Origin of the sequence: Streptomyces sp. NPDC001634 (assembly GCF_040298185.1) — a bacterium.
Classification (GTDB): Bacteria; Actinomycetota; Actinomycetes; order Streptomycetales; family Streptomycetaceae; genus Streptomyces.
This window is the reverse complement of the sequence record NZ_JBEOZU010000037.1, coordinates 1-56376: the sequence shown is the minus strand read 5'-3', so window position 1 is coordinate 56376 and position 56376 is coordinate 1. Positions and strand designations below refer to the sequence as shown.

The 56376-nt window shown below is 70.2% G+C and carries 53 protein-coding genes, 2 tRNA genes, 1 other RNA gene and 3 pseudogenes (1 of these 59 only partly in view); 27 read left to right on the top strand and 32 right to left on the bottom strand.

The genetic code is table 11. The features are described from left to right. Together ABT186_RS24615 and ABT186_RS24610 are read left to right on the top strand one after the other, a co-directional pair. Nucleotides 1-524: the 3' portion of a cell wall-binding repeat-containing protein gene (locus ABT186_RS24615; protein ID WP_351926849.1), read on the top strand. Its footprint begins 1537 nt before the window's first position; 524 of the gene's 2061 nt are visible here — the last part of the coding sequence; its start codon lies off the left edge, out of view; its stop codon occupies nucleotides 522-524. 146 nt (nucleotides 525-670) lie between these two features. Next, the gene (locus ABT186_RS24610; RefSeq protein WP_351222153.1) at nucleotides 671-1117 is read left to right on the top strand and encodes a cytidine deaminase family protein; all 447 of its coding nucleotides are present in this window, start codon (nucleotides 671-673) and stop codon (nucleotides 1115-1117) included. A 156-nt stretch (nucleotides 1118-1273) separates the two neighbouring features. Here ABT186_RS24610 and ABT186_RS24605 read toward each other — a convergent pair whose 3' ends face one another. Continuing rightward, nucleotides 1274-1900 (bottom strand): TetR/AcrR family transcriptional regulator, encoded by a 627-nt coding sequence (locus tag ABT186_RS24605; RefSeq protein WP_351926847.1) that lies wholly within the window; start codon nucleotides 1898-1900, stop codon nucleotides 1274-1276. A 260-nt stretch (nucleotides 1901-2160) separates the two neighbouring features. Here ABT186_RS24605 and ABT186_RS24600 point away from each other — a divergent pair, with 260 nt between their 5' ends. The 6 genes and pseudogenes from ABT186_RS24600 (at nucleotide 2161) to ABT186_RS24575 (ending at nucleotide 9897) form a co-directional block, all read left to right on the top strand. Further along, nucleotides 2161-3075 (top strand): ABC transporter permease, encoded by a 915-nt coding sequence (locus ABT186_RS24600; protein WP_351222157.1) that lies wholly within the window; start codon nucleotides 2161-2163, stop codon nucleotides 3073-3075. Nucleotides 3076-3091: 16 nt separating this feature from the next. Then, nucleotides 3092-3940: an ABC transporter ATP-binding protein gene (locus ABT186_RS24595; RefSeq protein WP_351222169.1), complete on the top strand. Its 849-nt coding sequence runs from the start codon at nucleotides 3092-3094 to the stop codon at nucleotides 3938-3940. Between the two features lie 164 nt (nucleotides 3941-4104). Then, complete coding sequence (locus ABT186_RS24590; RefSeq protein ID WP_351926845.1) at nucleotides 4105-6330, top strand: CDP-glycerol glycerophosphotransferase family protein; 2226 nt, start codon at nucleotides 4105-4107, stop codon at nucleotides 6328-6330. Then, the gene (locus tag ABT186_RS24585) at nucleotides 6327-7985 is read left to right on the top strand and encodes a glycosyltransferase family 2 protein (RefSeq protein WP_351222161.1); all 1659 of its coding nucleotides are present in this window, start codon (nucleotides 6327-6329) and stop codon (nucleotides 7983-7985) included. Before ABT186_RS24590 ends, ABT186_RS24585 begins: the two co-directional genes overlap by 4 nt. Before the next feature lie 17 nt (nucleotides 7986-8002). Continuing rightward, nucleotides 8003-8955: pseudogene (locus ABT186_RS24580) on the top strand (MFS transporter); the annotation flags it as partial. Nucleotides 8956-9123: 168 nt separating this feature from the next. Next, nucleotides 9124-9897, top strand: coding sequence for a TetR/AcrR family transcriptional regulator (locus ABT186_RS24575; RefSeq protein ID WP_351227261.1), 774 nt, complete (start codon nucleotides 9124-9126; stop codon nucleotides 9895-9897). A 135-nt stretch (nucleotides 9898-10032) separates the two neighbouring features. Here the strand turns inward: ABT186_RS24575 and ABT186_RS24570 are convergent, their stop codons facing one another. From ABT186_RS24570 to ABT186_RS24555, 4 genes are all read right to left on the bottom strand, one after another. After that, the gene (locus ABT186_RS24570; protein ID WP_351227259.1) at nucleotides 10033-10506 is read right to left on the bottom strand and encodes a PPOX class F420-dependent oxidoreductase; all 474 of its coding nucleotides are present in this window, start codon (nucleotides 10504-10506) and stop codon (nucleotides 10033-10035) included. Nucleotides 10507-10555: 49 nt separating this feature from the next. Next, nucleotides 10556-11377, bottom strand: a complete 822-nt coding sequence (locus tag ABT186_RS24565) for a YceI family protein (protein WP_351926843.1) — start codon at nucleotides 11375-11377, stop codon at nucleotides 10556-10558. A gap of 109 nt (nucleotides 11378-11486) precedes the next feature. Next, a complete protein-coding gene (locus tag ABT186_RS24560) occupies nucleotides 11487-13946 on the bottom strand; it encodes an MFS transporter (protein ID WP_502973314.1) in 2460 nt (819 codons plus the stop codon). A gap of 94 nt (nucleotides 13947-14040) precedes the next feature. After that, the gene (locus tag ABT186_RS24555; protein ID WP_351227253.1) at nucleotides 14041-14529 is read right to left on the bottom strand and encodes a MarR family winged helix-turn-helix transcriptional regulator; all 489 of its coding nucleotides are present in this window, start codon (nucleotides 14527-14529) and stop codon (nucleotides 14041-14043) included. A gap of 195 nt (nucleotides 14530-14724) precedes the next feature. On the opposite strand from ABT186_RS24555, the gene ABT186_RS24550 reads away from it, so the two are divergent. Further along, nucleotides 14725-14919 carry a hypothetical protein gene (locus ABT186_RS24550; RefSeq protein ID WP_351227251.1) on the top strand — a complete coding sequence of 65 codons (195 nt, stop codon included), beginning with the start codon at nucleotides 14725-14727 and terminating at the stop codon, nucleotides 14917-14919. Between the two features lie 33 nt (nucleotides 14920-14952). Here ABT186_RS24550 and ABT186_RS24545 read toward each other — a convergent pair whose 3' ends face one another. The 6 genes from ABT186_RS24545 to ABT186_RS24520 all read right to left on the bottom strand — a co-directional run bounded on the left by ABT186_RS24545 (nucleotide 14953) and on the right by ABT186_RS24520 (nucleotide 19466). Then, entirely contained in the window at nucleotides 14953-15687 is a 735-nt protein-coding gene (locus ABT186_RS24545) for a hypothetical protein (protein WP_351926841.1), read from the bottom strand. A 115-nt stretch (nucleotides 15688-15802) separates the two neighbouring features. Further along, nucleotides 15803-16750, bottom strand: coding sequence for an RNA polymerase sigma factor SigF (locus ABT186_RS24540; protein ID WP_351227247.1), 948 nt, complete (start codon nucleotides 16748-16750; stop codon nucleotides 15803-15805). 245 nt (nucleotides 16751-16995) lie between these two features. Continuing rightward, complete coding sequence (locus tag ABT186_RS24535; protein ID WP_351227245.1) at nucleotides 16996-17898, bottom strand: RNA polymerase sigma factor SigF; 903 nt, start codon at nucleotides 17896-17898, stop codon at nucleotides 16996-16998. Nucleotides 17899-18044: 146 nt separating this feature from the next. Next, nucleotides 18045-18338, bottom strand: a complete 294-nt coding sequence (locus ABT186_RS24530) for a Dabb family protein (RefSeq protein ID WP_351926839.1) — start codon at nucleotides 18336-18338, stop codon at nucleotides 18045-18047. Between the two features lie 49 nt (nucleotides 18339-18387). Continuing rightward, on the bottom strand, nucleotides 18388-18564 hold the full coding sequence (locus tag ABT186_RS24525) for a hypothetical protein (RefSeq protein WP_351227241.1): 177 nt from the start codon (nucleotides 18562-18564) through the stop codon (nucleotides 18388-18390). A gap of 170 nt (nucleotides 18565-18734) precedes the next feature. After that, on the bottom strand, nucleotides 18735-19466 hold the full coding sequence (locus ABT186_RS24520; RefSeq protein ID WP_351926837.1) for an SDR family oxidoreductase: 732 nt from the start codon (nucleotides 19464-19466) through the stop codon (nucleotides 18735-18737). Nucleotides 19467-19879: 413 nt separating this feature from the next. Between ABT186_RS24520 and ABT186_RS24510 the strand changes: the two genes are divergently transcribed. Beyond that, a complete protein-coding gene (locus ABT186_RS24510; RefSeq protein ID WP_502973311.1) occupies nucleotides 19880-20245 on the top strand; it encodes a cupin domain-containing protein in 366 nt (121 codons plus the stop codon). Nucleotides 20246-20312: 67 nt separating this feature from the next. Here ABT186_RS24510 and ABT186_RS24505 read toward each other — a convergent pair. The 4 genes from ABT186_RS24505 to ABT186_RS24490 form a co-directional block, all read right to left on the bottom strand. Beyond that, a tRNA-Ser gene (locus ABT186_RS24505) sits at nucleotides 20313-20397 on the bottom strand. Between the two features lie 68 nt (nucleotides 20398-20465). Continuing rightward, nucleotides 20466-20936 (bottom strand): tRNA adenosine(34) deaminase TadA, encoded by a 471-nt coding sequence (gene tadA, locus ABT186_RS24500; protein ID WP_351227297.1) that lies wholly within the window; start codon nucleotides 20934-20936, stop codon nucleotides 20466-20468. Nucleotides 20937-20960: 24 nt separating this feature from the next. Next, complete coding sequence (locus ABT186_RS24495; protein ID WP_351227295.1) at nucleotides 20961-21491, bottom strand: tRNA adenosine deaminase-associated protein; 531 nt, start codon at nucleotides 21489-21491, stop codon at nucleotides 20961-20963. 263 nt (nucleotides 21492-21754) lie between these two features. After that, nucleotides 21755-21940, bottom strand: a complete 186-nt coding sequence (locus ABT186_RS24490; protein ID WP_351227237.1) for a hypothetical protein — start codon at nucleotides 21938-21940, stop codon at nucleotides 21755-21757. A 159-nt stretch (nucleotides 21941-22099) separates the two neighbouring features. Between ABT186_RS24490 and upp the strand changes: the two genes are divergently transcribed. Next, complete coding sequence (gene upp, locus ABT186_RS24485) at nucleotides 22100-22735, top strand: uracil phosphoribosyltransferase (RefSeq protein WP_351227235.1); 636 nt, start codon at nucleotides 22100-22102, stop codon at nucleotides 22733-22735. A gap of 110 nt (nucleotides 22736-22845) precedes the next feature. Here the strand turns inward: upp and ABT186_RS24480 are convergent, their stop codons facing one another. From ABT186_RS24480 to ABT186_RS24450, 7 genes are all read right to left on the bottom strand, one after another. After that, nucleotides 22846-23496 (bottom strand): LytR C-terminal domain-containing protein, encoded by a 651-nt coding sequence (locus tag ABT186_RS24480; RefSeq protein WP_351926835.1) that lies wholly within the window; start codon nucleotides 23494-23496, stop codon nucleotides 22846-22848. 164 nt (nucleotides 23497-23660) lie between these two features. Beyond that, nucleotides 23661-23957 carry a type II toxin-antitoxin system VapB family antitoxin gene (locus ABT186_RS24475; RefSeq protein ID WP_004943146.1) on the bottom strand — a complete coding sequence of 99 codons (297 nt, stop codon included), beginning with the start codon at nucleotides 23955-23957 and terminating at the stop codon, nucleotides 23661-23663. Between the two features lie 200 nt (nucleotides 23958-24157). Further along, a complete protein-coding gene (locus tag ABT186_RS24470; protein WP_351926833.1) occupies nucleotides 24158-24310 on the bottom strand; it encodes a hypothetical protein in 153 nt (50 codons plus the stop codon). Between the two features lie 51 nt (nucleotides 24311-24361). Beyond that, complete coding sequence (locus ABT186_RS24465) at nucleotides 24362-24700, bottom strand: hypothetical protein (protein ID WP_351227228.1); 339 nt, start codon at nucleotides 24698-24700, stop codon at nucleotides 24362-24364. 111 nt (nucleotides 24701-24811) lie between these two features. Beyond that, on the bottom strand, nucleotides 24812-25489 hold the full coding sequence (locus tag ABT186_RS24460; protein ID WP_351227226.1) for an HdeD family acid-resistance protein: 678 nt from the start codon (nucleotides 25487-25489) through the stop codon (nucleotides 24812-24814). A 61-nt stretch (nucleotides 25490-25550) separates the two neighbouring features. Continuing rightward, on the bottom strand, nucleotides 25551-26144 hold the full coding sequence (locus ABT186_RS24455; protein WP_351227224.1) for an HhH-GPD-type base excision DNA repair protein: 594 nt from the start codon (nucleotides 26142-26144) through the stop codon (nucleotides 25551-25553). Nucleotides 26145-26168: 24 nt separating this feature from the next. Further along, a complete protein-coding gene (locus tag ABT186_RS24450; protein WP_351227222.1) occupies nucleotides 26169-26903 on the bottom strand; it encodes a siderophore-interacting protein in 735 nt (244 codons plus the stop codon). Between the two features lie 78 nt (nucleotides 26904-26981). On the opposite strand from ABT186_RS24450, the pseudogene ABT186_RS24445 reads away from it, so the two are divergent. From ABT186_RS24445 to ABT186_RS24400, 10 genes and pseudogenes are all read left to right on the top strand, one after another. Continuing rightward, nucleotides 26982-27113, top strand: a pseudogene (locus ABT186_RS24445) (penicillin acylase family protein); the annotation flags it as partial. Nucleotides 27114-27153: 40 nt separating this feature from the next. Continuing rightward, nucleotides 27154-28209: pseudogene (locus tag ABT186_RS24440) on the top strand (GNAT family N-acetyltransferase); the annotation flags it as partial. A 10-nt stretch (nucleotides 28210-28219) separates the two neighbouring features. Beyond that, entirely contained in the window at nucleotides 28220-28699 is a 480-nt protein-coding gene (locus ABT186_RS24435; protein WP_351926831.1) for a cupin domain-containing protein, read from the top strand. Then, nucleotides 28687-29460 carry an SDR family NAD(P)-dependent oxidoreductase gene (locus tag ABT186_RS24430; RefSeq protein ID WP_351926829.1) on the top strand — a complete coding sequence of 258 codons (774 nt, stop codon included), beginning with the start codon at nucleotides 28687-28689 and terminating at the stop codon, nucleotides 29458-29460. Before ABT186_RS24435 ends, ABT186_RS24430 begins: the two co-directional genes overlap by 13 nt. 126 nt (nucleotides 29461-29586) lie before the next feature. Next, a complete protein-coding gene (locus ABT186_RS24425) occupies nucleotides 29587-31599 on the top strand; it encodes a copper resistance CopC/CopD family protein (RefSeq protein WP_502973309.1) in 2013 nt (670 codons plus the stop codon). 433 nt (nucleotides 31600-32032) lie between these two features. Next, nucleotides 32033-33343 (top strand): ABC transporter substrate-binding protein, encoded by a 1311-nt coding sequence (locus tag ABT186_RS24420; RefSeq protein ID WP_351227214.1) that lies wholly within the window; start codon nucleotides 32033-32035, stop codon nucleotides 33341-33343. After that, nucleotides 33343-34323 (top strand): carbohydrate ABC transporter permease, encoded by a 981-nt coding sequence (locus tag ABT186_RS24415; RefSeq protein WP_351227212.1) that lies wholly within the window; start codon nucleotides 33343-33345, stop codon nucleotides 34321-34323. The genes ABT186_RS24420 and ABT186_RS24415 overlap by 1 nt, the downstream gene beginning before the upstream one ends. After that, complete coding sequence (locus ABT186_RS24410) at nucleotides 34320-35210, top strand: carbohydrate ABC transporter permease (protein WP_351227210.1); 891 nt, start codon at nucleotides 34320-34322, stop codon at nucleotides 35208-35210. The genes ABT186_RS24415 and ABT186_RS24410 overlap by 4 nt, the downstream gene beginning before the upstream one ends. Before the next feature lie 26 nt (nucleotides 35211-35236). Next, nucleotides 35237-36553: a glycoside hydrolase family 36 protein gene (locus tag ABT186_RS24405; RefSeq protein WP_351926872.1), complete on the top strand. Its 1317-nt coding sequence runs from the start codon at nucleotides 35237-35239 to the stop codon at nucleotides 36551-36553. Continuing rightward, entirely contained in the window at nucleotides 36502-38562 is a 2061-nt protein-coding gene (locus ABT186_RS24400; RefSeq protein ID WP_351926827.1) for a beta-galactosidase, read from the top strand. Before ABT186_RS24405 ends, ABT186_RS24400 begins: the two co-directional genes overlap by 52 nt. 198 nt (nucleotides 38563-38760) lie before the next feature. On the opposite strand, the gene ABT186_RS24395 is transcribed toward ABT186_RS24400, so the two are convergent. Beyond that, nucleotides 38761-39927 (bottom strand): PP2C family protein-serine/threonine phosphatase, encoded by a 1167-nt coding sequence (locus ABT186_RS24395; protein WP_351232849.1) that lies wholly within the window; start codon nucleotides 39925-39927, stop codon nucleotides 38761-38763. 36 nt (nucleotides 39928-39963) lie between these two features. Further along, a complete protein-coding gene (locus tag ABT186_RS24390) occupies nucleotides 39964-42762 on the bottom strand; it encodes a SpoIIE family protein phosphatase (protein ID WP_351926825.1) in 2799 nt (932 codons plus the stop codon). A gap of 172 nt (nucleotides 42763-42934) precedes the next feature. Between ABT186_RS24390 and ABT186_RS24385 the strand changes: the two genes are divergently transcribed. The 3 genes from ABT186_RS24385 to ABT186_RS24375 all read left to right on the top strand — a co-directional run bounded on the left by ABT186_RS24385 (nucleotide 42935) and on the right by ABT186_RS24375 (nucleotide 45160). After that, nucleotides 42935-43804: a polysaccharide deacetylase family protein gene (locus ABT186_RS24385; RefSeq protein ID WP_502973308.1), complete on the top strand. Its 870-nt coding sequence runs from the start codon at nucleotides 42935-42937 to the stop codon at nucleotides 43802-43804. 28 nt (nucleotides 43805-43832) lie between these two features. Then, nucleotides 43833-44624 (top strand): Fpg/Nei family DNA glycosylase, encoded by a 792-nt coding sequence (locus ABT186_RS24380; protein WP_351926823.1) that lies wholly within the window; start codon nucleotides 43833-43835, stop codon nucleotides 44622-44624. A 338-nt stretch (nucleotides 44625-44962) separates the two neighbouring features. Next, the gene (locus ABT186_RS24375) at nucleotides 44963-45160 is read left to right on the top strand and encodes a hypothetical protein (protein WP_351232841.1); all 198 of its coding nucleotides are present in this window, start codon (nucleotides 44963-44965) and stop codon (nucleotides 45158-45160) included. Between the two features lie 454 nt (nucleotides 45161-45614). Here the strand turns inward: ABT186_RS24375 and ABT186_RS24370 are convergent, their stop codons facing one another. After that, nucleotides 45615-46892 carry an MFS transporter gene (locus ABT186_RS24370; protein WP_351926821.1) on the bottom strand — a complete coding sequence of 426 codons (1278 nt, stop codon included), beginning with the start codon at nucleotides 46890-46892 and terminating at the stop codon, nucleotides 45615-45617. Next, a complete protein-coding gene (locus ABT186_RS24365) occupies nucleotides 46889-48259 on the bottom strand; it encodes an MBL fold metallo-hydrolase (protein ID WP_351232837.1) in 1371 nt (456 codons plus the stop codon). The genes ABT186_RS24370 and ABT186_RS24365 overlap by 4 nt, the downstream gene beginning before the upstream one ends. 95 nt (nucleotides 48260-48354) lie before the next feature. Between ABT186_RS24365 and ABT186_RS24360 the strand changes: the two genes are divergently transcribed. Next, on the top strand, nucleotides 48355-49044 hold the full coding sequence (locus tag ABT186_RS24360; RefSeq protein WP_351926819.1) for an ArsR/SmtB family transcription factor: 690 nt from the start codon (nucleotides 48355-48357) through the stop codon (nucleotides 49042-49044). Between the two features lie 193 nt (nucleotides 49045-49237). Here the strand turns inward: ABT186_RS24360 and ABT186_RS24355 are convergent, their stop codons facing one another. From ABT186_RS24355 to ABT186_RS24335, 6 genes are all read right to left on the bottom strand, one after another. Continuing rightward, entirely contained in the window at nucleotides 49238-50659 is a 1422-nt protein-coding gene (locus ABT186_RS24355) for an ATP-binding protein (RefSeq protein ID WP_351232833.1), read from the bottom strand. Between the two features lie 49 nt (nucleotides 50660-50708). After that, nucleotides 50709-50951: a WYL domain-containing protein gene (locus tag ABT186_RS48030; RefSeq protein ID WP_502973313.1), complete on the bottom strand. Its 243-nt coding sequence runs from the start codon at nucleotides 50949-50951 to the stop codon at nucleotides 50709-50711. A 35-nt stretch (nucleotides 50952-50986) separates the two neighbouring features. Further along, entirely contained in the window at nucleotides 50987-53431 is a 2445-nt protein-coding gene (locus tag ABT186_RS24350; RefSeq protein ID WP_502973312.1) for a helicase C-terminal domain-containing protein, read from the bottom strand. 152 nt (nucleotides 53432-53583) lie between these two features. Continuing rightward, nucleotides 53584-54009, bottom strand: a complete 426-nt coding sequence (locus ABT186_RS24345) for a hypothetical protein (RefSeq protein ID WP_351232829.1) — start codon at nucleotides 54007-54009, stop codon at nucleotides 53584-53586. Then, the gene (locus ABT186_RS24340) at nucleotides 54006-54284 is read right to left on the bottom strand and encodes a ribbon-helix-helix domain-containing protein (RefSeq protein ID WP_351232827.1); all 279 of its coding nucleotides are present in this window, start codon (nucleotides 54282-54284) and stop codon (nucleotides 54006-54008) included. The genes ABT186_RS24345 and ABT186_RS24340 overlap by 4 nt, the downstream gene beginning before the upstream one ends. A 486-nt stretch (nucleotides 54285-54770) precedes the next feature. Continuing rightward, a tRNA-Ser gene (locus ABT186_RS24335) sits at nucleotides 54771-54855 on the bottom strand. Nucleotides 54856-54928: 73 nt separating this feature from the next. Between ABT186_RS24335 and ffs the strand changes: the two genes are divergently transcribed. Beyond that, nucleotides 54929-55025: signal recognition particle sRNA small type (gene ffs / locus ABT186_RS24330), an RNA gene on the top strand. A gap of 53 nt (nucleotides 55026-55078) precedes the next feature. After that, on the top strand, nucleotides 55079-56376 hold a 1298-nt coding region (locus tag ABT186_RS24325; protein WP_351926817.1), incomplete at its 3' end, for a DNA polymerase III subunit gamma and tau.

Here is a 56376-nt window from a genome sequence, read left to right as displayed (position 1 = left end):
AGTACGCGCTGACCCACACGTCCTTCTCCAGGTGGCCGTCGACGTACTCGTACTACCCGATCACGTCGAGCACCAACGAGGGCACCTCGGTGGCCCTCGCGAAGTTCTGGTGGAGCGCGCCCAGCCAGGTCGCCCTTGCCGCCAGTGGCAGCTGGCGTGACGGACTGTCCACAGGAGCGGCGATGAACGTCTTCGCCCCGGTGCTGTGGACTTCGGGCTCCAGCCTCTCCGTTCCGGTCAAGAACTATCTGATGCAGGAGTCGGCGAGCGTGCAGTTCGCGGCCGGCTTCGGCGGCGCCGGCTCCCTCGCGGCGGGCACGCTGGACACGGCGGGCGCCTCGATCAGCGCGGGCGCGGGCCAGTACGTGTACCGCCCGTACTACAACGGCGTGGCACCCACGAGTGCGCGGCAGAGCACCTTCGCCCTGCGCACGAACGGCGGCAACGCCGCGACGGTGACCCGGTCGGGCCCGCTGGGATCCGACCCGCACCTGGACTCGCTCAGGACGGTCCACCGGCAGTAGACGACCGAGCGGGGGCGCCGACGAACATCGTGGGCGCCCCCGCTGCACGGGGGGCGGAACACCGTGGCACCCGACCGCGCGGCGGCACATCGTAGTCACTCGGGCCGTCGTCGCCTGACAACGGCCCGAAGGCAGAGAAGACGACCATGCAGAAGACGACCATGCAGACGCACCCCGTAGACGATGAACTCATTCGAGCCGCGGCCCATGTCGCGCGCGGTCGCTGCCGGGGCGACAACCACACCATGGCGGCCGCGGCCCGTGCCCGGGACGGCCGGATCGTCACTGCTGTGAACGTCTACCACTTCACGGGCGGCCCCTGCGCCGAGCTGGTCCTCATCGGCGCGGCAGCCACCCAGGGCGCCTACGAACTGGACACGATCGTCGCTGTCGGCGACCGCGATCGGGGGGTCGTACCCCCGTGCGGCCGGTGCCGCCAAGTCCTTCTCGACTACTTCCCGGATCTGAAGGTCATCGTCGGCGCGGGCGACCGCCTCCGAACCGTGTCCATCACGGACCTGCTCCCCGAAAGCTACGTCTGGGCCGACCACCAGCTGGACGCCGAGAGTTTCGATTCCCTGGACTCGCCGTGACCGACCCTGCACATCGCCCGGCATGACCGGCCGTCATCTGCCATGAGCAGCACCGGATGACGCAACCTTCACGAAGACGGACGATCTTGGGTTGCGCCCGTCCCAGCCGCACGGTGTGGTGCAGATATCCGCGCCACGAGTCGTATCGGGCGGCCCTCACAACGCCTTGAGCGCCCCCGCCGTGGCCCGGGCCAGCCCCGCCAGATACCCCTTCGGCAGCTGCGGGGCCCGTACCACCACCGCCCGCCAGTACAGCGGGCCGGAGATCAGGTCGAGGGCCAGGTCCGTGTCGATGCCCTCGCTGATCTCGCCGCGCGCGGCGGCCGCGGCCACGATGCCGCTCGCCACGCTCTGCTGGCCCTCCCGCAGCGCCTTCTGCATGGCCTCCGCAATATCCGGGTTGCGGGCCGCCTCCGCCTGGAGGTCCGGGATGATCTGGCCGGCCACCGGGTGGCGCAGAGCGCGGGACGTCACCTCGTAGAGCAGCCTCAGGTCCCCCTCCAGGGAGCCCGTGTCGGGGGCCGGCAGGCCCTGCACGGCGACCGCCGAGACCAGGTCCAGGACCAGGTGCAGCTTGGAGCGCCACCGTCGGTACACCGCCGTCTTGCCGACGCCCGCCCGGCGCGCGATGCCCTCGATGGACATCCGGGCGTAGCCGACGGCCGCGAGTTCCTCGAAGACGGCCGCGCGAATGGCTTCCGTCACGTCCTCGCGGAGCACGGCCGCACCCGCGGGCGCCCTGCGGTGCCGCTTCACCTGGGGAGTGTCGGCGTTCGTGGTCATGCGGACCAGCATAGGGCGTGACGACGATACGGTTGCGTTCCGACGTCGCATCGGCTTACGCTCGCGGTGCGACGATACGGTCCCGTCCCGACGTATAGAGCAGTAGTTCAAACTCCCAAGAGCAGCACAAGGCCCCAAGAACAGAGCAAGATCCCGGCAAGAAACGTGAGAAAAACCGGGCAGTGGTACCCCAGGGGTCTTGACGGCGCAAGACTGCGGACCGGTTCTCGCAACCGACCCCCCGAGCGAAAGCAGCGGATGTGAGCCAGGTTCTCCACACACCGCCCCCCACGGCCAGCGATCCGGCCGAGACCCCGGCGCAGCTCGCCGCCCGGTATGGTCTCTCGGTCAGCGGGGCCCGCCCCTCCCTGCCCGAGTACGTCCGCCAGCTGTGGGCGCGCCGCCACTTCATCACGGCCTTCGCCACCGCCAAGCTCACCGCCCAGTACAGCGAGGCGAAGCTCGGCCAGATCTGGCAGGTCGCGAACCCCCTGCTGAACGCGGCGGTCTACTACTTCATCTTCGGTGTGCTGCTCGGCACCAAGCACGGAGTGCCGGACTACGTTCCGTTCCTGGTCACGGGCGTGTTCGTGTGGACGTTCACCCAGAGCTCGATCATGGCCGGCACCCGCGCGATCTCGGGCAACCTGGGCCTGGTGCGCGCCCTGCACTTCCCGCGTGCCGCCCTGCCCATCTCCTTCGCGCTCCAGCAGCTCCAGCAGCTGCTGTTCTCGATGGCGGCCCTGATCGTGATCCTGCTCTGCTTCGGGATTCCGCTCAGCATCTCCTGGCTGCTGGTGGTTCCGATCCTGGTCCTGCAGTTCATGTTCAACGCGGGCGTCTCGATGATCATGGCCCGGATGGGCGCAAAAACGCCGGACATCGCCCAGCTGATGCCGTTCATCCTGCGCACGTGGATGTATGTGTCGGGCGTCATGTGGAGCATCGACAAGACGCTCAAGCACAGCGGAATGCCCTACTACGGGAAGGTGCTGCTGGAGTCGAACCCGGCCGCCGTCTACATCGACCTGATGCGCTTCGCCCTGATCGACAGCTTCAAGGCCCACCAGCTCCCGCACCACGTGTGGGCGTACGCGACGGGCTGGGCCCTGCTCGCCGGCGTCGGCGGCTTCATCTACTTCTGGAAGGCTGAGGAGACGTACGGCCGTGGCTGACCTTCGCAACGACGAGCTGACCGACCGGCCGACCGGCCGTCTGGCGGACCAGTTGATCCCCACCGTCATCTGCGACGGCGTCGACATCGTCTACCGCGTCAACGGCGCCGGCGCCGGCCGGGGATCCGCCACCGCCGCGCTCAACCGCATCATGCGCCGCAAGCAGGCGGAGAAGGCGGCCGGCGTGCGCCGGGTGCACGCGGTCAAGAACGTCTCGTTCAGGGCGTACAAGGGCGAGGCCATCGGGCTGATCGGCACGAACGGGTCCGGCAAGTCGACGCTGCTCAAGGCCGTGGCCGGCCTGCTGCCCGTGGAGAACGGCAAGATCTACACCAACGGCCAGCCCTCCCTCCTCGGCGTGAACGCGGCCCTGATGAACGACCTCACGGGCGAGCGCAACGTCTACCTCGGCGGCCTCGCCATGGGCATGTCCCGCGAGCAGATCAAGGAGCGCTACCAGGGGATCGTCGACTTCTCCGGCATCAACGAGAAGGGCGACTTCATCACGCTCCCCATGCGCACGTACTCCTCGGGCATGGCCGCCCGACTGCGCTTCTCGATCGCCGCCGCCAAGGACCATGACGTGCTGCTGATCGACGAGGCCCTGGCCACCGGTGACCGCGCCTTCCAGAAGCGGTCCGAGGAACGCATCCGCGAGCTGCGCGAGCACGCGGGAACCGTCTTCCTGGTCAGCCACAACAACAAGTCGATCCGCGACACCTGCGAACGGGTGCTGTGGCTGGAGCGTGGTGTGCTGCGCATGGACGGTCCGACCGAGGAAGTCCTCGAAGCGTACGAGGCGTTCACGGGCGGCGCCGACAAGGGCAAGGGCGCGAACGCAGCCAAGGGCCCTAAGAAGCAGTAACAACTTGGTGAAGCCAAGGTGAAACGCAACCTTCGGCCGCATGAATGTATCTTCCATCCTGAGGCTCAAATACACCTGAGCCTTTTTATCTAGGTTTGTCCTATTTTGTTCAAGATCAATTACCAGTATTGCCGCCGTGGGCGTCTGAAGAACAGGGAGGCCACGTGCAACCAGGGCTGAGTGTCATCGTCCACGGCCCCGATCCCCAAGGTCATCTGGGCGAACTTCTGGACGCCCTCGCCGCCCAACCCTTCGCCGAGGCGGAGGTGATCGTAGCTGCCGTCGGCGACTGGGCCCGGCAGCAGGCGGAACAGCATGCAGCAGGAGACCCCCGGATGGTGGTGCTGCCCCTGCCGGAGGGCACGGGCGACAGCGCGGCGCGGGCCGCGGGCGCCGCCCGGGCCACCGGCCGCTGGCTGCACTTCGTGCACGCCAAGGACGGACTGCCCGTCGGTGCCCTGCGCACGGTCGCCGACCGCACCGCGGAACTCTCGGACTCGGTGGACGTCCTCGTCGTCGACCATGTGCTCTCCACCTGGCAGACCTCCAGCGCACCGAGCGGGGACGGCCGGTACCTGGCCGGCGCCGGCCGCCGCGCCGTGCCGCTCGCCGACTCCCCGCAGCTGTTGCAGCTCACCCCGGTGCTGGGCAACCGCGTGATACGCGCGGACTTCTGGCGGTCCCTGGACGTCGCGGGCAGCGACTTCAGCGACGACGAGGCGTACGCCGCCCTCGCCGTACTCCTCCACGCCGACAAGGTCGCCTCGCTCGACCAGGTCGCGTACGAGATACGGGAGCTGCGCGAGCAGAGCCTGCCGCCGGTGACCACCGCACAGCGGTACGCGGTCATCGAGCGGTACGAGCAGCTGCACCGGATCCTGGCCGAGCAGGGCGCGCCGGAGGGACCGCGGGCGGTCCTGTACGACGTCATGGTCCACGAACTCGTACGCATCTTCGCCCGCAGCGGGATGCCGGACCCGGAGGCGCGGGAGTTCTTCACCCGCGCGTCCCGGGCCGCGGTCAGCTGGCGGCCAAAGCACCACCAGCGCCCGGCAGGCCTCGAGGGCATCCGGTACTCGCTCCTGGAGGAGAACGCGTACACCAAGTACCGCGCCTTCCAGGCCGCCAACCAGAAGCGGCGCGAGGTGAGGTCGTTGGTCGCGAGCGGCAAGCGCCAGGTGAGCGCGAAGCTGCGCGACCAGCGCTACCGGCGCGCCCTGAGCGAGCCCGTCGACCCCAACCTCGCCGTGTTCTCGGCGTACTGGGACCGGGGCGTGGCCTGCAACCCGGCGGCGATCGCCGCGAAGCTCGCCGAACTCGCCCCGCACATCCACCCGGTGTGGGTGGTCTCCCGGCACAAGGCCGCGCTGCTGCCGCCGGGCACCGACCACATCGTCCCGGGCACCCGCCGCTACTGGGACGTGATGGCGAGGGCCAAGTACCTCGTCAACAACGTCAACTTCCCCAACTCCGTGGTGAAGCGCCAGGACGCGATCCACATCCAGACCCACCACGGCACCCCGCTCAAGCGCATGGGCCTGGACCAGCTGGACTTCCCGGCCGCCTCCAAGGGACTCGACTTCGACGCCCTGCTGGCCCGAATCGACAAGTGGGACTACAGCGTCTCCGCGAACAGCCACTCCACCCGGATGTGGGAGCGGGCGTACCCCTCGAACTACACACCGCTGGACCACGGCTATCCGCGCAACGACGTCTTCTACTCCGCGACGGCGGAGGACGTCCGCGCGATCCGCGACCGCCTGGGTATCGCCCCGGGCCGCCGGGCCATCCTCTACGCGCCCACGCACCGCGACTACGAGGCGGGCTGGACCCCGCGCCTCGACCTCGCCTCCCTGGCCGACCGGCTCGGCGAGGACACGGTCCTGCTGGTCCGCGGCCACTACTTCTACGGCGGCGCCGCCTCCCCGCTGACCGACCTGCGCCGCTCGGGCCGGGTGATCGACGTGTCGTCGTACGACCCGGTCGAGGAACTCGCCCTGGCGGCGGACGCGCTGGTCACGGACTACTCGTCCATCATGTTCGACTACGCCAACCTGAACCGCCCGATCGTGATCTACGCCGACGACTGGGAGACGTACGCGAAGACGCGCGGCGTCTACTTCGACCTGATGGCGGAGGCTCCGGGCCAGGTGGCGCGCACCCAGGACGAGCTTGCGGCCGTCTTCGAGACGGACGCGTGGCGGGACGAGGCCGCGATGAAATCGCTGACCGCCTTCCGGCGCCGCTTCTGCGAGTTCGACGACGGGCGGGCGGCCGAACGGGTGGTGCGCCGGGTGTTCCTGGGCGAGAGCGAGGAGTCGCTGCCGCCCGTGATCCCCGTGGACGAACGCACTCCTGCCCCGACCCCCGAGGAGGCGACGGCGCGATGACGACGCGAACCCCCGATGTGACGATCACGGTCATCGTCTTCAACGATGCCGAGCGCCTGCCGCGCGCCGTGGCCTCGCTGCTCCGGCAGACGCACGCGAACATCGAAGTGATCATCAGCGACGACCACTCGACGGACGACACCCCGTCGGTGGCACGCCGGCTCGCGGCCCAGGACGAGCGCGTGCGCTATCTGCGGCTGCCGGAGAACAGCGGCGGCTGCAGCGCCCCGCGCAACCGGGCGCTGGAGATCGCCCAGGGTCCGTATCTGATGTTCCTGGACAGCGACGACGAGCTGCCGGAGAACGCGGTCGAGCTGCTGCTGGCCGCCCACCGCGAACGTGACATCGACTTCGCCATGGGAGCGGTCGAGCGGATCCGCGTCGACACGGGCCGCCGCTCGACCTGGATGCCGCATCTGGTCGCGGAGCGGCGCACGGTCGAGGGCATCGAGTCCGAGCCCGGGCTGCTCTTCGAGCATCTGTCGACGAGCAAGATGTACCGGCGGGAGTTCCTGGACCGGCACGAACTGCGCTTCCCCGAGGGGATCCACTACGAGGACCAGCTGTTCTCGGCGCAGGCGTACTGCCTGGCGCGTTCGTTCACGGTCGTCCCGGAGCCGGTGTACCGCTGGTACATAGCGCCTTTCGTGGCGGCGGAGGCGGCGTCGATCTCCAACCAGCGGCACAAGCTCACGAACGTGCGCGACCGCATCCACGTGCAGACGCTGATCGACGACTTCCTGGTCGAGAGCGGCCACGCGGGGCTGCGGGAGCACAAGGACTACAAGTTCCTCAAGCACGACTTCCGGATGTACGCGGGTGACCTGCCGTACCGCGACGAGGAGTGGGTGGCCGGTTTCGCGGACCTGGTGACGCCGTATCTGGAGACGCTGGCTCCCAGTGCGTACGCCCGGCTGCCGCGTACGGAGCGGGTGGTGCTCCAGCTGGTACGCGACCGGCGTCTGCCGGAGGCGCAGCTGGCGGCCCGGGGGCTGGGGCAGGATGTAGCCCCCCGAGAGACGGTGACGGACGGTTCAGGTGCGACCTACTGGGGTGCGCAACTCCCCTCCTCCACCTGGGCCCGTCGCGAACTGGACATCTCCGAGCTGGAGTTGGAGTACCGGCCCTTCCCGAGCGCGCTGTTCCGCCATGAGATCACGGCGGTGGCACCGGGCCCGGGAGCCACTGTCGACCTCTCGATCCGGACGTACGACCCCGGTCTGCGCCTCCCCGTGGGCCCGCATCGGGCGAGCATCGTGATCTCCCCCGGCCGGCGGCGCCTCGTGACGGCCTTCCGTCTGGACCCGGTGCGTCCCGGGGTCTTCGAGGGCCGGGTGCGGGTGGATCTGGCGGCGGCGCAGCTGCCCGTGCAGGGCTTCGACGGCATCCGTCACCCGGTGCTGCGCCTGAGCCACCAGGGCATGGGCAACTCGGGCGTCCTGCTGGCCCCGCTGACCTTCCCGGCACTCACGGCAACCCAGGTGGGCACGCTGCCGCACGAGGTGACCGTGGAACCGGAGGGCCGGGGCGCGGGCCGCCTCCAGCTCCGCTGGCGCCCCGTGGGGGTCACGGCCCGGGTGGGACCGCTGGTACGCAAGGTGGCGGGACCGAGGGTACGAGAGGCTGCACGCCTGGTCCGAAGCGTGTTGCGGTAACGGCAGGCAAACGGGGGCTGCCCGCCCCCGCCCGCCCCTTTCCGAGGGGCTCGGCCCCCGACCCCCCCGGGGGGGGGGGCGGGCCCCCCGCGCCCCCCCCCCACCGCTTGACCGTGCTGCTGGACAACACCGTGCTGAACGTCACGATCCCCTCGCTCACCCGGGAGCTGGGCGCATCGACCTGGGACATCCAGTGGATGATCAACGCGTACTCCCTGGTGCAGTCCGGACTGCCGCTCACCGCAGTTGATCGCCGCTCGGGCGGGCATAGGCGTCGGCGGGGCGCTGCCGCTCACCACGACCCTCGCGGTGGCGATGCAGATCTTCACGTCCGAGGGGCAGCCCAGGGCCATCGGCATCCGGAGCGCGGTCAGCGCATTCGGCTTGGCGGCCGGCCCTGGCCATGGCGGCGGTCGCCGTGCTGGTGCCGGCCGTCTTCGCCTGGTGGGAGAGCCGGATCACGTACCCGATGCTCCACCTCCACTTCTTGAGGGACCGCCGGTTCACCGGCGCGGTCGCCGGCGCGGTGCTCATCACGTTCGGCATGGGCGGGGCGCTTTTCCTCCTCACCCGGCACCTCCAGTTCGTCCTCGGATACGGGGCGTTGGAGGCGGGCTGCGCACGGCGCCGCTCGCGCTCACCGTCGTGGTGCTCAACTTCAGCGGCCTGTCGGCCAAGTGGACGGCGGGCTCGCCACGCCGGTTTCCCTCGCGCTCGGCTGATGCTGATGTCCGGCGGCCTGGTGTCGATCGCGACGCTCGCGCCCCACGCCCACAGCGGGACGCTGCTCGGTCTGCTGCTCATCGGCGCGGGCTGTGCGGTCGCCAACCCGGCCATGGCGCACGCCACCATGAGCGCGATACCCCCCCGCGAAGGCGAGAGTGTGCGCCAACGGCACGGTCGCGGAGTTCGGCAATGGGCTGGGGGTGGGGTGGCGGTGCTCGGGGCCGAGCTCAACTCCCGCTGCGCAGGGCGGAGAAGGCGGACTCGGGGGTAGTGGTCGCCCGGTAACTCGGTCGGCGGGGGCGTCGGGCGGGTACGGGTTGTTTGTGGTTGCTCGCGCAGTTCCCGCGCCCCGTTCAGGGGCGCCTGGACCTAGCATCGTGACCAGCGGTCGGAGTGTCGAGGAAGGTGCGCCATGGTGAAGGCAGCCCAGCGGGCAGGGCGTGCGGCGCGAACCAGTGTCTGGCTGGAGGGCAAGGCGCCCCGGGGCGGTGGCTCGCGCGGCGGCGGTCAGCCGTCAGGCCTGGACCGCGACCGGATCACCGGGGCGACCGTACGGCTGCTGGACGCGGAGGGCCTCGCCAAGTTCTCCATGCGCCGCCTGGCCGCCGAGCTGAATGTCACGGCGATGTCGGTCTACTGGTACGTGGACACCAAGGACGACCTGCTGGAGCTGGCGCTGGACGCGGCCTTCGGCGAGATGCGGCTGCCGGCCGCCGACTCGGACAAGGACTGGCGCGACCAGTTGCGGGCCCTTGCCGCGGAGTACCGGGCGCTGCTGGTGCGCCACCCATGGCTGTCGCCGCTGGCCGGAACCTTCCTCAACATCGGCCCGCACTCCATCGCCTTCTCGCTGGCCGTACAGCGGGTGATCCGGCTGACCGGGCTGCCCCCGCACGGCCAGATGGGCGCGACCTCGGCGGTCTTCCAGTTCGTGTACGGGTTCGGCACGATCGAGGGCCACTTCATCGAGCGCTGCGCGGCGGCCGGGATGAGCCAGGACGAATTCTTCCGCCAGGCCATGAGCGCGGTGACGGCGAGCCCCGACCTGAGCGAGGTCGTGCACCGCTCCGCGGACCTGATGGAGGCCCGCGGCGGCGACACGGTTCAGGAAATGCGCGAGAGGGACTTCACCTTCGCGCTGGAGACGCTGATCGCCGGGATCGAGGCGATGGTCGCGCGCGGTTAGGTGCCCTGGTCCTCCGAACCAGTCCTCCGAACCAGTCCTCCGAACCAGTCCTCCGAACCAGTCCTCCGAACCAGTCCTCCGAACCAGTCCTCCGAACCAGTCCTCCGAATCAGTCCTCCGAATCAGTCCTCCGAATCAGTCCTCCGAGGGAACCAGGCGGGCCGGGAAGCCGCCCGTCGCCACCGGGCCCCACCGCACCGGGGTGACCCGGATGATCGACTTGCCCTGCTTGACCATGGCCTCCCGGTACTCGTCCCAGTCCGGGTGCTCACCCGCGATGTTGCGGTAGTACTCGACGAGCGGCTCGACGGAGTCGGGCGAGTCGATGACCTCGGCCGTGCCGTCGATCTGGACCCAGGGCCCGTTCCATTCGTCGCTCAGCACGATCAGGCTGACCCGCTCGTCCCGCTTGGCGTTGCGGGTCTTGGCGCGTTCCGGGTACGTGGAGACCACGATCCGTCCCGAGTCGTCGACCCCGCAGGTCAGCGGCGATCCCTGGGGGCTCCCGTCGGCGCGCCGCGTCAGCAGGATCGCGCGGTGACGGGGTCGTACGAAGTCCAGCAGCTCGTCGAGCGATACGGCGGTGTTCGTCGCGATGTTCGGTGCCATGGGGGCAGCCTAGGGGCAGACATGCCGGAACTGCGTGACCCTGCTGTGCCTACGCCTGCGGCAGCCGCTCCCCCTGCACCGCCTGGACGTCCAGCTCCACCTTCAGCGTCGTACCGATCGCCGCGATGCCCGCCCGGACCACCTGGTTGTAGTTCATCGCGAAGTCCTCGCGGCGCAGCTCCGTCGTGGCGCGGAAGGCCGCGCGGGTGCCGCCCCACGGGTCGGAGCCGGTGCCGAGACAGGCGAGGTCGAGGTCGACCGGGCGGACGATGCCGTGCATGGTCAGCTCGCCGTGGACGGTCCAGCGGTCGGAGCCCGCGGCCGTCAGACCGGTCGAGCGGTAGGTGATCTCCGGGTACTTCTCGATGTCCAGGAAGTCGGCCGACCGCAGGTGGTCGTCACGCATCCGGTTGCCCGTTTCGATGGACGCGGCGTGGATGACGGCCTCGACGCGGGACTTCGCCACCTCGTCGGGGGCGATCTCGATGCGCCCGGCGAACTCCGTGAACCGGCCGTGCACGCTGGAGATCCCCAGGTGCTGGGCGACCGCGCCCACCGAGGAGTGCGCGGGGTCGATGGTCCACGGCCCGGGCGGCGGCAGCTCGGTGCCGCCCTGGCGGGCCAGCGTCACGGTCCCGATCTCGGCCCGCCTGCTCGCCGTGACGATCGCGCTGGAAGCGGTGGGCGCGTACCCCACCGCGGTGACGATCACGGTGTACGCGCCGGGCGCCAGTGCGGTCGCATCCCGTACGACGCCGTCCCCGTCGGTCTCGGCGCGCAGGACCTGCGTACCGGTCATGTCGGTCACGGTGACGACCGCGTGCGAGACGGCCCATCCGTCCCGCGTACGGATCCGTGCGGTCAGTCCCATCGTGTGGTCTCCCTCCAAATCCTTGAATATCCCCGTAGAAGGTTCAAAAAAATCCGGCTCGTGGAGGCGCACCTCCGATCGGAGCGCGCCCCCACGAGCCGGGGTCCGACTACTCGCCCGGGTGGGCCAGTTCGATGTCGTGGTCGTCGGTGCCACGGCCGCTCACCGTCAGCGCCGTCGCCACCGGCGGGTAGCCCGTCGCGATGACGGTGTACTCGCCGCTGTTCAGGTCGGTGAAGGCGTACGCCCCGTCCGCGCCGGTCGTGGCCGTGCCGACCACGTTGCCCGCCGCGTCCACCAGCGTCACGCGGGCGTCCGCGAGGGGGCCGTGCGGGGCCCGTACGACACCCTGGACCTGGGCGCCGGAGTCGAGGTCGACCTCGATCCGGGTGACCCCGGTGCCGCCCACCTCGACGGGCAGGGCGCGGGGCCGGAATCCGGCGGCGTTCACCGCGACGGTCACGGAGCCCGGCACCAGTTCGGCGAAGGCGAAGTCACCCTGCTCGCCGGTGGTACCGGTGGCCAGCAGATCACCACGGACGTCCGTGACGATCACCATCGCGTCCTTGACCGGCAGCGCGGTCTCCGCGGCCCGGACGACACCGGTCAGGCCGCTGGTGCCGCTGAGCAGGATGTCGTACGACATCGGGTCCTCGCCCACGACGACCGTCGAGGCCTGTGGCTGGAAACCGTCGGCGGAGGCGATCAGGACGTACGAACCCGTGCCCGGCGCATCCACCGCGTAGGAACCGTCGGCCTGGGCGACCGAGCGGCCCAGCTGCCGTCCCCCGAGGGAGATCAGTGTGACGGCGGCCCCCGGTACGGGCGCGCTCTCGGCGCCGCGGACGAAGCCGCGGACCGGGATGCCGCCGCCCTCACCGGCGGAGGCCGGCGGGGCCACCGTGGCGACCGCGGACAGCTTCTGCGTGCCCTCGGGACCGCCCTCGGGGGCGGAGGCCGCGACAGCCCAGCTCGGGACGTTTCCCTCGACGGGGGCGGACGCCTCGGCGGCGGTTTCCGCGGGCGCCTGCTCCGGCTCGGACTCGGAGGCCGCGGCCTGCGCCAGGGCGCCCTTGGTCCTCAGCGGGACCTCCTTGATGAACAGGGTGATCACGAAGGCGAGGAACGCCAGGCAGGCGGCGATCAGGAAGACGTCGGCGATGGCGTGGCCGTACGAGCTCTCCATGAGCGTGCGCAGCGGCGCGGGCATCCTGCTCAGGTCCGGGATGGATCCGCTGGAGCCGGAATGGGACGCGAGGGCCGCGTACTTGGGGCCGAGGCCGGCGAGGCCGTCCGTGAAGTAGTGGGTGATCCGGTGGGCCATGACCGCGCCGAGCGCGGAGACACCCATCGCACCGCCGAGGGACCGGAAGAAGGTGACCGTGGAGCTGGCCGAACCGAGGTCGGTCGGGTCCACCTGGTTCTGCGTGGACAGCACCAGGTTCTGCATCATCATGCCGATGCCGAGGCCCAGCAGCGCCATGAAGATCGCCATCTTCCAGTACGCCGTGTCGTAGCGGATGGTGCCGAGCAGGCCCAGACCGGCCGTGACGAGCACGCCACCGGCGACCAGCCAGGCCTTCCACTTGCCGGTCTTGGTGATGACCTGGCCGGAGACGGTGGAGGAGACGAACAGACCGCCGATCATCGGGATCGTCAGCACACCCGACATCGTGGGGGACTTGTCACGGGCCAGCTGGAAGTACTGGGCGAAGAAGACCGTGCCGGTGAACATCGCGACACCCACGAAGAGCGAGGCGAGCGACGACAGGGTGATGGTGCGGTTGCGGAACAGGCGCAGCGGGATGATCGGCTCGCTGGCCCTGGTCTCCACGAAGACGAAGATCGCACCGAGGACGATCGCGCCCGCGATCATCGTGTAGGTCTGCCACGACAGCCAGTCGTACTTGTCACCTGCGAAGGTGACCCAGATCAGCAGCAGGCTGACGGCGGCGGAGATGAAGAACGCGCCGGCCCAGTCGACCTTCACGTCCCGCTTCACCACGGGCAGGTGCAGGGTCTTCTGCAGCACGATCAGGGCGATGACCGCGAAGGGCACGCCGACGTAGAAGCACCAGCGCCAGCCGAGCCACGAGGTGTCGGTGATGACACCGCCGAGCAGCGGGCCGCCGACGGTGGCGACGGCGAACGTGGCGCCGAGGTAGCCGGAGTAACGGCCGCGCTCCCGCGGGGAGATCATCGCGGCCATGACGATCTGCGCCAGCGCGGACAGACCGCCGACGCCGACGCCCTGGACGACACGGCAGGCAATGAGCATGCCGGGGTTCTGCGACAGCCCCGCGGCCATCGAGCCGAGGACGTAGATGACAAGGGCTATCTGGACGAGCGCCTTCTTGCTGTACAGGTCCGCGAGCTTGCCCCACAGCGGGGTGGTCGCGGTCATGGCCAGCAGCGACGCGGTGACGACCCAGGTGTAGGCCGACTGGCCGCCGCCGAGGTCGCCGATGATGTGCGGCAGTGCGTTGGAGACGATCGTGGACGACAGGATCGCCACGAACATGCCGAGCAGCAGCCCGGAGAGGGCCTCCATGATCTGCCGGTGCGTCATCGGAGCGCCGTCCGGGGAGCCTCCCCCGTGCTTGGCGTGAGCCCGCACACCGGCTGGTGTGGTCGTTGCCATGGGCTTCCTTTTCTTACGTTGCTTATGCGGGTGTACGGGTTGTTGTCTGTTCGAGTACGGGTGTGGGGAGCCGGGGCCCGGAACGGCAGTCGCCGAAGCTGGCCCGCAGCCGCGTCATGAGCCGGATGAGCTGACCGACCTCGTCGTCGCTCCAGTCGCTCAGGCGGTCGGCCAGCAGCTCGGTGGTGCGCCGGGACAGCTCGTCGAGCTGGGCCCGGCCCGCGGGCGTGAGGCGCAGGATGCGGGAGCGCTTGTCCGCCGGATCGGGGGACCGTTCGATCCAGCCCCGTTCCGCGACGTGTGCGACATGGCGGCTGGTGACCGACATGTCCACGGCGAGCAGCTCGGCGAGCTTGCTCATGCGCATGTCTCCGTTGCGGCCGAGGAGCGACAGTACGGCCGCGGAACCGCCGGGGCAGTCGTGCGGCAGGATCCGGCCCATGTCCCTTTTCACGGCGCCGAAGGCACTGAGCTCGCGCGCCAGCTCCTCGTACTGCGCCTGCTCGGCCATGACACCTCCCACGTTCGTTGCTTAGGGCAACCATAGGGAAGATTGGTTGCTGCAGGCAAATGAAATCGGGAGTACGGCCATAAAAACTTGGCAAAGGCAAGTATTGGCGGACGTAAACCCGCAGGTGATGGGGGATTCGCCGTTGGGGGAGCCCCCGCTTGGGCTGTTCACGCGTATTCGCTAGGGTCCTGGGCCATGGCTAACACCCAGGGCCCCCAGGGCAACTACGACCCCGCCGGCAACACGCAGATGTTCCGTGCGTTCGTCGACGAGGCGCCGCAGGGCAGGCAGTCGGCCGCCGCCCCGGCCGGGCCTCGCATCGGTCTGATCATCGGCGTCGTCGTCGCGGTGGCGATCGTCGCGGCGGTCGCCTGGCTCGCGCTGAAGTAGTACGAGCCGAAGCAGTACGAGCAGGGCCAAGCCCTACTTCCACTGGACGGACACGTCCCGCGTCTCGATGTGCATGCCCAGCGGCACACGCCATTCGTCGACGCACACCGTCCAGGTCCTCTCCACCGACGCCCCGGCGGCGATCGGTGCCGGAAGCGTGCCCGTGGACTCGATGGTCGCCCAGTCGATCCCGAGGGCCCCGATGATGTGCGTTCCGAAGGTCACCGTGCCCGAACGCACCGGAGCGCCTCCGGTGTTGTGGAAGGGGACGGTCACCTTCTCGCACCACCGCTTGTCCGTCGCCTCCCGCACGGACTCGCCCACGCTCAGCGCGGCGGGCCCGCCGGGTGTCGTGCGAGGGGCGCTCGCCGTCCGAGAAGGCGTACCCGGGTTCGTACGACCTGACGGTGTGCTCTGCGGCGAGGGGCTGGTGCCGGCGGCCGGAGTGCCGCTCGTGTCCTGGACGCCGTCCGGGGTGACGCCGGGCGAAGGCGTGTTGCCCGCGGTGGAGTCTGAGGCTCCGCTTCTGTGCGCCCGTGCAGCCCCGGGGCCGGCCGGGCCGTCGAGCGGCACCAGCGTCACGTCCCCCGTCGGCGCCACCGCCGTGCCGGATGCGAGGGCCGTGCCGCCCGCCGGTCCGACCGCGACATAACCGTCACCGCCCGTGCCGCCCGCGCACGAGGCCAGAAGACCGCCCAGACACACGACCGCCGTCGAGGCACCGATCAGGGCCCCTCGACGGCCTCGCAACCACGTCGCCCGAAGCATCGCGCCAGTGTGGCTGACACTCCGTCAATTAGGAAGCCTCGGACGGCCTCAGGGGAACGGTGAGCCCTCGGGCGAACCGGGAACCTCTGACGGTCCCTTCGGGCTCCCGCGCACCTCAGTCCGAGATCAGCCCCTCGCGCAGCTGCGCCAGCGTGCGGGTCAGCAGCCGGGAGACGTGCATCTGCGAGATACCGACCTCCTCGCCGATCTGGGACTGCGTCATGTTCGCGAAGAACCGCAGCATGATGATCCGCCGCTCGCGGGGCGGTAGTTTGGCCAGCAGCGGCTTGAGGGACTCGCGGTACTCCACGCCTTCCAGCGCCGTGTCCTCGTAGCCGAGCCGGTCCGCGAGCGAGCCTTCGCCGCCGTCGTCCTCGGGGGCCGGGGAGTCCAGCGAGGAGGCCGTGTAGGCGTTGCCGACGGCGAGGCCGTCGACCACGTCCTCCTCCGACACGCCCAGCACGGAGGCGAGTTCGGTGACGGTCGGCGAGCGGTCCAGCTTCTGCGACAGCTCGTCGCTCGCCTTGGTGAGGGCCAGGCGCAGCTCCTGGAGGCGGCGCGGTACGCGCACCGACCACGACGTGTCCCGGAAGAACCGCTTGATCTCGCCCACGACCGTCGGCATCGCGAACGTCGGGAACTCCACGCCCCGTTCGCAGTCGAAGCGGTCGATCGCCTTGATCAGGCCGATCGTGCCGACCTGGACGATGTCCTCCATCGGCTCGTTGCGGCTGCGGAAGCGGGCCGCCGCGTACCGCACGAGCGGGAGGTTGAGCTCGATGAGGGTGTCCCGGACGTATGCACGCTCGGGGCTGTTCTCGTCGAGTGCGGCGAGCCGCAGGAAAAGGGAGCGGGACAGGGTGCGGGTGTCGATGGCTTCCGAGGCCGGGAGGTCCGGGGCCTCTGCGGTGGCCGGCAGGCCCTCGGTGCCCGGGAGGTCCTGGGCCGGAAGGGTCTCGGCGCTCGGGAGGTCCTGAGGGGCCTGAAGGTCCTGAAGCACGTCGGGCGCGGAGTCGCTCTGCGTGAGCGTGAGCACCTTCGAGCTGCCCTGGTCTGCGGACATGCCACCCCCTTTGGGTCGCGGGACGGTCGCGGCGGACGCTCCCGTCGGAGGAACGCAGCCTCCACCTGAATACCGGCCGCGAGGCTGCGGCAAACGCGCTTCCGGCAGAATGTCACATGTCGGCAACACGCTGTAGAGACATGTCGACATGTGAAACGCGAATGCGCCCTGGTTGGAAGTGTTCTGAGGGTTTTTCAGCGCAGAACTGTCGGGAAGAGAGCTTGCGAACGATTCGCTCTCGTGAGTTATGCGTCGATCCTGTTTGCGGATCTCAGCCGCGCGAAACTCCTGGCGAGGAGCCTTGACACATGCATCTGCGAGACACCCAGTTCGGCGCTGATCTGTGACTGGGTCAGGTTGCTGTAGTAGCGCAGCAGCAGGATCCGCTGTTCGCGCTCCGGCAACTGGACGAGCAGATGCCGTACGAGGTCGCGGTGCTCGACCCCGTCGAGCGCGGGGTCCTCGTAGCCGAGCCGGTCGAGCAGACCCGGCAGTCCGTCGCCCTCCTGGGCGGCCTCCAGGGAAGTGGCGTGGTACGAGCGGCCCGCCTCGATGCAGGACAGCACCTCGTCCTCGGTGATGCGCAGCCGCTCGGCGATCTCGGCGGTCGTCGGGGAGCGCCCGAACGCGGTCGTCAGGTCCTCGGTCGCGCTGTTGACCTGCACCCACAGCTCATGCAGCCGGCGCGGAACGTGGACCGTGCGGACGTTGTCGCGGAAGTACCGTTTGATCTCCCCGACGACGGTCGGCATCGCGAAGGTCGGGAACTGCACACCGCGGTCGGGGTCGAAGCGGTCGATGGCGTTGATCAGGCCGATCGTGCCGACCTGGACGACGTCCTCCATGGGCTCGTTACGGGAGCGGAAGCGGGCGGCCGCGTAGCGCACGAGCGGGAGATTCGCCTCGATGAGCGCCCCGCGTACGCGGTGGTGCTCGGGCGTGCCCGGCTCCAGATCCTTGAGCTGGGCGAAGAGCACCTGTGTGAGGGCGCGGGTGTCGGCGCCACGGCGTTTGTGAGGGGCGGCCGGAACGGAATCCTGAGGCTCGGCGGGAGCCTCGTCCTGAGGCGGCGCAGTACTGGCCGACACGGTCAACGCCACCTCTTCATCCGTCAACACATCTGTCAACTCCCCGTCAAAAGCGGTCATAGCATCACAAGAAATGGACACACTGTGCAAGCACCGCATAACTCCGTGTTGAGGGCGAGTTGGGGCATACGACGCAGCAAAGCCCCCCACCGTTCCGGTGGAGGGCTTTACGGGCAGTGTCGCCCGGAATCCGTGTGCGGAGTCGCTCAGATTTCGTAGTCGGCGATCACCCAAGTGGCGAACTCGCGCCACATCGCGACGCCCGCCTGGTGCGCCGGGTGCTCCAGGTACCGCTTGAGGGCGTCCGTGTCGTCCACCGCCGAGTTGATGGCGAAGTCGTATGCGATGGGGCGGTCGCTGATGTTCCAGCCGCACTCCCAGAAGCGCAGCTCGTCGATCAGGTCGCCGAGGGCCTCGAAGGCGCGCACGCCCTCCACGACGCGCGGGTCGTCGCGCCGGACGCCCTCGCTGAGCTTGAAGAGGACCAGGTGGCGGATCACGGGCGCTCCCAGGGATACGACGACGACGGCGGCCGCCCGGCCGGTGACGTCACTTCGCCCCGTCGGCGAGCCAGGTCATGAAGTGGCCGATGGCCTTGGCGGCACTCGAAATGCCCTCGAACCCTATCTGGACATAGTCGGCGGCCTTGGCCGGGTCGGTGATGATCACGTAGAGCACGAACACCACGACTGCGTACAGCGCGACTTTCTTTCCCTGTACTGCCACCGTGGCCTCCCCCGTCTCTTCCGCCCCGCGGGGCCCGTTCGCCGCCGGTGAGTGTAACCCGCCCAGGTGTTCGGGGCTCGCAAATGGTCACGTATGCACCAGGTCCTCACCTGCTCCTTCCCCGACGGCGAACGGACGGGGAACAGACGGCGAACGGACGGAGAACGGACTCAGGCGAGCCAGTCGGCGTAGTGGGTCGGGGCGATACGGGTGTCACCGTGGGCGATCAGGAAGTCACCCTGGACGGCCGCGAACATGCCGGCGGTGTCATCGGTGACGACCGAGCGCCCGTCGCCCTTGGCTGTGAGGGTGATCCGGCCGAGTTCGTCGAGGGCGTAGACGTCGGGGCCGGCGATGTTGAGGATGCCGTTCAGTGGCGTGCCTGCGGCGACTTCGGCGACGGTGGCGGCGACGTCCGCGGCGGCGATCGGCTGGATCGGTGTGTGCGGCAGGCGGACCGTCTCGCTGTCGGCCGTCTCCGACAGGACCGCGTCCATGAACTCCATGAATTGCGTGGCGCGGACGATGGAGTACGGGATCGGACCCCCGGCGAGGATGTTCTCCTGGAGCGTCTTGGCCTGGTAGTAGTCCAGTTGGGGCACCTGGTCCACACCGACGATGGAGAGCACGACGAAGTGGCCGACGCCGGCCTTCTCGCTCGCGGCCAGAAGGTTGGTCATGGACGTGCGGAAGAAATCGAGCGAGGCGTCGTCGAACGTTGGGGAGTTGGTCAGGTTGACGACGGCGTCAGCACCTGCGACGGCATCGTCCAGACCCTGGCCTGTGATGATGTCGACGCCTGTGGACAGCGAGTGCGGTACGGCCTGGTGTCCGGCTGCCTTCAGGTTCTTCACGACCTGAGACCCGATCAGTCCGGTTCCCCCGATGACGGCGATCTTCATGGCTTGCTCTCACTTTCGACGTTATATGTGCGATATGTACCTTATAAATCCAGGTGGCGCCCGGACTGGAACTCGGACATCTCGGGCGGTGTCGACTGGGCACTGCACTACTGCTGTGCAGTGCTGATATCGGTGCAGGAGCCTGTGTCCGCCGCGAGGCCGGCGGAACCGCGCGACGTTTCACCCGCATACCTCGCCAAGCAGCTTGGTAAAGGCCGGCCCCGACGTCCGAGGCCCGCCGTCCAGGTCCCGAATAGTGGAGGCCGCCGGCAGGAGGCAGGGTGGAGCCAGGAATTGACGAACACGGTCACCGCGGTTCCCGGGCAGGCCCACGGAGGTGCAGCACGGCGTCGGAGAAGGACTCGGCGGACAGGGCCGGTGAGCAGGAGAGCCCGGCGGAGTTCGGACCCAGGATGCCGGCGGACGTCAAGCCGCCCTTCATTCCCGAGGGTGCTTCGGGGATGACCGTCCTCGTCGAGTGGCCTCCCGGTCACCCCGGGACGCCTCCACACCGCCATTCGGGGCCGTGTTTCGGCTACGTGATCGAGGGCGCGGTCCGGTTCGAGCTCGAAGGTGAGCCGGAGCGCGTGATCGAGGCCGGTGAGACGTTCTGGGAGCCGGGCGGTGACGTGATCCATTACCAGGACGGCAACGCCCTGTCGGACGCGCCGACCAAGTTCGTCGTGATCATGCTGTGCACGCCTGGCCAGGAGATGCTCACGCTGGTCGACGAGGAAGAGCTGGAGAAGCGGGCCCACCTGCGCGCCCCGCGCCCCTGATCCGCATGGACCGAGACGGAAGCCGATGAGGGGCCCGGTCCATAGGACCGGGCCCCTCATCCATCTGCGGTAGCGGAGGGATTTGAACCCTCGGTGACTTGCGCCACACTCGCTTTCGAGGCGAGCTCCTTCGGCCGCTCGGACACGCTACCGAGGGAGACCCTACCCCAAGGTGGGCCGTGGTCAGAAATCCGTTTCCGGGGATCGCCCGGTCCGGGCCTCAGCGCGAGCGGAAGAAGTCCGTGAGGAGCCGGGCGCATTCGTCCGCGAGCACGCCGTCGATCACCTCGGGGCGATGGTTGAGGCGCCGGTCGCGCACCAGGTCCCACAGCGACCCGACCGCACCGGCCTTCTCGTCGCGGGCGCCGTAGACCACCCGGTCCACCCGGGACTGCTGCAGCGCGCCCGCGCACATCGTGCAGGGCTCCAGGGTGACGACGAGCGTGCACCCGGGCAGCCGCCACTCGCCGAGCGCTGTCGCGGCCCGGCGGAGCGCGAGGATCTCCGCGTGGGCGGTCGGATCGCCCGTCGCCTCGCGCTCGTTGTGAGCGGCGGCGAGCACCGAGCCGTCCAGGGACAGCACGACGGCGCCGACCGGGACGTCACCGCCCTCGACGGCCCGTCCGGCCTCGTCCAGGGCGAGCCGCATCGCGGCCCGCCAGCGGTCGCGCACCGGATCGGGGGTCGGCATCTCCTCGTTGTGTGTCCTGTGCACCTAGCGGACGGTCTCCAGGACCTCCGAGGCGCCCAGGGCTTCGGCGATCGAGCTGAGGGCGTCCTCGGCGTCCAGGGCGCGCAGCTCCTTCTCGCCGACGCCGAGGTCGTCGAGGATCTCGCTGTCGCCCACGGGGCCGTGCGGCACGGCGGCGTCCGCGCTCGCGCCGTCCTCGTCGTCGTCCTCGGGCTCACCGTCCTCGGTGCCGTCGAGGTCGAGGGAGTCCAGGTCGGCGACGTCGTCGCCGGGCTCCCTTCCGAGCAGTTCGTCCGTGAGCAGGATCTCGCCGTACGAGCTGCGGGCTGCGGCTGCGGCGTCCGAGACGTAGATACGAGGGTCGTCCTCGCCGTCCACGCGGACGACGCCGAACCACGCGTCCTCCTGCTCGATGAGTACGAGCACCGTGTCCTCGTCGACCGAGGCGTCGCGGGCCAGGTCGGTCAGATCCGACAGGGTCTCCACATCGTCGAGCTCTGTGTCGCTCGCTTCCCACCCGTCTTCGGTGCGCGCGAGCAGTGCGGCGAAGTACACCGTGACTCTCCCACTGGTCATAGGCGTGCCGGTTGGGGGTCCCCCCGGCGGAGGTTGCGGGCGGGGAGTGCTTCTCCGAGCCCCACCCACTCGGAATCGTGGCAGAAACAAGGCGTTCAGGGGACGTCTTCGGCTCCCTGTGTCTGGCCGTTTTGATCGCGGGTACGCGTATCGCTCACCAGCGCACTCATTGCCGCCACCTGCGGATCGTACGCGGCCCGGGGCGATGAGGTCGCACGGCCACCCCCATGGCGGCCGAGTCGCTACCAGCGGAAGGTACGCATGCGCATGGCGTGACGCAGGCGCGCGGCCTTGGCGCGGCGGGGCTGGACGCGGTCGCGCAACTCCCGCGCCTCCGCCAGTTCACGCAGGAACCGGGCCCGGCGCCGCCTGCGCTCGGCGTCCGTCTCCTGCGCTTCGGGTTCCTCGTGGGACTCCGTGTCGGCCACTGGCACACCACCCCGGTTGTGTCCCTCTCACTTTCCCTCTGATGGGGGGCTTGATGCCAACGTCCGGGTGGTGGGGAAGGGGCGGCTTGTCCGCAGCGGCGGCTCGGGTTGTCGTACAACGGAACGATGGGCGCGCAAAGCCCGGTTACTGTTGGGGACATGCGTCTCCACGTCGTCGACCATCCCCTGGTCGCCCACAAGCTCACCACGCTGCGCGACCGGCGCACCGACTCCGCGACCTTCCGTCGGCTCGCCGACGAGCTCGTCACCCTGCTCGCCTACGAGGCGACGCGGGACGTGCGCACCGAGCAGGTCGACATCGAGACCCCGGTCTCCCCGACCACCGGCGTCAAGCTCGCCCGTCCGCGCCCGCTGGTCGTGCCGATCCTGCGCGCCGGCCTCGGCATGCTCGACGGCATGGTGCGGCTGCTGCCGACCGCCGAGGTGGGCTTCCTCGGCATGATCCGCGACGAGGAGACGCTGCAGGCCTCCACGTACGCCTCACGCATGCCGGAGGACCTCTCCGGGCGCCAGGTGTACGTCCTGGACCCGATGCTGGCGACCGGCGGCACGCTCGTCGCGGCGATCCAGGAGCTGATCAAGCGGGGCGCGGACGACGTGACGGCCGTGGTGCTGCTCGCGGCCCCGGAGGGCGTCGAGGTCATGGAGCGCGAACTGGCGGGCACGCCGGTGACCGTGGTGACGGCGGCGGTCGACGAGCGCCTCAACGAGCACGGCTACATCGTGCCGGGGCTCGGGGACGCCGGCGACCGGCTGTACGGCGCGGCGGAGTAGGCAGCGTTCGGAAGGGGGTGTGGTTCTCGTACGGGAACCACACCCCGTACCGGGCCGGAAATCCGTGGCCCGGGGCCCGGAAACCCGTGGCCCGAAAGCCGTGGGGGACCTCAGCAGCCCTTCTTGGCGCTGCCGGCCGACGGCGACGGCGCGGGCCCTGTCAGCGTCGCCAGAGCCTTGTCGGCGTCGGTCTTGCTCGTCAGCGACTTGAAGCCGTCGCCCAGGATGAGATCGACGTCCGTGCCCGTGCGGGCGTCGGTGCGGCGCTCCGCGTCCGCGAGCTGTGTGCCGAGGACCGGCAACGAGGTGTCGAGGGAGGCCTTGGGGCCGAGAAGTATCCCGACACCCTTGACCTTCTTGTCGTACTCCTGCGTCGCGTTGCCCACGTTGCCGATGTGGAAGCCGCGCTTCTTCAGCTCGTCCGCGGTCTCCTTGGCGAGGCCGCCGCGGGTCGTGGCATTGAAGACGTTGACGGTGATCCGGCCGGGCTGGGGCAGCGCCTTGGCGGCGGTCGCGGGCGACGGGCTCGCCTTGGCCTTGGTCGGGCAGTCCGCCTTCGAACCGGCCGCCGAAGCCCTGCCGCCTCCCGTGAAGACATCGATGAGCTGCAGGGTTCCCCAGCCGATCAGCCCGATGGCGGCCACGGACGCAACGACGGCGAACAGGAGCCTGCCGCGGCGCCGGGGCCGGCGCATCCGCGGATACTTGTCCCCCGTGATCCGGTACTGGCCGCCCATGCCGGGGGGAGTCAGCATGCTCATGAGCGCAGCGTAGTGCGCCCGGGCGGCAATGCCTACTAGATGATCATTGGATGCCGCCCAGTCCAACCCGAAAGGGTCAAAGGGCGCTCGGACGGGCCGGGAGCGCAGGTGAAACGGGCGTGAAAGGCCGCGAACCGCACGGCGGAAAGCCGGCGGTGACGGAATCAGTCGAGTTCGAGAACTCTCGCGTGCAGCACCTGGCGCTGCTGCAGCGCCGCGCGGACCGCACGGTGCAGACCGTCCTCCAGGTACAGGTCGCCCTGCCACTTCACGACATGCGCGAAGAGGTCGCCGTAGAACGTCGAGTCCTCGGCGAGCAGGGTCTCCAGGTCGAGCTGCTGCTTGGTCGTCACGAGCTGATCGAGGCGGACCGGGCGCGGCGCGACGTCCGCCCACTGCCGGGTGCTTTCCCGGCCGTGGTCGGGGTACGGCCGGCCGTTTCCGATGCGCTTGAAGATCACACGGAAAGCCTACCGGTCCAGACGTTCCGGGCGCAGCCATGGCGACGGAGTGCGACGCGGGAAAAAGACATGGTAACGAGGGCAAACCGGGAAGAGGGACCTGAGATGAACGCCGGTCGACCCGCGCCCGGGCCGCCGCGCACGAGGGCCGGAGCGCATCGGCGCGGGGCGGCCGCCCGGTTCGGGGCGGCCGCCGGGCGTTACTCGTGTTCCTGCTCCGGTGGGACCGGCGGCCGGGGTTCCTCCCCGGCCTCGGACTCCGGATCCGGTTTCGGTTTCGGTTTCGGTTTCGTACTGCGTACGGCCTCCGCAAGCACCAGGGCGTGCAGGACCGCGTAGGGGTCGCTGGGCATGACGGTGTCCTCGCCTTGCTGATGGGGTGACGGTTCCGGAAGCCGGACCTGTCAGCAGCGCAGGACCACGGTGCGGAGGGCATGCAGGGCGGCGGAGCCCGGCACCTGCACGGCGGCGGCGGACGAGCGGCCCGGTTCGGACGGACGGCCGCCGGCCGACGGGTCCGGCCGCAGCGGTTGGACCGTCCGGGGTCCCTGCACGGCGGTGGGCGACAGCGCCGCGTCGAGTACGTCGCACTCGGCGCCGCAGGTCTCCGCGGACACCGCCGCGGGCGGGGCCACCACCGCCCCGGTGTGCGCGCCCGTCGCGAGCAGCGCGACGAGTACCACGAGCACCCGCAGCCAGGCATACCGACGAGCGGCGCGGGGGGCATGCGGGGCAGGGCTCACATCAGGTCACCTCCCCACCATGCGTACGTGGTTCATCGCGTCGGCCGTGAGAACCGCTCGCACGGCGTACCTGGTGGGCGCGGAGTTGACCTTTGTCACACCATGCGTTTTTCACACGGTGCGCGGGACCTGTCGCGCGAGGCCGCGGATCCGGAACGCCGTGACGATCTCGACCAGGCCGACCACGAGCAGCCACCAGCCGACGACCAGGGTGAGCACGGCGATCGTCTTGAACGGCGAGACGATCAGCACGATCCCGGCGATGAAGGTGACGATGCCGAGGAAGACCTGCCAGCCGCGCGCGGGCACGCCCGGGTCGTGCGCGGCGGCCACGGTCTGGGTGATCCCCCGGATCAGCCAGCCGATGCCGATCCACAGCGCGAGCAGCAGGATCGACTCCATGGGGCCCCGGAAGCAGAACAGGCCCAGCAGGATCGACAGCGCGCCGCTGATGAAGGCCAGGACACGCAGCGAGGTGGCCTTGTGCGTGCCGAAGGCGGACGCCAGCTGGAGCACACCGCTGACGATGAGGTAGAGGCCGAAGAGGACCCCTGCGACGAGCAGCGACGGGCCCGGCCAGGCCAGGACCAGGACGCCCAGGATCACGGACGCGACACCGGTGGCCAGGACGACCTGCCACGCGGTGCGGGAGAGGGTGTGCAGGAGCCCCTCGAAGGGCGGCTCCACTTCTTCCGACAGTGGTCTCGGCGCATGCGCGTCACGCGCGGCGTGGACGCGGCGGTCGTTGTACTCCGGTCCCATGTGGGAGCCGCTCGGTATGTCGGTCATGATCCATGCTTGGACCGGTCGTGGACCGCCCGCCACCCCGGGTGGTCCACCCGGATGACGACTACCGGCCCGTGGCCCTGGCGGCCTTCGCCGCGGCCTTCATCTCCTGCTTGTGCGAGCGGACCTTCGCCAGCGAGTCGGGCCCGGTGATGTCGGCGACGGACCGGAACGACTTCGCCTCGCCGTACGGTCCCGCCGCCTCCCGCCAGCCCTCGGGCCGCACGCCCAGCTGCTTGCCGAGCAGGGCGAGGAAGATCTGAGCCTTCTGCTTGCCGAACCCGGGCAGTTCCTGAAGCCGCTTCAGCAGCTCCTGTCCGCTGCCGGCGTCCTTCCAGATGGCCTCGGGGTCCCCGTCGTAGTGCTCGACGAGGTACTGGCACAGCTGCTGGATCCTCTTGGCCATCGAACCCGGGTACCGGTGCACCGCAGGCTTCTGCAACAGCAGTTCGGCGAAGGCCTCGGGGTTCTGCGCCGCGATCTCGTGCGCGTCGAGGTCGTCCGTGCCGAGCCGCTGTGCGATGGTCCACGGTCCCTTGAACGCCCACTCCATCGGGACCTGCTGGTCCAGCAGCATCCCGATGAGCGCGGCGAGCGGACTGCGCCCGAGGAGCGCGTCGGCCTCGCGATCCTGGGCGAGGTGAAGGGTGACATCCATGCGTCGATGATCCCCCGTGCGGACTCAGGACGCGCGCCAGTACCCCAGGGCGTTCACCCGCTGCCTCGGGACGCCCAGTTCCCTGCGCACGTAGGTGCTCAGCGTCCGCGTCGTCGTGGTGTCGCAGGCGATCCACACATACGGGTCCGGGGCGGTCTCCAGCAGGGCCGGCAGAGCCGACCTCACCTCGGTGACCAGACGGGCGCCGGAGTCCTGGCGGGGGACCGGGCGCAGGTCGTGGCGGGCGGGGTCGGTGCGCAGGGGGAGACCGTCGGGGGCGCCCTCGAACCAGATGGTCGCCGGGGCGGGATCCAGCGCGCCGAGGAGGGAGTTGAGCGCGGGCAGCGAGGCCGGGTCGGCCACCGCGAAGATGTGCGAGGGCTCGGGCCGGGGCCGTTCGAAGGCCGAGCCCTGGACCGTCGCCTCGATGGTGTCCCCGGGCTTCGCCGCCCGCGCCCAGTCGGCGGCGCGCCCGTCGTGGAGCGCGAACTCCAGACTGAAGGTGCCGGCCGCCGGGTCCGGGCCGACCAGCGTGTACGCCCGCTGGTGGGGCCGGCCCGCTCCGGTGAACCACAGCCGTACCCACATCGTGGGGTGGACTCCGGTCGCCGCGAGCATGCCGCCGTCGGTGAGGTGCAGCCGCCGGTAGTGCGGGGTGACGTCCTCCGCGCCGGTCACGGTGAACACGAAGTCCTTGGCGCGCAGCAGCCGCAGGACCGTGCCCTCCCAGCCGCGTCCCTGTCCCTGCCCCTGCCCCATCGCGCCTTCACCCTTCGCGTACGATTCCGCCTCGAGTTACTTAGGTTAGGCTAACCTAAAATACAGAGAGGCCGCAGGGTGACCACCGAGATCTACCGCGATGCCTGGGGCATCCCCCACCTGCGTGCTGCCGACGCGCTCGCGCTCGCCCGCGCCCAGGGCCGGGTCACCGCCTTGGACCGGGCCTGGCAACTGGAGGTCGAGCGGCACCGCGCACAGGGCACCTCGGCGTCCTTCCTCGGCGCACCCGCCCTGGCCTGGCATCGGATTCGCCCTCGAACACCTCCTGACCGCCGGGCAGCTGTACGGCGTCGACCGCGCCGCGCTGGTGCGGGAGGCCGTCGAGGAGGTCGCCGGGAACCCGCCGCCGGGCACCTGGGGCGACACCCACCGGCTGGCGCCCTGGCGCGCGCTGCCGGCGGATGCGTACGACGAACCCGGTCTCTCCGGCGATCACGACTGCGTGCTGTGCACCTCCGCCGTGCCCGGCCTGACCGATCTGAGCGTGCGCGGCCCGGCGGCCCGCTACGTCTGGGACCTCGCCCGCCGCGACGACAGCCTCTGGGTGGTCCCCTTCGGCGCCTCGGGCGTCGCGGGCTCGCCCCACCACCGCGACCAGCTCCCCTTGTGGCTCAAGGGGGACCTCGTTCCGGTCGTCACCGACTGGAACCGTCTGACGAAGGAGAGCCCGATGACCTCCGAGCCCCACGCCCCCGCCCGCGAGGCCGTCCACGAACAACTCGTCGACGGATACGGCACGGTCCGCATCCTGCCCCTCGACGCACAGGCCGACGCGGAGGTGATCCACGCCTGGGTGAGCGAGGAACGCGCGTCCTTCTGGGGCATGAACGGGCTGACCAAGGACGAGGTCGCCGAGGTCTACGCCCATATGGACACGCTCGACACCCATCACGCCTTCCTCGTCGTCAAGGACGGCGAACCGGTCGCGCTGCTGCAGACCCACGAGCCGGACGCCGACCGGGTCGGCGAGTGCTACGAGGTCCGGCCCGGTGACATCGGCGTCCACCTCCTCCTCGCCCCCGCCGGAGCCGGCGGCCCGCGGCCGGGCTGGACGACGGCGCTCCTGACCGCCTGCACGGCATACGTCCTGACCGGCCTCGACCGGCGGCGGATCGTCGTCGACCCCGACGAGCGCAACGAGAAGGCCATCGCCCGCTTCCTGCGCCAGGGCTTCGTCACCGGCCCGGCCGTCGTCCTGCCCGAGGTCGACCTCCCGGACGTGCACCTGCCCGAAAAGCGCGCCCGGCTGGCGTTCCTCACCCGGGAGACGGCCTTCGGGAACTAGCCTGCGTGCCGTGACCCCCGACGACCTCATCGCCCACTACGGCCTGGAACCGATCCCGCGCGAGGGCGGCCGGTTCCGGCAGACCTGGGCGGGACCGGAGCGGGCCGACGGCAGGCCGGAGGGCACCGCGATCATCGCCCTGCTGACCGCCGAACCGGACGACTACTCGGCGCTGCACCGCCTCCCGGCGGACGAGGTCTGGCACTTCTACCTCGGCGATCCGCTGGAACTGCTGCTCCTGGCCCCGGACGGTGGCACCCGCACGGCCGTCCTCGGACCGGATGTCCTCGCCGGCCAGCACGTCCAGTTCACCGTGCCGGCCGGCACCTGGATGGGCGGACGGGTCGCCGCGGGCGGGTCATGGACGCTCTTCGGGTGCACCATGGCGCCGGGTTTCACATACGAGGGGTACGAGCACGGCGACGCGGCCGCGCTCACCGCGCGCTACCCGGCCGAAGCGGCCCGGATCGCAGGGCTGTGCCGCTCGTGAGCGGACTGCTGGCCGGGCAGGTGGCCCTGGTGACCGGGGCGGGCGGCGGCATCGGCCGTGGGATCGCGCTGCGGTTCGGCGAGGAGGGCGCGGCGGTCGCGGTCCACTGCCGTACGTCGGTGGACGCGGCGCGTGACGTGGCCGCGCGCATCCGCGACACGGGCGCCCGGGCCGTCGTGCTGCGGGCCGATCTGACCGTCGAGGAGGAGTGCCGGCTCCTGGTGCGCGAGGCGGCGGACTGGGGCGGAGGCCGCCTGACGGCGCTGGTCAACAACGCGGGGGTACAGCCGACGCAGGAGCTTGCCGGGATGACGACGGCCGACTGGCGGGCGGTCGTCGACACCAATGTGTCGAGCGTGTTCGCGTGCACCCAGGCGGCGGTGGAGGTCATGCGCGGGGCGGGCGGCGGCACCATCACGCACATCGCCTCCATCGAGGCCTCGCATCCCGCGCCGCTGCACGCCCACTACTGCGCCTCCAAGGCGGCCGTCGTCATGCACGCGCGGTCGGCGGCCCTCGAGTACGGCCCGTACGGCATCCGCGTCAACACCGTCTCGCCCGGCCTGATCCAGCGCGAGGGACTGAGCGAGGCCTGGCCGGAGGGGGTACGCCGGTGGCAACGGGCGGCGCCCACCGGCCGGTTGGGGCGCCCGGAGGACATCGGCGACGCCTGTGTGTTCCTGGCCTCGCCGCTCGCGTCCTGGATCACCGGCCATGACCTGGTGGTGGACGGCGGGGTCTCGGCCCGGCCCACGTGGTGACGCGGGTCCGGGCGATGATGGTGTGACTCTCGTACGGACGGCCGACGTTCGCCGTCGCACTGAGCACAGGGCCTGCCGCGTCCGTACGTAACCGAGACCCGGACAGGCCGATACGGGAGACAAGACGTGGGCGCACGACGTGTGGGCGGGGGGAGTCCGGGGACGGCCGAGGACAAGGGGCGGCTGCGTCACCTCGCGTTCGTGCTGCTCGTGATCCCGCTGCTCCTCCTGGCGGGCGCGGGTTCCGCGTCCGCGCACGCCGTGCTGAAGGGCACCGATCCGGCGGACGGCAGCGTGCTCAAGACGGCGCCGAAGGCGGTCACCCTCACCTTCACCGAGTCCGTCGGTCTGCTGGACGACTCCATCCGTGTGCTCGACCCGGGCAACCGACGGGTGCACACGGGCAAGCAGGAGCATGCCGACGGCCGGTCGGACACGGCGACGGTCACGCTCCCCTCCGGCCTCGCTCAGGGCACGTACATCGTGGCCTGGCGGGTGGTGTCGGCGGACAGCCACCCGGTGTCCGGCGCCCTCACGTTCTCCGTCGGCAAGCAGACGGCGACGAAGGCGGTCCTGCCGTCCGACGAGGCCCAGGACGCCGCCTCGACGACGCTCTACGACCTCGCCCGCTACGTCGCGTACGGCGGGCTGGCCCTGCTGCTCGGCGTGGTCGCGTTCGCGATGGTGACCGGGGTGGGCGCGGCCCGCGGTCTGCTCGTGGGCGGCTGGTGGACGCTGCTGGCGTCCACGCTCGCGCTGCTGCTGCTCCGGGGCCCGTACGAGCGCGGCAGCGGCCCCGCGACGGCCTTCGACCCCACGGTGCTGCGCGAGGCGGCGACGAGCCGCCCGGGATTCGCGCTGCTTGCGCGGATGGTGGTGCTGACAGTGGCGGCCCTGGTCGCGGGACGCGCGGGCCTGATACCTGCGCGGTCCAAGGGGCGGACCCAGCCGACGCCTGCGCGGGCCGACGAGCGGACGGGAGACGACGGCCCGGCCGCGGACGGCCCCCGGACCGCCGGCGGACCGGCCCTCGGCGGCCGGCTGCACTTTGCGATCGTGAGCCTGCTGTCGCTCGCCCTGGCCCTCACCTGGGCGGTGGCCGAGCACGCGTCCGCCGGCATCCAGGTCCCGGTGGCGATGACCTCGGCGGTGCTGCACCTGCTGGCGATGGCGGTATGGCTGGGGGGCCTGGCGGCCCTGATCGGCGCGCTGTACCGAACGCCCGAGGAACTCCCGGCCCCCGCGGTCGCCCGTTTCTCGCGCCTGGCCTTCACGGCGGTCGCCGTTCTGGTCGCCACCGGCGTCTACCAGTCCTGGCGCGGCCTCGGCTCCCTCGACGCGCTCACCTCCACGCAGTACGGCAGGCTGCTGACGGCCAAGCTGGTCGCGGTGGTGCTCCTGTTGGCGGCGGCGGCGTACTCGCGCCGCTGGACCGCGCGGCTCGCCGTGCCGGCCGCGGAGGTCACGGTTCCCGAGCGGGTACCGGAGCCGGTCGGGGCGGCGACGGGACGGGCGGAGGGCGCCCTGAGGGACGCCGACGCCGTGGAGGTACGGACCGGCGCTCGGGACCCGGAGACGGCGGGCACGGACCGGGGCCCGGAGACCGGACACACGGATTCCGGGCACGGGCGGGACACCGCGGAGGACCCGGGGCCGTACCGGCGGGCCCTGCGCCGCTCGGTGCTGGCGGAGATCACGATCGGGATCGTGGTGCTCGTGATCACGACGCTGCTGACGGGTACACAGCCGGGCCGCGCGGCGACGGAGGCGGCGGCGTCGACGGTCGCGGCCGACCAGCCCCTCGGTTCCACCACGATGATCCCGTTCGACGTGGGCACGCCCGGCGGGCACGGCAAGGTGCAGATCGAGCTGACACCGGGCCGGGTGGGCGAGAACCAGGTCCAGGCGGTGCTCTACGGCCCCGACGGAGGCATCGCGACCGTCCCCGAACTGCGCCTCACCTTCACGTTCAAGGAACGGAACATCGGGCCCCTCGACGCGAAGCTCACCGACCGTGGCGGCTACTGGGCCGCCGACGCGCTGAACCTCCCGCTGGCGGGCGTCTGGACGATGAAGGCGACGGTCCGCACGACCGACATCGACCAGGTCACCGTGTCGAAGACGGTGCGCATCGGCTGACGAGCCGGTAGGTGACGCTGCGTCACCCGGTAATGGTGACGGAAAGTGTTTGCTTCAGGGAGTCCGGACGCACACCGGGACGAGAACCCTCCGCCGGGACCGTGCCGGGCCCCTCATGCGCTCCCTCCGGCCTGGCCGGAAGCCTCCCCAGATCGCCTTCTGACCGCACGCCCACGCGCGTGACCTGCGGGGGAGCGATCACGGGTGTGAGGCGGTCCCGGCATGGGCAGTTCCTGCCAGCCGTCCGCTTGTTAGCGGTTGTGATCAAGGTGGTGTCGATTACGTTTCAAAAACGGGCGACTGTAGCTCTTGACGTATAACCCGATTGGCGAGTCTTATGACGGCCACGATGTTCGGTCAAGTTGGTTTCTGATTGATTCTGACCCGATCAGCAGAGAGCCACCGGACCGCCCACCTGCCCCCAGGAGCCGTCATGCACCACACTCCCTCCGGTCTCTCCGTTCCCGGCCCGAGCCGCCGCTCCCTGCTGCGCGGCGTCGGCGGCGCGGCTGTCCTCGCCGGTGCGGGGATTCCCCTGCTGAGCGCCTGTGCCGGCAGCAGCGGGTCCGGTGACTCGAAGACCGTCACGCTGGGCTCCAACGCCTCGGACGCCGTGCCGAAGAAGGCGTTCGCCGACATCTACGCGGCCTTCCAGAAGCAGTCCGGCATCAAGGTCCAGGTGAACACCAAGGACCACAACACCTTCCAGGAGCAGATCAACTCGTATCTGCAGGGCACGCCGGACGACGTGTTCAACTGGTTCGCCGGGTACCGCATGCAGTTCTTCGCGGCCAAGAAGCTCGCCTCGCCGATCGACGACGTGTGGGCGAAGATCGGGGACAACTTCCCCGACGCGATGAAGAAGCTCAGCAAGGGCGAGGACGGCAAGTACTACTTCGTGCCGCTGTACACGTACCCGTGGGCGCTGTTCTACCGCAAGAGTGTCTTCCAGCAGCACGGCTACAAGATCCCCACCACCTGGGACGAGCTCGTGGCCCTGTGCAAGCAGATGAAGAAGGACGGCCTGGTCCCGATCGCCTTCGGTGACAAGGACGCCTGGCCGGCGATGGGCACCTTCGACCAGATCAACTTCCGCCTCAACGGCTACGACTTCCATGTCCAGTTGATGGCGGGCAAGGCCGCCTGGACCGACGCCAAGGTGAAGGCCGTCTTCGACCACTGGGCCGAGCTCCTTCCGTACCACCAGGACGGCTTCATGGGCCGCACCTGGCAGGACGCCGCGCAGACGCTGGTGTCGAAGAAGGCGGGCATGTACCTGCTGGGCTCCTTCGTGGCGCAGCAGTTCACCAACAAGGCGGACCTGGACGACCTCGACTTCTTCGCCTTCCCGGAGATCAACTCCGCGTACGGTCAGGACACCGTGGAGGCGCCCACCGACGGCTTCATGGTCAGCAAGGCCCCGAAGAACCACGACGGTGTCGTGAAGCTGCTGGAGTACCTGGGCACCCCGGCGGCCGAGCAGATCTACCTCAAGGCCGACTCCAGCGTGGTGGCCGCCTCCAGCAAGGCCGACACCTCCTCGTACACGGCGCTGCAGAAGAAGGCGTACGAGATGATCAGCGGCGCCAAGACCCTCACCCAGTTCATGGACCGCGACTCCCGGCCGGACTTCACCTCCACGGTGATGCAGCCCGCTCTGCAGAAGTTCCTCCAGGACCCCAAGGGCGTCGACAGCCTGCTGTCCTCGATCGAGCGCCAGAAGAAGACGATCTTCGCCTCCTGATGACCGCCGACACGACCACGAAGAGCCCGGAGGCGGCCGCCGTGCCGCCTCCGGGCCCCGCGCATGAGAAGAAGCGGGCCCCGCAGGGCCACAAGCGCCTGCTGACCCGCCGTGACCGCATCACGCTCGCCTTCATGGCGGGCGTGCCCACGGTTCTGCACGTGGCCCTGGTCTGGGTCACCGCTCTCGCCTCGATCGCCCTGGCCTTCACCACCTGGGACGGCATCGGCTTCGACTCGATCAAATGGGTCGGGCTGGACAACTTCAAGCAGCTGTTCAGCGACAACCCGCAGTTCTGGCCCGCCGTCGAGCACAACATCATCTGGTTCGTCGTGCTCATCCTGATCCCGACGCCGATGGGCCTGTTCCTGGCCGTGCAGCTGGACAAGAAGATCCGCTTCAGCCGCATCTACCAGACCGCGTTCTTCCTTCCGGTCGTGGTGTCGCTGGCGGTCACCGGATTCGTCTGGCAGCTCGTCTACAACCCCGACACCGGTCTGATCAACAGCCTCATCGGCGCCAACAAGCCCGGCCACTACATCGACTGGATCGGCGACCCGCACCTGAACCTGTGGGCCGTCCTGGTCGCCGCGTCCTGGCGGCACACCGGCTACATGATGATCCTTTACCTGGCCGGTCTGAAGGGTGTGGACCCGTCCCTGCGGGAGGCCTCGTCGCTGGACGGCGCGAACGAGTGGCAGACGTTCAAGAACGTCATCTTCCCCACCCTGCGGCCCACCAACACGGTCGTCCTGGTCGTCACCATCATCGAGGCGCTGCGCGCCTTCGACCTGGTGTTCGTCTTCAACAAGGGCGCCCAGGGCACCGAGCTGTTGTCGATCCTGATCACCAACAACATCATCGGCGAGTCCAGCCGGATCGGATACGGCTCCGCGATCGCCGTCGTCCTGCTGGTCATCTCCCTCGCGGTCATCATCCCGTACCTGATCGCGACCTTCCGGAAGGAGCGGCGCGCATGAGCACCCCCACCGCCGCGCTCGCCCGGCAGCGCACCCCCCTGCGCCCGGCCCGGGTGCTGCTGCACGTGTTCCTCGTCGTCACCTCGCTGGCCTGGCTCGCCCCGCTGCTGTGGGCGATCTTCGCGGCCCTGCGGCCGTACTCGGAGACCAGCAACAAGGGCTACGTCTCCTGGCCGGACAAGCTGAACTTCGACAACTTCACGAACGCGTTCAAGCAGTCCGACATGATGCACTACTTCGGCAACACGCTGCTGATCGCGGTGCCGGCCGTGCTGCTGACGCTGTTGCTGTCGTCGATGGTCGCGTTCTACGTCAGCCGCTTCGACTTCCGGCTCAACATCTTCCTGCTGCTGGTGTTCACGGCCGGCAACCTGCTGCCGCAGCAGGTCATCATCACCCCGCTGTACCGCATGTACCTGCTGATCAACCTGCCCGGCATCACGGTCAGCGGCAAGCTGTACGACTCCGCGCTCGGCCTGGTGCTGATCCATGTGGCGTTCCAGTCCGGCTTCTGCGCCTTCGTGCTGAGCAACTACATGCGCATGCTGCCGCACGAGCTGACCGAGGCCGCGCTGGTCGACGGCGCGTCGGTGTGGCGGATGTACTGGCAGATCGTGCTGCCGCTGTGCAAGCCCGCGATGGCCGCCCTGGCGACGTTGCTGTCCATCTGGATCTACAACGACTTCTTCTGGGCCATCGTGCTGATCTCGACCGGCGAGAACATGCCGATCACCTCGGCGCTGAACAACCTCTCCGGGCAGTACTTCACCGACCCCAACCTGGTCGCCGCCGGCGCCCTGCTCACCGCGATCCCGACGCTGATCGTGTACTTCGTGCTGCAGCGGCAGTTCGTCAGCGGCCTGACCCTCGGCGCCAACAAGGGCTGACCCCGCTCCACTTGAAAGAGAACCCCGTGCACAACCCGTTCACCCTCGTCGCCTCGGTCCTCGTGGACCCGGGCACCGCCCGGGTCCACGAGGAGGGGTGGCAGTCCTGGAGTCCCAGCGGCGCCTACGCCCTTGACGCGGCCCCGTACCGCCCGACCAACGACAACTGGGCGACCGTCTGCTACCGCCCCGGCCGCACCGTCCCCGCCGGGACCTTCCAGGGCGAGGGCCTGCTCGCGCTCGACCCCGGCGACGGCTCCCCGGTCCGGCTGTGGGCGGCGGCCGACCCGCAGCGCGAGGTGCCGTCCATCCGCCTCACCGTCACAGGTGACCGGGCCGAGATCGAGGCCGACGGGCCGGTGAAGGAGCGGACCCACACGGACATCCAGTCCGTGCTGGCCCACTGGGCCGAGGGCCTCGGGCTGCCCGCCCCGCGCCCGGCGCCGACGGTCTGGTGCTCCTGGTACGAGTACTTCACCGAGGTCACCGAGGACGACATTCACGAGAACCTCCGTGCGATGGACACCCTCGACCTGCCCGTCGACGTCGTCCAGATCGACGACGGCTACCAGAGCGCCCTCGGCGACTGGCTCACCCTCTCCGGCCGCTTCCGCTCCCGCGCCGGCATCGCCGACGCGATCCGCGCCCGCGGCCGCAGGGCGGGCATCTGGACGGCGCCGTTCCTGGTGGCCCCCGGCAGCGAACTGGCCGCGTCCCACCCCGACTGGCTGGTACGGGACCCCGAGGGCGCCCCGCTGCACGCCGGCCGCAACTGGGGTCACGATCTGTACGTCCTGGACACCACGCACCCGGACGCGGCGGCGTACCTGGCGCATGTCTTCACCACGCTCCGCGTCGAGGGCTACGACTACTTCAAGGTCGACTTCCTCTACGCGGGCGCGCTGGACGGCGTACGCCATTCCGGCGCCGACGCGCTGACGGCGTACCGCGAGGGCATCGGCATCGTCCGCGACGCCATCGGCCCGGACGCGTATCTGCTGGGCTGCGGCGCGCCGATCCTGCCCTCCATCGGGCTGTTCGACGCCATGCGTGTCAGCCCCGACACCGCCCCGCACCGACGCCCCGAGGCCGACGACTACAGCCAGCCCGGCCAGGACCCCGCCGAGTTCACCGGCGCCGGCCGGCAGTGGCAGCACGGCCGCCTCTGGATCAACGACCCCGACTGTCTGATGGCCCGCCCCGCCGTGGAGACCCGTGAGCGCTGGGCGGCGCACGTCGAGGCCACCGGCGGCCTGATGGCCTCCAGCGACCGGCTGCTCTCGCTCGACGAATGGGGCGTGACCACGACCCGCCGACTGCTCTCCTCCGGAGGCGCCCAGTGAGCGCGAAGCGCACCCTCTCCGTCCCCGGCATCGCCTACGGCGGCGACTACAACCCCGAGCAGTGGCCCGAGGAGGTCTGGGCCGAGGACATGCGCCTGATGCGCGAGGCCGGGGTCACCATGGTCAGCGTCGGCATCTTCTCGTGGGCGCTGCTGGAGCCGGCCGAGGGCAGCTACGACTTCTCGCGGATGGACCGGCTCCTCGGGCTGCTGCACGAGAACGGCATCGCCGCCGACCTCGCGACCCCCACGGCCGCCCCGCCCGCCTGGTTCTTCCGGGCCCATCCGGAGGCACTGCCGGTGGACCGCGACGGCCGCACCCTCTCCTACGGCAGCCGTCAGACCTTCTGCCCGAGCAGTCCCGCCTACCGCACGGCCGCCCTGCGCATCGCGGGCGCGCTGGCCGAGCGGTACGCGGACCATCCGGCGGTGGCGATGTGGCACATCCACAACGAGTACGGCTGCCACAACGCCGAGTGCTACTGCGACACGAGCGCGGAGTCCTTCCGCCGCTGGCTGCGGGCGCGCTACGGCGACGACCTCGCGGCGCTCAACCACGCCTGGGGCACCACCTTCTGGAGCCAGTGGTACTACGACTGGGACGAGATCCTGCCCCCGCGGGCGACGGGTGCCGTCCCCAACCCGACCCACCAGCTGGACTGGCGCCGCTTCTGCTCGGACGAACTGCTGTCGCTGTGCACGGCGGAGCGCGAGGTGCTGGCCGCGGCGGCCCCGGACATACCGGCCACCACCAACTTCATGGTGATGCAGAACTTCGACGCGCTGGACTACTGGCGCTGGGCCCCGGAGCTGGACGTGGTCTCGAACGACCACTACCTGATGTCCGCCGACCCCGCCTCGGAGATCGACGTGGCCATGAGCGGCGACCTGGTGCGCTCGCTGGCCGGCGGCCCCTGGCTGCTGATGGAACACTCCACGGGAGCCGTGAACTGGCAGCCGGTCAACCGCGCCAAGCGCCCCGGGGAGCTGCGCCGCAATGCCCTCGCGCACGTGGCGCACGGCGCGGACGGCATCGCCTACTTCCAGTGGCGGGCCTCGAAGGCGGGCGCCGAGCAGTGGCACTCGGCGATGCTCCCGCACTCGGGCACGGACAGCCGGATCTGGCGTGACGTGGTCCGCCTGGGCGCGGACCTGAAGGCGCTCGCCGAGGTACGCGGCAGCACCGGCACGGCCGAGGTGGCCGTCGTCTGGGACTGGAACGCACGCTGGGCCCTGGAACTCCCCTCCCAGCCGAGCGCCGAACTCCGCTTCCAGGACCTCGTCCGCTCCTGGTACGAGCCGCTGTGGCGCGAGGGCGTCGCGGTGGACTTCGTACGCCCGGACGCGGACCTGTCGCCGTACCGCCTGGTCCTGGTCCCCAGCCTGTACCTGGTCGACGACGAGGGCACGGCGAACCTCACCGGCTTCGCCGAGCGCGGCGGCACGCTGGCGATCGGCTTCCACAGCGGGGCGGTGGACGAGAACGCCCATGTACGGCTGGGCGGCTACCCGGGGGCCTTCCGGCAGGCGCTGGGGGTCAGGTCGGACGAGCTCTTCCCGCTGCTGCCGGGTGAGCAGGTGCCCCTGAGCGGGGGCGGCACGGCCCTGCTCTGGTCGGAACGGGTGCGTCTGGAGGGGGCCGAGGCGGTGACGTCGTACGAGGACGGCCCGCTGAAGGGCGTCCCCGCGGTGACGCGCCACTCCTACGGCGAGGGCACCACCTGGTACCTGGCCACGCACCCGGACCCGGCGACCCTCGCGTCCCTGCTGACCCGCATCCGCACGGAGGCGGGCGTGGCTCCGGTCCGCACGGCCCCGGAGGGCGTGGAGGTGGTCCGGCGCCGGGGTTCGTCCGCGGACTACCTGTTCGTGATCGACCACACGGGCCGGGGCGCGGAGGTGACCGTCGCGGACGGCGCGGTGGAACTCCTCACGGGCAAGCCGGTACCGGGCACGGTGACGGTGGCGCCCGGCGAGGTGGCGGTGGTGCGGGAGCCGCGGGAGCGGTGATGCCGTGGCTCCTGCGGTTCGCATGAGGGCCGTCTCGCGGTGAGCCGCGGGGCGGCCCTCCTCTCGGCACCGCGCTCAGCGCACGCTCCGGCGAGGAGGCGGAGGAGGCGGGCGGATCCAGGAGAGGGGCGGATCCAGGAGAGGGTCGGTTCCGGGAGAGACCGTCGTCGCCCCCGGCCGGCACGAGGGGCGTGGCGGTCAGGGCCGGTGGCCGGTCGAGGCGGTGGCGGGGGCCTGTGCGTCGGCTTCCTGCGGGAGCCGGTCGATGAGGATCATGGCCACGTCGTCCGCCAGGCAGTCGTGGCAATGGCTGATCAATCGCTGCTGCAGCTGTTCGAGGAACTCCTGCGGGGTACCGGCGTGCACCGCTTCCATGGCCTCGGGCAGGGGGAAGAAGTCGTCGGAGTTGTTGCGGGCCTCCGCAACGCCGTCGGTGTGCAGGAGCAGACGGTCGCCCGGCAGGAACGGATGGCTCTCCGTCGCGGCAGCGGGGACGGTCATCAGGTCCTCCAGGCCGAGGGGCGGCAGCGGCATCGTGGGGCCCAGCGCATGGACCTTGCCCCGGTGCAGCACCAGCGGAGCCGGATGGCCGCGGTTGACCAGCTGGACCACGGATCCGCCCGGTATCTGGGCCACGAGCGCGGTGACGAAACACTCCGTCCGGTATTCCTCGTCGTGACCGGCCGCGGTGCACTCCCGCCGCAGCGCGGCAGCACAGTGGTTGATGACCTCGGCCAGGTCGTGCTCGTAGTGGACCGTCTCCCGGAACGCCCCCAGCACGGCCGCGGCCGCACGCACCGCGGGCAGGCCCTTGCCCCGGACGTCACCCACGATCATCCGCACCCCGTACTGCGTCTGCACGGCCTCGTACAGGTCACCGCCGATCTGGGCACCCGCCTCGGCCGCGAGATAGACGCTCGCGGCACGGACCGGGCCCAGCCGTGGACATACGGGCCGCAGCAGGACCGTCTGGGCCGCTTCGGAGACACGCCGTATCTGGTCGAGCTCGTGCTGTCTGCGCGAACGCATGAGATTACTGATCGTGACACATGCCACGGACACCACGAGGAGTCCCAGAAGGTTGCTGTAGACCTGTAGACCCCACGAGTCGTGGATGGTGGCGGACGTGATGGTGACGCTCATGGCACCGGTCGCTGCCAGGAGAGTGCTCGTGGGGCCCATGCTCAGCGCGGCGAGCGGCGGCACCGCGGTGAGAATGGGGCCGGTGTACAGGAAATGCGCAGGCGAGAGTTCGATGCCCAGCGCGACGAGTACGACCGCGAACGGCACACACTGCTCGAATCCGAGGAGGACGCGCCGATGGCCGCCCGCGGATCGAGGAGATGTGCCCGACAGGGACTGCATGGCAACAGCCTCCCTCGCAGTACCGCGATATTCCACTTACGTCAGATCACCGAACTGCTCGAGGAGAACGTCGGCCGGTGTGTGGCCCGAGGCGGCGGATGCGCCGTCGTGAAGAGCCTGTTCCGCCCAGATGACCTTGCCGCCGGTTGTGTACCGCGTCCCCCACCGCTGGGCGAACTGCGCCACCAGGAACAGTCCCCGCCCGCCTTCGTCCGTGGTCGCCGCCCGCCGCAGGCGCGGCGAGGTGCTGCTGCCGTCCGACACCTCGCAGATCAGAGAGCGCCCGTGCAGCAGCCGCACTCTGACCGGTGGTGATCCGTACCGGATCGCGTTCGTGACCAGCTCGCTGAGGATCAGTTCCGTGGTGAATCCGCTCTCCTCCATCCCCCACTCGTGCAGCTTCCCCCTGCAGCGCGCCCGCACCGAGGGAACCACCGCGGGATCCGAGGGCACGTCCCACTCGCCCACGCGCGAGGGCGGGAACAGCCGGGTCCGCGCCACCATCAGCGCGATGTCGTCGGAGGGGTGTGCCGGCTTCAGCGCATCGAGCACCGCCTGGCACGTATCCTGCGGAGCGCTGCCCGCGGCCTCTTGCAGGGCCCGGCGCAGATCGTCCAGCCCGGTGTCGATGTCACGGCTGCGGTTCTCCACCAGGCCGTCGGTGTACAGCACCAGTTGTGAACCTTCGGGCAGACGCAGCTCGGCGGTTTCGAAGGGGTAGCCGCCCAGTCCGAGCGGGGCCGAGGCCGGCACGTCGGGACGGGTGACGGTCCCGTCCCGGCACACCACCACCGGGTCGGGGTGTCCCGCACGGGCCATCGTGCATTCCCCTGCCACCGGGTCGTAGATCGCGTACAGGCACGTCGCTCCCGTCACCCCCTCTCCCTCATGCCCCTCCGCGGCCTCGCCGGTGCTCTCCTCCTTGTCCATGCGTACGACCAGGTCGTCCAGGTTCCCGAGCACCTCGTCCACAGGGAGGTCCAGCGTGGAGAAGTTGTGCACCGCGGTGCGCAGCCGCCCCATCGTCGCCGCCGCATGGAGCCCGTGGCCGACGACGTCGCCCATCACCAGCGCCACTCGTGCGCAGGGCAGCGGGATGACGTCGAACCAGTCCCCGCCCACGCCCGCCTCCGCCGGCAGATACCGCCAGGCCACCTCCAGCGCGTCCTGCTCCGGCTGCCCCCGCGGCAGCAGACTGCGCTGCAGCGTCACCGCCATCGCGTGTTCCCGGGTGAACCTCCGGGCGTTGTCGATGGCCACCGCCGCCCGCGCGGCCAGCTCCTCCGCGAAGGAGAGATCCTCCGGCTCGTACGCCGGGGAGTTCCGCCTCCGGTAGAAGTTCGCCACACCCAGCGGTACACCCCGAGCCTGCAGCGGCACGGTCACCAGCGAATGCAACCCGCGCTCCAGGGCCTTCCGGGCGCGATCGGGATCCTGTTCCTGCCAGCCACGCGCCTGCTGCAGATCCGCCTCCAGCACGCCCCGCCCCTGCTGCAGCGTCCGCATCTGCGGGGTTCCCATCGAGAAGTTGATCACTTCGCCCATCGGATACACGGGCATCATCTGCTGCTCGCCGCCGATTGCCGCACGCCGCAGCCGCCGCCATCCCTCCGCCGTCGGCTCCCACCCCCGCAGCACCGAGTCCAGCAGATCCACCGTGACGAGGTCGGCGAACTGCGGCGCCGCCACATCGGCCAGCTCCTGGGCCGTACGCCCCACATCCAGCGTCGTCCCGATCCGCACGCCGGCCTCGTACAGCAGCTTCAGCCGCTCCCGCGCCGTCTCGGCCCGCCCCGAGACCGCCACCAGCTCCGTGGTGTCCCGCAGCGTCACGACGCTGCCGCCCCCGACCGCCTGCGGGAACGTGGGCCGCTTGTTGACCGCCAGCAAGCGGTCCTCCGCGCGACGCACCTCGTCGGTGACCGCGTCGGGCGACGTCAGCAGCCGCGTGATCCCGTCCGGCAGTCCCAGCTCCCGCACGAGGCGCCCCCGCGCATCCGCCGGCAGTTTCAGCAGCCGCTTCGCCTCCTCGTTGACCAGCAGCAGCCGGGTGTCGGCATCGATGATCAGCACCCCTTCCCGTACCGCGTGCAGGACCGCGTCGTGGTGCTCGTACATCTGCGCAAGTTCCGCCGGTGCCATGCCGAGCGTCTGCCGCCTCAGCCGCCGGGCCACCAGCATGGTTCCGGCCGTGGCCAACGCCAGCGCGACCGCGCCGACGCCCAGGGTGATCGGGAGCTGTGGCATCCAGAGTTGCGACACGTTCCTGACCGTGAGTCCGGCGGAGACAAGGCCGACGACCTTGCCGTGTGCGTCGGTCACCGGGACCACCGCCTGTACGTCCGTTCCCCTGCCGGCGGGCAGGGGCGGCCCGCCGGCCTGCTCGATGACGGTGTGGCCTTCCAGCGCCGGCTTGATGTTGCCGACGAACTTCTTCCCGATCTCCTGCGGGTAGGGATACGTATAACGAATGCCCTTTGTGTTCAGGGCGATGACGAAATCGAGGCCTGCTCTCTTCCGCGCCGCCTCGGCCTTCGGCTGCAGCACCGCGGTCGGGTCCGGGCCCCGCAGCGCCCGGACCACCCCGGGGGCACTCGCGAACGACTCGGCCGCGACGAGCGACTCCCGGCGTCCCTGCCGCAGGGCGTCCCGCGCCGCCTGGAGCACCAGGGACGCCACCGCGGCCACGACCAGCAGCACCACGATCACGGCCTGGAGGAGGAACACCTGCCCGGCCGCACTGCGCGGGTTGAGCAGGGAGGTGCCACGACCGCTCCGGTGCCCGGTGAGCGGATGACGCGATGGAGTCCGGACTCGCCCGAAAGATACCTCCATGTACCCTTCATAACACCGCTGAGCGAGCCCGGACGTGCCGGGCGGCGCAACCCGGACGTCATGAGCTCCATCTACTTGTTCGTCAGGTGCTACGGCCGGATCTCTGCACGGCCGGGCCACCTTTCCAGCGGAGTCAGGAACGGCACGTCAGCTACGGGGGACCGGCGCGGTGATGCGGTACAAGAGGCGGGGCTTCTACGGGGCAGTCGCGGGCGCGACCGTGGCGGCCCTGGCAGTCGGCGGCTGCGACGCGGGCGGTGGCGGCGGAACCGGTCGGGCAGCCGCCCACGCGTCCCAGCCCGCCGCCACCCCCAGCAGCGCGCCCAGCGCCGCCGGTGCCGCGGGCGCCGCCGCCTGGCGGAAGTGGGGCCTGACGCCGCTGCCCGCGTCCCCGAAGCCCCCTGCCGACAAGCCGGTGAAACTCTCCGCCACCGGAACGGTTCCGGTCTTCACACACATTCCGACCTCGCAGAAGGTCGTCTTCATAACCGTCGACGACGGACAGGAGAAGGACCCGAAGTTCGTCGAGATGATGCGGGACCTGAAGATCCCGATCACGATGTTCTTGATGAACGACGCGATCAAGTCGGACTACGCCTACTTCAAACAGCTGCAGGCGCTGGGCAACCCCATCGAGAACCACACCCTGCACCACCCCGCGATGAACACCGTCCCGCTGGCCCGCCAGAAGGAAGAGGTGTGCGGCGATCAGAAGATCCTCACCAAGGAGTACGGCACCGCGCCGCTGCTGTTCCGCCCGCCCTACGGCGCGTACAACTACAACACCAAGATCGCCGTAGGGGAGTGCGGGCCCCGGGCGATCGTCTGGTGGCGTGAGTCCATGCAGATCCACCGCATGCAGTACCAGGAGGCGGACCAGAAGCTGCGTCCCGGCGACATCATCCTCGCGCACTTCCGCGGGCCCTCGGAGCTCAAGGGCACCACCATGACGCAGATGTTCGCCAGACTGCTCAAGCTCATCCAGGAGCAGGGATTCGCCGTGGCGCGCCTGGAGGACTACATCCAGCCACCGACCGGGTGAGTCCTGGCGCAGGACAGGGGCTTCCTCCATGCCTGAGCTGCCGGACGTCGAGGGATTCCGCAGGGTGCTCCAGTCCTGCGCCAAGGGCCGGGTCATCCAGCGCGTCGATGTGCGCGACGCAGGCGTATTGCACGGGGTGAGCGCGCGGCGGCTGCGTCACGCGCTGGAAGGACGGCGATTCACCGAGCCGGAACGGCATGGGAAGTGGCTGCTCGCCCACACCGGCGAAGGCCCCACCCTCATGCTGCACTTCGGCATGACCGGTCAACTGGTCTGCGGCCGTCCCGCCGATGCGGCCGAGGCCCACGACCGCGTCCTGTTCACCGTGAGCGGCGACCGGCAGCTCCGCTACCGCGACCAGCGCAAGCTCCAGGGTCTCTGGCTGGCCGACGACGACTGCGCCGTCGCACGGCTGCTGGTGCGGCTGGGCCCCGACGCGATGGCGGTGGACCTCAAGGAGTTCGAGGCCGTGCTCTCGTCGCGCCGCGGCAGGGTCAAGACCGTGCTCACCGACCAGTCCGTCCTGGCCGGACTCGGCAATCTGCTTGCCGACGAAATCCTGTGGCATGCGAGGCTGCGCCCCACCGGCCGGGCGAGCGATCTCACCGGGGCAGAGCGCCGTCGCCTGTACACACACATGCGCCGCACCCTGCGCTCCGCGGTCGCCGCCGGCTGCGTCCCGCGGCGCGATTCCTGGCTCACCGGCCACCGTGACGACCTCTTCCCGACCTGCCCGCGCTGCGGCGACCTTCTGTGCCGGTCCCGTATGGCAGGCCGGACCACGGTGTGGTGCCCGCAGTGCCAGCCGGACGGGTTGTGAGCCCTCGGCAGTCTCCGCGCCGGGGCCATGGTGGGAGGCCGCCCGCTTTGCGTTCCCCTGAATGTCCGGACATGCGTTGCGCTCGCCGCCTGCCCGACCGGGTGCGGCGCGCTGAACAACGGAGGCGCCCGGGTCGAAGGGCGGCTGCCCCGGCGGCGAGCCCGCCGACTACCCGGTCCGGGTCGTGCTGAGCGGCCTGGTCGAGCGCCGGTACGCCGCCTACTGCGGCCATGCGGCCGTCAGCGCTGTGAAGGGGCCGCCACCCGCGCGGGCGGAGGACGCCCGGCAGCCACGGCTGCACGTACCGACTGGCTGACACGCTGTCGAAGGGGATGCGTATGCGCGACGTCCTGCTGGTCGAGGACGACGAGATGATCCGCGTCCAGCCTCGGGCGCGCTCCCCGTCGGCCGTTCCCGCCAGGCTCGCCAGAACATCGCGCGGCGCGGGCGCCGGCGCCGCCAGGTCCTCGGCTCGCCCAGCGCTGTATCGACGCCGCCCGGCCCTGGGAGTCGGCCCGCGCGGAGCGGCAGGGTGACAGCGCGGCAGGCGGACGCGCGGATGCCACCGTCCGGTGAGGTTTCGGGGGCTCCCTGAGAACGCCCGGCGATGCCGCAGGTCACCTCGCGGGTCGATGTCCGCCCACAGCTTCGGGGCGTCCGCGCGGTCGGGCACCCGCCCTCGCCGTCATGATCGGTCCGCTCCTGAGTCCGGGCCCCGCACGTTCGGCGATCTCCGCCACCGTGGGCCGTGTGGGTGGTGGGGGGACGTGGGCGTCGGGTCAGGTCGCCAACTTCTCCGCCTGCAACAAGTCGCCAACTTCTCCGCCTGCAACAAGGCGTACGGATGAACGCGCCGATGCAGGCGGACGCCGACCACACCGCCATGGACGGGCCCGCGATCGCCACGACGGATCCGGTGCCGAACCTCCAGACTCGGCAGCATGAGCGCACCAACCGTCCACCGGCAGGACTTGGGCGGCCCGGGCGTGTTCATCGGGCGGAGTGTTCGGTGATCCAGCGGGCGGCGAGCAGTCCGGAGCCTGCGGTGAGGGCGGCGGCCGCGATGACGGTGGCGTTCAGGCCGAAGGCGTCGGCGAGGATGCCGGCGACCAGGGCTCCGACGGCATAGCCGATGTCGCGCCAGAAACGGTAGGTGCCGAGGGCGCCTGCGCGCCAGGCGGGGTGGGCGTGGTCGGAGACGGAGGCGATCAGGGCCGGATAGACCATGGCGGTGCCGATGCCGAGGAACACCGCGGAGAGGATCCCGGCGAGCAGGGGGCGGCCGAGGAGGGCGAGTGCGAGAACGAATCCGCCGGCCTGGACGAGCATGCCGTAGACGATCAGGGGTTTGCGGCCGATGCGGTCGGCGAGGTGGCCGGTGGTGATCTGTCCGAGGCCCCACAGGATCGGGTAGAGGCCCTTGATCAGGCCGACGGCGGCGAGGCCGAGGCCGTGGTCGGTGAACAGCAGGGGGAAGACGCCCCAGGTGAGGCCGTCGTTGAGGTTGTTGACCAGGCCGGCCTGGCTGGCGCCGCGCAGGGAGCGGTTGTGCCAGGAGGTGCGGGCGAATGTCGCGGCCAGGCCGCTGTTCTCGCCGGTGGCAAGGGTCTTGGCGTGCTGGGCGAGCTCCAGGGCGACATGGGCGGCGGTGTCGCGGACGACGAGGGACAGGGCGAGTCCGGCGGCGACGAAGACGACGCCGATGAGTTCGGGGGTGGGGCGCAGGCCGTGGGTGGTGGCGAGGTAGCCGGTGAGGAGGGCGATGACGCCGACGGCGGTGTAACCGGCGGCTTCGTTGAGGCCGGTGGCCAGGCCACGGCGGGTGGGACCGACGAGGTCGATCTTCATGTTGACGGTCATCGACCAGGTCAGGCCCTGGTTGAGGCCGAGCAGGACGTTCGCGGCGACGATCCAGCCCCAGGACGGCGCCCATGCGAGGGCGAAGGGGACGGGGATGCCGATCAGCCAGCCGGTGACGAGGAGTTGCTTGCGGCGGAAGCGGGCGGTCAGCGCCCCGGCGGCGAGGTTGGTCATCGCCTTCGTGACGCCGAAGGCGATGATGAAGGAGAAGACGGCCAGGTCGCTGGTCAGGCCGAAGACATGCGAGCCGATCAGCGGGACGGTGGTGCGTTCCAGTCCGACCAGGCCGCCGACGCAGACGTTGACGATGACCAGCAGGGTGAACTGGAGCCAGTTCTCGCGCAGGCCCAGGCGGATGGGCCGCCCGGACGCGTCGGCCGGTGTGGTGGTTGCGGGAGTGGCGTTCACGCGCTGGTTTCCCGGGTGAGCTGCCGGCCGTGGGCCGCTGCGTAGTCGGCCGGTCCGCCGTCGAGGACGGCGATGTCGGTGTGGCCCGCGCGTTCGAGGAGGCTGGCGGCGGTCATGGCCCGCTCGCCGTGCCCGCAGGCCACGACCGGCCCTTCGGGGGCGTCGACGGCGTGAGCGGCAAGGCCGCCGAGCTCGATGTGCACGGCGCCGGGGACGTGTCCGGCGGCGAACTCCGATTTCTGCCGTACGTCGACATAGGGGCGGTTCCCGGCGCGGCCGGCGGTGACGAACGGGGTGGTGGTCTGCTGGTTGCCGTCGGCGAGCCAGGCGGTCATGCCCCCGGCGAGACGTCCGGCCAGGCGCTCGTAGCCGATCTTGTGCGCCTGCCAGACGATCTCGTCGAGGTCCTGGTCCTCGCCCGTCACGAAGGCGAGCGGGACGCTGTCGGGCAGGAGCCAGCCCAGCCAGGTGGCGAACTGGGCGCGCAACGGGATGGACAGGGAGCCGGGGATGTGGCCGGCCGCGTAGTCGGCCGCCGGGCGCACGTCGACCACCTGACCGCCGTCGGCAAGCAGCGACTTGACCTGTCCGGCGTCGAGGGCGGGCAGCAGAGGCGTGGAGGTGAGGACGGAGGGGCCGCGCCGGTTGGCCTCGGCGAGCCGGCCGAAGTAGTCCGGGTAGCTGCCCAGGCCGGCCAGCAGGCGGCGTACGAACGTGTCCTCGTCCGGGGCTTCCAGCAGAGGGTTGTTCTGCTTCTGCGCGCCGATGGTCGAGGTGCGCTCGCTGCCGGGCGGGGCCGAGCAGAAGGATCCGGCGCCGTGGGTGGGCCAGACCGCGACCTCGTCCGGCAGCGCGGCCAGGCGCCTGAGCGAGCGGTACTGGGCCCGGGCGAGTTCCTCGGTGCGGCCGGCGCCGAGGAGGTCGGTGCGGGCGGCGGAGTTCACGATCAGCGAGCCGCCGGTGAAGACGCCGAGCGCGGTGTCGCCGTCCAGGAGAAGGAAGGACAGGTGCTCGTCGGTGTGGCCGGGGGTGGCCAGGGCTCGCAGGGTCAGGCCGCCCAGGTCGACGTCGTCGCCGTCGGCCAGACCGCGGTGGGCGAAAGCCCGGTGTCCGGCGGCGGAGGCCAGCACAGTCGCGTCGTGGTCGTGGGCGAGCTGGACGGCGCCGGAGAGGAAGTCCGCGTGCAGATGCGTGTCCGCCGTGTACGCCACGGACAGACCGCGCCGCTCGGCAGCCTCCCGCAGGGCACGCAGGTCGCGGCTGGCGTCCACGGCCAAGGCGCGGCCGTCGCCGAGGTCGACGAGGTAGGCGCTGTTGCCGAGCCCGGTGTCGACCAGGGGTATCAGGTGGTCGTCGGCGAAGCTCATCAGGTCCTCCAAGGTCCGATGCGGGAGGGCGCGTGGGCTTGTGGCCAGGGCTCCCACCATCACCTACACTATTCCATGGATTTATGGAGGATGGCATGGTGGGAAGAGCGGCGGGAAGCACGACGGCCGGTACGAAGGCGCAGCTGTACGACGCGTTCGCGGCCGGCGGCAAGGCGCTGGCCAGTGGAAAGCGCCTGGAACTGCTCGATCTGCTCGCTCAGGGCGAGCGCACGGTCGATGCCCTGGCCAAGGCGGCGGGGCTGAACCTGACGACGGCCTCGGCGCATCTGCAGACGCTCAAGCAGGCCGGGTTCGTCGCCACCCGCCGCGAGGGCGTGCGTATCCACTACCGGCTCGCCGGAAACGACGTGGCTCAGCTGTTCGCGCTGCTGCGCAAGGTCGCCGAGGCCCACCAGACCGCCGTACCCGCGGCGCGGGACGCCTATCTCGGTGAGGACGGCGCGGCGGAGGTCAGCCAGGAGGAGCTGCGCGCCCGGGTGGCGGCCGGGGACGTGGTGGTGCTGGACGTGCGGCCGGTGGAGGAGTACCGGGCCGGGCACATCCCGGGTGCGGTGTCCATCCCGGTCGAGGAACTGGCCGACCGGATCGGCGAGTTGCCCGAGGAGACGGAGATCGTCGTCTACTGCCGCGGCGAATACTGTGTGCTCGCCTACGACGCGGTGCGGCTGCTGACCGACCGCGGACGGCGTGCCATCCGCCTCAACGACGGCATGCTGGAGTGGCGCCTGGCCGAACTGCCCGTCGACGCCGGGGATCTGCCATGACGGGCAGCCGCCTCCCCGGATGTACGGGCAGGCGGCTGCCCGTACATCCGGGGAACAGGCCGCGAGGCGGCTGGAGTCGGCCGGGGTGGAGAAGACTCCGGCGATGCCACCGGTGCCGCCGAGAACATCGGCGGAGAATTCGCGGAAGGCGGCGAATGCGACCAGAACTGCGACTGCAGGAGCCCAGCCCTGCTCACGCCCTGCGCCAGGCGGTGAGCAGTTCCTCGGGGCCGTACGCCGCCTGAAGACCGGAACAGCTGATCCCGTTGCGGGAGACCGCCACGAGCGGTACCGGCTCGTCGGTGATCGCCGCCCGGTGCTTCTGCAGCGCGGCCAGGTCGTGGTTGTCGAACGTGGAATTCTCCAGCCATTTGACCGAGCCCAGGAAGAGCAACTGCTTGGCCACCGGCTGCCGGTCGGCGCCCACCAGGTCGATTTCGACGTCGTTGCCGCGGGTCCAGTACCCGCCGATCGCCGGGGCGGCGGGCAGAAGCCCGTCCGGCAGGAGGCGGGCGAGGGATTCCCGGACCAGGGGTTCGATCGCGCGGCCCCGCCAGCTCGTCCACTGCTCCCTGATCCGGCTCAGGGTGAGATCTCCCCGCATCCGCTCGATCTCTGCCATGTGCGGATCGAGAAACGCGAGCCAGAACCGCAGGTAGGGGTCGGCTACCCGGTAGCGGCGTTCCTTCGACGGTCGCAGTGAGAGCGGCAGCTCGGCTGCCACCACCCGCTTCTCGGTCAGGACGTCCGTGGCCCGGGTGAGAGTGGTGTGGGCGATGCCGCCGGCGGCGCGCGCGATGTTGGTGAAGGTTCTCTCCCCGGATCCGATGGCCCGTAGGACTTCCCTGCTCATCGCCTGCGGTGGAAACTCCGCGGCCAGGGAGCGCTCGGCGGAGACCAGCAGTGCCGAGATCGGGTTGTCCAGCGAGTCGCGGAGGAACTCCCAGACATCCGCTCCGGCCCGCCACTCCGCACAGATCAGCGGGAGACCGCCCGTGATCAGCGCGGCGTCGAAGGCGGCCGCCGGCGGAAGTCCGAGCATCTCGCCGATGTCGGCCGGATTCAGCGGCCCCACGACCATTTCCCGGCCCCGCTGATGGAAGGGGCGGTCGTAGCTGTTCAGCGCCTCCATCATCGACAGCTCGGATCCGACCAGGAGAAGGAGTACGGGTTTGCGGCTGAGGAGGCGGTCCCATGCCCGCTGGAGCATGCCCTCGAAGGCGTCGATGCGGTCCATGAGATACGGAACCTCATCGATGACGACCACGCTCGGACTGTCGTCGGGCAGGATCTCCGCAAGCAGCCTGAATGCCGCATTCCACTGCTCCGGGGTCTCCTCCGAGAACAGCTCCCGCTCCGGCAGGGAGGATCTGGCGACGGTGTCCAGCAACTCCGCCAGTTCGTCCTCCGCCGTGCCGCCCGCCGCGGTGAAGAAGAGGTTCGGGGCCTCGGTACGCCGGAGGAACTCCTCGACGAGGCTGGACTTGCCGACCCGTCGCCTTCCGCGCATGAGAATGCATTGACCTGGTTTCGCTGACCCGACGGCATCCTGAACCGCCTGGAAGGCGTTACGGAGTACGCCCAGCTCCCGGTCCCGCCCGATGAAACGACCCATGAGAATACCCCCGCAGGAGATAGTATCGATAGAGATACTATCGCTACCGCTACTGTCTCTCGGGTGTGACGCCGGGGAGACGGGAGAGGGTGAAAACGCGTACGGCGTCCCTCAGGTGGCACCGGGCTTCAAGGTGGGGCGGGTCGAGTGCGAGACGGCTGAAGGTGCGCACGGTGCGGTTGCCCGAGGTGGCAACGTACTCGACGGTGATGGCCTGACCAGCATCGATGGCATGGGCGAGCCCTGGCGGAGGATACGAGATTCGAACTAGTGAGGGGTTCCCCCCCAACACGCTTTCCACAGAGGCGTGAGCACCTGTGACGGTGGCTACGCGGGCATGACGGCGTGAATGCGGGAGAGGGTGAAGACGCGTTCGTCGTTGCGCAGGTGGCACCAGGCGTACAGGTAGGGCGGGTCGAGATCGAGCTCGCTGAGGGTGCGTATGGTGCGGCTGCCCGAGGCGGCGACATATTCGATGGTGATCGCCTGGCCTTCGTTGACGGCATGAGCCAGCTGGCGGACATCGGTGAGGGACAGCTGACGGGCGTACCCGGCGATGATTTCCTCGGTGTCGCTGTCGAAGGGGATGCCGTTGTACGGGTCCGGCCGCGGGGTGGCTGCTGGTGCGGTCTTCAGCCGGGTGGCCAGGGCACGCAGGTCGGCCGTCGCCGGAGTCTCCTCCGTACGGTCATCGGTCTTCCGGAGAGGGGGGCCGCCGGACGGGCGCGGGGAGGGGACGGGAGCGGCGGCACGGTGGCGCTGCGCCTTCTCGACCCGTACCGTCCCGTCGGCGGTCTCGGCGACTGGGGCATAGCCCGCGGCTCGGAGGGCGGCGAGCGTTTTTTCCAGCGGGGTGCGGCTCACCAGTACCGTCGGCGCCAGGTGGCGAAGGCCGATTTCGGCGAGTTTGCGGTGGGCGGCCAGCTCGGCCAGGAGGGAGGGCTCCTCACTGTGGAGCACACAGGCCGCCGGGGCGATGCGCACCCGGCCGTGACCGCGTGCGGTGTCGTGGATCAGGTACGCCAGTGGCTGGGGAAGAGGGGCGACAGCGACGGCGGTCAGGTCGGCTTCGATGGCGTCGGAAGTGCGGCCGGCGTCCAGGGCCCGGCGGACGCTGGCGGGACTGAACCGCCACACCGGTGCTGTGCCGCCGGCTTCGCGGTCGGCGACCGAGTCCAGCAGCGTGGTGAGGCGGGCGGACGGCGTGCCGGTGACGACGGCCGTGAGGTCGGCGCCGAAGCGTGCGGCCGCGGTGGCGGCGGGAAGCAGCCGTCGGCAGGCGGCGGTCAGCGCCTTGGCGACCTCATCCGGCCGGGTGGACAACAGGGCAGTCCCGATGGGGGACAGGGCGCCCCGGGTGAGAACGCCGAGCAGTTCCGCCTCCCGGATCACGGTGGCGAACGGCGTGGAGTCCTGGGGCAGCGGATCGGCGAGCGGACGGTGCCAGGCGACGAGGGGGCCGAGGTCCGCGTGACTCTTCACGCCCTGCCCCACCGGGAGCCGTGCCGTGGCGGTGAGGAGACCCTCCCGGGCCTGCAGACAGCCGCCGCAGGGAGGTGTTCCGGCGAGCGCGGGCAGGGACTTGCCGTCTTCGCCCCTGGCCTGGCCAGGGGCGAGGCGCAAGGTCCGCCAAGCCTGGAGAAGCACTGCAAGCTGGTCGGCCGGTTCCTGTTCCGCCCAGGCGTCGTAGCCTTCCGTCGCTGTGACCCTGTCGCCGTCCCGGGCCAACAGCCCGGCCGCGTACGCCGTTTCGAGCACGATGCGTACCACGATGTCGTCACAGCGTGACGCCTTGCCGAGCCGGGAGAGTTCTCGTGCTCCGAGCCCGCCGGTCTTCAGCCGGGCCGGCGGTGAGGCGGCGCACACTGTGAGAACCGAGGCGGCATGAGCACCGAACGCCATGGCAGCGGCCGTCGCCTCGCGGTTCACCTCGGCCGGGGTGACGGACACGGTGGGCACGTCGGGCGGGGCGGGGTCGAACGGAGCACGCCAGCCGGGCCCGCGCAGTGCGAGTGCCACCTCGGCCGGCATGCGAGCCGATCCGTACCCGCGACGGTCCTGAACCAGCAGCCCCCGCTCCAGCGCCCATCGCGAACCCGGTTCCGAGTCGATCCCCGGAGCCCCGAACACAATGAACTCCGACTGCTCCGGCGCGGTCCTTGCCCGGCGCTCGAGCAGCTTGCGGGTGGCCACCGGAGCCCGTGCCACGAGTTCGGCGATCCGTTCCCGGTCGCTGTGGTGGTCCACCAGGTCCGCCAGCCGCTGTTGCTTGGTGCCACCGGACTTCATCCCCAACGACCCCAGCATGCGGCGAAGGTCGTCGGAGGTGGTGTCCTTCAGCAGCTGACGCAGCGGCGCGTCCAGTCCCAGCGGAGCGTCCCACGCCTGTCGCAAGGGCGCCACCATGCGCAGCAGTCCCTCACCGTCCGGCCAGACCAGCGCATGATCGGCCAGCGTCTGAAGGGCCGCATCCAGCCCGCGAGCACGCTCCCCGTCCACCGCTCCCAGCAGTTCCGCCAAGGCGTCGCGGGCGGTGGGCGCCTGCGCCGCGATCGCCTCCGACACCTGCAGGTGCGGGAGCGAGAGCCGGGGCAGCACCTGTGCCACCGCCCCCGGCCGCTGAAGGCGGTCCGCCAGTTCGCCGACCGACCTCGGCTCCGGAGGGGACACGGCATCGGTCCTTGTTGTGAGAACCCTCTCCAGCCGCTCTGCGTCAAGGCTGAGCAGCCAGGCGGCCAGTGTTGATCCGCTGGGCTTACTGATGGGGAACACCTCGCCGTCCAAGAGCACGATGGGTCCGCAAGGGAACCGGCACACACAGGATCCAAGGATGGCGGACGGACAACGCCGATGAGGTCACACGAAAGGGTGCTGCATGCACGCCGCGGCGACGTCGGCCGACCTCGTCGACCGTCCGCTGCGGGTCATACCTTCCTGACGACGATCGACTCCGGGACCAGACGCTCCAGATCGTCCACGTCCGAGGTGAAGACGGTGACCTGCCCCTTCTGCTGTCGGGCGATGATGGCCAGTACCGCGTCGATGGCGTACTTGTGTCCGTGCAGCTTCGCGTCGGCCAGGAGCCGACGGGCCTGACGTGCCTCGTCCTTCCCGATCTCGGGAACCGTGAGGCGCGAGAGAACCCAGTCCCAGCGCTGCTCGGTGGTTCTGCCGTCGTATGCCTCGACCAGCGTCATCGGAGAGGTGACCACCTCGGCCTCGCCCCGCGCTGCGAGGTCCAGCCAGGCGATCATCTTCCGGTCACCGCGCACGGCGAGGGACAGGGCTTCGCAGTCGAGCACGAAGACGCGCAGCCGCGACTGCCCGTGCTCACCCGCCTGTTTCTTCACGCGGCGTCTCCGGCGTTGCGCTTGGCGGTGGCGTGGCGGCGCTCGTGCTCGGCGTCGAGGTCCGCCAGCGCCTCCAACGCTTCCGCGTGTTCGTCATCGGTGACGGGACCGTGTTCCTCCTGCAGCCAGTCCACGAGCTCCTGCAGCCGGTCCCGGTCGCGCTTGAAGCGCAGTGCCTCGGCGACGTACGCCGACAAGCCCCGCTCAGCTGCGTCGGCGCGGATCTCGTCGAGGAGATCTTCGGGGATCGTCACCGTGACCTTTTTCGTCGCCATACAAGAGACCATACTCCTGGTGCAAGTGCCCTTACCAGGGTCGCTGAACCAGTCAGGCTCAGGATGCGAATGGTTGATCCCGGAGGCTTCCCCGACGTTGATCTGCGCCGGCAGCTTCGGTCGCACGGAAGTGGAACCCTCCAGCGGCACGGCAGGCGTGGTCCAACAGGAACGTCTTGCCCGGTCGGCGGTTTCCGGCGACCACCCCGAGGGTCGTACCTGGCTGCGGGTTGTTTCTGGGGGCACGTCCTGCGATGTGGGTCAAGCGTCACCTGAGGCTGATCTTGGCCGTCGGCCTCCAGCGTGGAAGTCGGCGAACGAACGCTTGGATGGGGCCCCACCGTCGTCGCCGGAGGCTCGTCGTCATGCCGCACAGAATGCCGCATACGTCGGAAATAAATGAGACTGCAACTGAGGCCAAGGCATGCCGAGAACCCCGGCCGCAGAAGCGGTCCGGGGTTCTCGTTTCGCCTGTTCAGGCGGGAGCGGAGGATACGAGATTCGAACTCGTGAGGGGTTGCCCCCAACACGCTTTCCAAGCGTGCGCCCTAGGCCTCTAGGCGAATCCTCCGCCGGAAACATTACATGACGGCGGGGAGTGCTTGCGAACTCGTTCGGGGCCCGGGCGATCGGGTAGGCTGGGGCTCAGCCCCTCACGCGGCGCTATCTGACTGAACTCCCCCAGGGCCGGAAGGCAGCAAGGGTAGGTTGGCTCTGGCGGGTGCGTGGGGGGTCTTCTGTGTTCCCGGATCGGGCGGGCCCGGTTGTCAGTGGCCGCCTATAACCTCGTATGCGTGTCGTCTCTCGCGCTGTACCGCCGCTATCGCCCGGAGTCGTTCGCCGAGGTCATCGGGCAGGAGCATGTCACTGACCCGCTGCAGCAGGCGCTGCGGAACAACCGGGTCAATCACGCGTACCTGTTCAGCGGGCCGCGCGGGTGTGGCAAGACGACCAGTGCACGGATTCTGGCGCGATGCCTGAACTGTGAACAGGGGCCCACGCCCACGCCCTGCGGGGAGTGCCAGTCCTGCCGGGACCTGGCCAGGAACGGGCCCGGTTCCATCGACGTCATCGAGATCGACGCCGCTTCGCACGGTGGTGTGGACGACGCCCGTGACCTGCGGGAAAAGGCCTTCTTCGGGCCCGCGAGCAGTCGGTACAAGATCTACATCATCGACGAGGCCCATATGGTCACGTCGGCCGGTTTCAACGCGCTGCTCAAGGTCGTCGAGGAGCCGCCGGAGCACCTCAAGTTCATCTTCGCGACCACCGAGCCCGAGAAGGTCATCGGGACGATCCGGTCGCGTACCCATCACTATCCGTTCCGGCTCGTGCCGCCGGGGACCCTTCGGGACTACCTCGCCGAGGTGTGCCGGAAGGAGAACATCCCCGTCGAGGACGGCGTCCTGCCACTCGTGGTGCGTGCGGGTGCCGGGTCCGTGCGTGACTCGATGTCCGTCATGGATCAGCTGCTGGCGGGTGCGACAGCCGACGGTGTGACGTATGCCATGGCCACGTCCCTGCTCGGGTACACGGACGGGTCGCTCCTCGACTCCGTCGTCGAGGCCTTCGCCTCCGGGGACGGGGCCGCCGCCTTCGAGGTCGTCGACCGTGTGATCGAGGGCGGCAATGATCCTCGTCGCTTCGTCGCCGATCTGCTGGAGCGACTGCGGGATCTTGTGATTCTGGCCGCCGTGCCCGATGCCACCGAGAAGGGGCTCATCGACGCCCCCGCCGATGTGCTGGAGCGGATGCAGGCCCAGGCGGGAGTCTTCGGCCCGGCCGAGCTCAGCCGTGCCGCCGACCTCGTCAACGAGGGGCTCACCGAGATGCGCGGAGCCACCTCGCCCCGGCTGCAGCTCGAGCTGATCTGCGCGCGGGTGCTGCTGCCCGCCGCGTACGGGGACGATCGGTCGGTCATGGCGCGGCTGGACCGGCTGGAGCGGGGCGTCAACTTCTCCGGCGGCGGCGCGGGCCCCGCCATGGGGTACGTGCCGGGGCCCGAGGTGCACGGCGGGATGACCGGAGGTCCGGTGCCGCAGGGGGCGGCGTCCGTTCCGCCCGGCGGCGGTGTGGCGGCGGCCCGTGCCGC

Coding starts and splice junctions, on each gene's coding strand:
- ABT186_RS24410 (WP_351227210.1), top strand. CDS start 34,320: ATGAGCACCCCCACCGCCGCGCTCGCCCGGCAGCGCACCCCCCTGCGC.
- ABT186_RS24520 (WP_351926837.1), bottom strand. CDS start 19,466: ATGAAGATCGCCGTCATCGGGGGAACCGGACTGATCGGGTCTCAGGTC.
- ABT186_RS24460 (WP_351227226.1), bottom strand. CDS start 25,489: ATGACCGACATACCGAGCGGCTCCCACATGGGACCGGAGTACAACGAC.
- ABT186_RS24395 (WP_351232849.1), bottom strand. CDS start 39,927: ATGCAGTCCCTGTCGGGCACATCTCCTCGATCCGCGGGCGGCCATCGG.
- ABT186_RS24450 (WP_351227222.1), bottom strand. CDS start 26,903: ATGGGGCAGGGGCAGGGACAGGGACGCGGCTGGGAGGGCACGGTCCTG.
- ABT186_RS24610 (WP_351222153.1), top strand. CDS start 671: ATGCAGAAGACGACCATGCAGACGCACCCCGTAGACGATGAACTCATT.
- ABT186_RS24340 (WP_351232827.1), bottom strand. CDS start 54,284: ATGGCGACGAAAAAGGTCACGGTGACGATCCCCGAAGATCTCCTCGAC.
- ABT186_RS24480 (WP_351926835.1), bottom strand. CDS start 23,496: ATGAGCATGCTGACTCCCCCCGGCATGGGCGGCCAGTACCGGATCACG.
- ABT186_RS24385 (WP_502973308.1), top strand. CDS start 42,935: ATGCGGTACAAGAGGCGGGGCTTCTACGGGGCAGTCGCGGGCGCGACC.
- ABT186_RS24375 (WP_351232841.1), top strand. CDS start 44,963: ATGCGCGACGTCCTGCTGGTCGAGGACGACGAGATGATCCGCGTCCAG.
- ABT186_RS24550 (WP_351227251.1), top strand. CDS start 14,725: ATGGCTAACACCCAGGGCCCCCAGGGCAACTACGACCCCGCCGGCAAC.
- ABT186_RS24510 (WP_502973311.1), top strand. CDS start 19,880: ATGCCGGCGGACGTCAAGCCGCCCTTCATTCCCGAGGGTGCTTCGGGG.
- ABT186_RS24400 (WP_351926827.1), top strand. CDS start 36,502: ATGGGGCGTGACCACGACCCGCCGACTGCTCTCCTCCGGAGGCGCCCA.
- ABT186_RS24390 (WP_351926825.1), bottom strand. CDS start 42,762: ATGGAGGTATCTTTCGGGCGAGTCCGGACTCCATCGCGTCATCCGCTC.
- ABT186_RS24565 (WP_351926843.1), bottom strand. CDS start 11,377: ATGGGACTGACCGCACGGATCCGTACGCGGGACGGATGGGCCGTCTCG.
- ABT186_RS24545 (WP_351926841.1), bottom strand. CDS start 15,687: ATGCTTCGGGCGACGTGGTTGCGAGGCCGTCGAGGGGCCCTGATCGGT.
- upp (WP_351227235.1), top strand. CDS start 22,100: ATGCGTCTCCACGTCGTCGACCATCCCCTGGTCGCCCACAAGCTCACC.
- ABT186_RS24605 (WP_351926847.1), bottom strand. CDS start 1,900: ATGACCACGAACGCCGACACTCCCCAGGTGAAGCGGCACCGCAGGGCG.
- ABT186_RS24380 (WP_351926823.1), top strand. CDS start 43,833: ATGCCTGAGCTGCCGGACGTCGAGGGATTCCGCAGGGTGCTCCAGTCC.
- ABT186_RS24555 (WP_351227253.1), bottom strand. CDS start 14,529: ATGGCCGAGCAGGCGCAGTACGAGGAGCTGGCGCGCGAGCTCAGTGCC.
- ABT186_RS24540 (WP_351227247.1), bottom strand. CDS start 16,750: ATGTCCGCAGACCAGGGCAGCTCGAAGGTGCTCACGCTCACGCAGAGC.
- ABT186_RS24570 (WP_351227259.1), bottom strand. CDS start 10,506: ATGGCACCGAACATCGCGACGAACACCGCCGTATCGCTCGACGAGCTG.
- ABT186_RS24360 (WP_351926819.1), top strand. CDS start 48,355: ATGGTGGGAAGAGCGGCGGGAAGCACGACGGCCGGTACGAAGGCGCAG.
- ABT186_RS24585 (WP_351222161.1), top strand. CDS start 6,327: ATGACGACGCGAACCCCCGATGTGACGATCACGGTCATCGTCTTCAAC.
- ABT186_RS24470 (WP_351926833.1), bottom strand. CDS start 24,310: ATGCCCAGCGACCCCTACGCGGTCCTGCACGCCCTGGTGCTTGCGGAG.
- ABT186_RS24420 (WP_351227214.1), top strand. CDS start 32,033: ATGCACCACACTCCCTCCGGTCTCTCCGTTCCCGGCCCGAGCCGCCGC.
- ABT186_RS24575 (WP_351227261.1), top strand. CDS start 9,124: ATGGTGAAGGCAGCCCAGCGGGCAGGGCGTGCGGCGCGAACCAGTGTC.
- tadA (WP_351227297.1), bottom strand. CDS start 20,936: ATGCCGACCCCCGATCCGGTGCGCGACCGCTGGCGGGCCGCGATGCGG.
- ABT186_RS24560 (WP_502973314.1), bottom strand. CDS start 13,946: ATGACGCACCGGCAGATCATGGAGGCCCTCTCCGGGCTGCTGCTCGGC.
- ABT186_RS24455 (WP_351227224.1), bottom strand. CDS start 26,144: ATGGATGTCACCCTTCACCTCGCCCAGGATCGCGAGGCCGACGCGCTC.
- ABT186_RS24535 (WP_351227245.1), bottom strand. CDS start 17,898: ATGACCGCTTTTGACGGGGAGTTGACAGATGTGTTGACGGATGAAGAG.
- ABT186_RS24415 (WP_351227212.1), top strand. CDS start 33,343: ATGACCGCCGACACGACCACGAAGAGCCCGGAGGCGGCCGCCGTGCCG.
- ABT186_RS24355 (WP_351232833.1), bottom strand. CDS start 50,659: ATGGGTCGTTTCATCGGGCGGGACCGGGAGCTGGGCGTACTCCGTAAC.
- ABT186_RS24365 (WP_351232837.1), bottom strand. CDS start 48,259: ATGAGCTTCGCCGACGACCACCTGATACCCCTGGTCGACACCGGGCTC.